At 62.0% G+C, this 57,347-nt stretch carries 52 protein-coding genes (1 of these 52 running past the window's edge); 31 read left to right on the forward strand and 21 right to left on the reverse strand.

Annotated elements, in window-relative coordinates:
• From ACYASU_RS05380 to ACYASU_RS05450, 15 genes are all read left to right on the forward strand, one after another.
• On the forward strand, positions 1-189 hold a 189-nt coding region (locus tag ACYASU_RS05380; RefSeq protein ID WP_463582177.1), incomplete at its 5' end, for a hypothetical protein.
• A gap of 55 nt (positions 190-244) precedes the next feature.
• Positions 245-2,374, forward strand: a complete 2,130-nt coding sequence (gene flhA, locus ACYASU_RS05385) for a flagellar biosynthesis protein FlhA (protein WP_346626661.1) — start codon at positions 245-247, stop codon at positions 2,372-2,374.
• 11 nt (positions 2,375-2,385) lie between these two features.
• Positions 2,386-3,729, forward strand: a complete 1,344-nt coding sequence (gene flhF / locus ACYASU_RS05390; protein ID WP_192174156.1) for a flagellar biosynthesis protein FlhF — start codon at positions 2,386-2,388, stop codon at positions 3,727-3,729.
• Between the two features lie 118 nt (positions 3,730-3,847).
• The gene (gene fleN / locus ACYASU_RS05395) at positions 3,848-4,681 is read left to right on the forward strand and encodes a flagellar synthesis regulator FleN (RefSeq protein ID WP_062385964.1); all 834 of its coding nucleotides are present in this window, start codon (positions 3,848-3,850) and stop codon (positions 4,679-4,681) included.
• On the forward strand, positions 4,678-5,421 hold the full coding sequence (fliA, locus tag ACYASU_RS05400; protein WP_074892894.1) for an RNA polymerase sigma factor FliA: 744 nt from the start codon (positions 4,678-4,680) through the stop codon (positions 5,419-5,421). Before fleN ends, fliA begins: the two co-directional genes overlap by 4 nt.
• Before the next feature lie 241 nt (positions 5,422-5,662).
• Entirely contained in the window at positions 5,663-6,037 is a 375-nt protein-coding gene (locus ACYASU_RS05405; protein WP_172612850.1) for a chemotaxis response regulator CheY, read from the forward strand.
• Between the two features lie 19 nt (positions 6,038-6,056).
• The gene (locus tag ACYASU_RS05410) at positions 6,057-6,845 is read left to right on the forward strand and encodes a protein phosphatase CheZ (protein WP_192174157.1); all 789 of its coding nucleotides are present in this window, start codon (positions 6,057-6,059) and stop codon (positions 6,843-6,845) included.
• A 144-nt stretch (positions 6,846-6,989) separates the two neighbouring features.
• Positions 6,990-9,329 (forward strand): chemotaxis protein CheA, encoded by a 2,340-nt coding sequence (locus ACYASU_RS05415; protein WP_463582178.1) that lies wholly within the window; start codon positions 6,990-6,992, stop codon positions 9,327-9,329.
• Positions 9,330-9,588: 259 nt separating this feature from the next.
• The gene (locus tag ACYASU_RS05420) at positions 9,589-10,761 is read left to right on the forward strand and encodes a protein-glutamate methylesterase/protein-glutamine glutaminase (protein ID WP_463582179.1); all 1,173 of its coding nucleotides are present in this window, start codon (positions 9,589-9,591) and stop codon (positions 10,759-10,761) included.
• Complete coding sequence (locus ACYASU_RS05425; protein WP_133775877.1) at positions 10,761-11,501, forward strand: flagellar motor protein; 741 nt, start codon at positions 10,761-10,763, stop codon at positions 11,499-11,501. Before ACYASU_RS05420 ends, ACYASU_RS05425 begins: the two co-directional genes overlap by 1 nt.
• Before the next feature lie 7 nt (positions 11,502-11,508).
• Complete coding sequence (motD, locus tag ACYASU_RS05430; RefSeq protein WP_369307588.1) at positions 11,509-12,390, forward strand: flagellar motor protein MotD; 882 nt, start codon at positions 11,509-11,511, stop codon at positions 12,388-12,390.
• A gap of 37 nt (positions 12,391-12,427) precedes the next feature.
• A complete protein-coding gene (locus tag ACYASU_RS05435) occupies positions 12,428-13,216 on the forward strand; it encodes a ParA family protein (protein WP_192174161.1) in 789 nt (262 codons plus the stop codon).
• A gap of 112 nt (positions 13,217-13,328) precedes the next feature.
• A complete protein-coding gene (locus ACYASU_RS05440; protein WP_463582180.1) occupies positions 13,329-14,285 on the forward strand; it encodes a CheW domain-containing protein in 957 nt (318 codons plus the stop codon).
• 73 nt (positions 14,286-14,358) lie between these two features.
• Positions 14,359-14,838: a chemotaxis protein CheW gene (locus tag ACYASU_RS05445; RefSeq protein WP_065987319.1), complete on the forward strand. Its 480-nt coding sequence runs from the start codon at positions 14,359-14,361 to the stop codon at positions 14,836-14,838.
• Positions 14,839-15,237, forward strand: coding sequence for a DUF2802 domain-containing protein (locus tag ACYASU_RS05450; protein WP_192174163.1), 399 nt, complete (start codon positions 14,839-14,841; stop codon positions 15,235-15,237).
• 437 nt (positions 15,238-15,674) lie between these two features.
• On the opposite strand, the gene ACYASU_RS05455 is transcribed toward ACYASU_RS05450, so the two are convergent.
• Both ACYASU_RS05455 and fliK read right to left on the reverse strand, forming a co-directional pair.
• Entirely contained in the window at positions 15,675-15,995 is a 321-nt protein-coding gene (locus ACYASU_RS05455; RefSeq protein WP_282372855.1) for an EscU/YscU/HrcU family type III secretion system export apparatus switch protein, read from the reverse strand.
• Positions 15,995-17,626, reverse strand: a complete 1,632-nt coding sequence (gene fliK / locus ACYASU_RS05460; protein WP_463582181.1) for a flagellar hook-length control protein FliK — start codon at positions 17,624-17,626, stop codon at positions 15,995-15,997. Before fliK ends, ACYASU_RS05455 begins: the two co-directional genes overlap by 1 nt.
• Positions 17,627-17,787: 161 nt before the next feature.
• On the opposite strand from fliK, the gene ccmA reads away from it, so the two are divergent.
• The 10 genes from ccmA (at position 17,788) to ACYASU_RS05510 (ending at position 25,662) form a co-directional block, all read left to right on the forward strand.
• Entirely contained in the window at positions 17,788-18,423 is a 636-nt protein-coding gene (ccmA, locus tag ACYASU_RS05465) for a cytochrome c biogenesis heme-transporting ATPase CcmA (RefSeq protein ID WP_192174167.1), read from the forward strand.
• A complete protein-coding gene (gene ccmB / locus ACYASU_RS05470) occupies positions 18,420-19,091 on the forward strand; it encodes a heme exporter protein CcmB (protein ID WP_192174168.1) in 672 nt (223 codons plus the stop codon). Before ccmA ends, ccmB begins: the two co-directional genes overlap by 4 nt.
• A 180-nt stretch (positions 19,092-19,271) precedes the next feature.
• Positions 19,272-20,051 (forward strand): heme ABC transporter permease, encoded by a 780-nt coding sequence (locus tag ACYASU_RS05475; RefSeq protein ID WP_463582271.1) that lies wholly within the window; start codon positions 19,272-19,274, stop codon positions 20,049-20,051.
• Positions 20,048-20,224, forward strand: a complete 177-nt coding sequence (gene ccmD, locus ACYASU_RS05480; protein ID WP_122536811.1) for a heme exporter protein CcmD — start codon at positions 20,048-20,050, stop codon at positions 20,222-20,224. Before ACYASU_RS05475 ends, ccmD begins: the two co-directional genes overlap by 4 nt.
• Positions 20,221-20,694, forward strand: coding sequence for a cytochrome c maturation protein CcmE (ccmE, locus tag ACYASU_RS05485; RefSeq protein ID WP_282372849.1), 474 nt, complete (start codon positions 20,221-20,223; stop codon positions 20,692-20,694). Before ccmD ends, ccmE begins: the two co-directional genes overlap by 4 nt.
• A 3-nt stretch (positions 20,695-20,697) precedes the next feature.
• The gene (locus ACYASU_RS05490) at positions 20,698-22,671 is read left to right on the forward strand and encodes a heme lyase CcmF/NrfE family subunit (RefSeq protein ID WP_463582182.1); all 1,974 of its coding nucleotides are present in this window, start codon (positions 20,698-20,700) and stop codon (positions 22,669-22,671) included.
• Positions 22,668-23,204, forward strand: coding sequence for a DsbE family thiol:disulfide interchange protein (locus ACYASU_RS05495; protein WP_463582183.1), 537 nt, complete (start codon positions 22,668-22,670; stop codon positions 23,202-23,204). The genes ACYASU_RS05490 and ACYASU_RS05495 overlap by 4 nt, the downstream gene beginning before the upstream one ends.
• Positions 23,205-23,542: 338 nt before the next feature.
• Positions 23,543-24,013: a cytochrome c-type biogenesis protein gene (locus ACYASU_RS05500; RefSeq protein WP_463582272.1), complete on the forward strand. Its 471-nt coding sequence runs from the start codon at positions 23,543-23,545 to the stop codon at positions 24,011-24,013.
• Positions 24,010-25,215, forward strand: coding sequence for a c-type cytochrome biogenesis protein CcmI (ccmI, locus tag ACYASU_RS05505; RefSeq protein ID WP_463582184.1), 1,206 nt, complete (start codon positions 24,010-24,012; stop codon positions 25,213-25,215). The genes ACYASU_RS05500 and ccmI overlap by 4 nt, the downstream gene beginning before the upstream one ends.
• Before the next feature lie 30 nt (positions 25,216-25,245).
• On the forward strand, positions 25,246-25,662 hold the full coding sequence (locus tag ACYASU_RS05510; RefSeq protein WP_282372845.1) for a hypothetical protein: 417 nt from the start codon (positions 25,246-25,248) through the stop codon (positions 25,660-25,662).
• Between the two features lie 688 nt (positions 25,663-26,350).
• On the opposite strand, the gene ACYASU_RS05515 is transcribed toward ACYASU_RS05510, so the two are convergent.
• The 4 genes from ACYASU_RS05515 to ACYASU_RS05530 all read right to left on the reverse strand — a co-directional run bounded on the left by ACYASU_RS05515 (position 26,351) and on the right by ACYASU_RS05530 (position 31,545).
• The gene (locus ACYASU_RS05515) at positions 26,351-27,352 is read right to left on the reverse strand and encodes a sulfate ABC transporter substrate-binding protein (RefSeq protein ID WP_463582185.1); all 1,002 of its coding nucleotides are present in this window, start codon (positions 27,350-27,352) and stop codon (positions 26,351-26,353) included.
• Between the two features lie 135 nt (positions 27,353-27,487).
• Positions 27,488-28,354 (reverse strand): ion transporter, encoded by an 867-nt coding sequence (locus tag ACYASU_RS05520; RefSeq protein WP_463582186.1) that lies wholly within the window; start codon positions 28,352-28,354, stop codon positions 27,488-27,490.
• Positions 28,355-28,399: 45 nt separating this feature from the next.
• Positions 28,400-29,281 (reverse strand): urea transporter, encoded by an 882-nt coding sequence (locus ACYASU_RS05525; RefSeq protein ID WP_463582187.1) that lies wholly within the window; start codon positions 29,279-29,281, stop codon positions 28,400-28,402.
• 632 nt (positions 29,282-29,913) lie between these two features.
• Positions 29,914-31,545, reverse strand: a complete 1,632-nt coding sequence (locus ACYASU_RS05530) for a methyl-accepting chemotaxis protein (protein WP_282372132.1) — start codon at positions 31,543-31,545, stop codon at positions 29,914-29,916.
• A gap of 542 nt (positions 31,546-32,087) precedes the next feature.
• On the opposite strand from ACYASU_RS05530, the gene ACYASU_RS05535 reads away from it, so the two are divergent.
• The gene (locus ACYASU_RS05535) at positions 32,088-32,486 is read left to right on the forward strand and encodes a response regulator (protein ID WP_192174178.1); all 399 of its coding nucleotides are present in this window, start codon (positions 32,088-32,090) and stop codon (positions 32,484-32,486) included.
• A gap of 3 nt (positions 32,487-32,489) precedes the next feature.
• On the opposite strand, the gene ACYASU_RS05540 is transcribed toward ACYASU_RS05535, so the two are convergent.
• A complete protein-coding gene (locus ACYASU_RS05540) occupies positions 32,490-33,098 on the reverse strand; it encodes a TetR/AcrR family transcriptional regulator (RefSeq protein WP_192174179.1) in 609 nt (202 codons plus the stop codon).
• A 239-nt stretch (positions 33,099-33,337) separates the two neighbouring features.
• Here ACYASU_RS05540 and ACYASU_RS05545 point away from each other — a divergent pair, with 239 nt between their 5' ends.
• On the forward strand, positions 33,338-33,562 hold the full coding sequence (locus ACYASU_RS05545; RefSeq protein WP_065988731.1) for a hypothetical protein: 225 nt from the start codon (positions 33,338-33,340) through the stop codon (positions 33,560-33,562).
• A gap of 111 nt (positions 33,563-33,673) precedes the next feature.
• Here the strand turns inward: ACYASU_RS05545 and ACYASU_RS05550 are convergent, their stop codons facing one another.
• The 8 genes from ACYASU_RS05550 to puuE all read right to left on the reverse strand — a co-directional run bounded on the left by ACYASU_RS05550 (position 33,674) and on the right by puuE (position 41,811).
• Complete coding sequence (locus ACYASU_RS05550; protein WP_192174180.1) at positions 33,674-34,432, reverse strand: COG4705 family protein; 759 nt, start codon at positions 34,430-34,432, stop codon at positions 33,674-33,676.
• A gap of 210 nt (positions 34,433-34,642) precedes the next feature.
• Entirely contained in the window at positions 34,643-35,431 is a 789-nt protein-coding gene (locus tag ACYASU_RS05555; protein ID WP_192174181.1) for an outer membrane protein OmpK, read from the reverse strand.
• A gap of 358 nt (positions 35,432-35,789) precedes the next feature.
• Positions 35,790-37,145, reverse strand: a complete 1,356-nt coding sequence (locus tag ACYASU_RS05560) for a nucleobase:cation symporter-2 family protein (RefSeq protein WP_463582188.1) — start codon at positions 37,143-37,145, stop codon at positions 35,790-35,792.
• A 146-nt stretch (positions 37,146-37,291) separates the two neighbouring features.
• A complete protein-coding gene (locus tag ACYASU_RS05565) occupies positions 37,292-38,626 on the reverse strand; it encodes a urate hydroxylase PuuD (RefSeq protein ID WP_463582189.1) in 1,335 nt (444 codons plus the stop codon).
• A 48-nt stretch (positions 38,627-38,674) separates the two neighbouring features.
• Positions 38,675-39,178 carry an ureidoglycolate lyase gene (locus ACYASU_RS05570; RefSeq protein ID WP_346626677.1) on the reverse strand — a complete coding sequence of 168 codons (504 nt, stop codon included), beginning with the start codon at positions 39,176-39,178 and terminating at the stop codon, positions 38,675-38,677.
• A gap of 157 nt (positions 39,179-39,335) precedes the next feature.
• The gene (alc, locus tag ACYASU_RS05575; protein WP_463582190.1) at positions 39,336-40,331 is read right to left on the reverse strand and encodes an allantoicase; all 996 of its coding nucleotides are present in this window, start codon (positions 40,329-40,331) and stop codon (positions 39,336-39,338) included.
• A gap of 41 nt (positions 40,332-40,372) precedes the next feature.
• Positions 40,373-40,888, reverse strand: a complete 516-nt coding sequence (gene uraD, locus ACYASU_RS05580) for a 2-oxo-4-hydroxy-4-carboxy-5-ureidoimidazoline decarboxylase (protein WP_463582191.1) — start codon at positions 40,886-40,888, stop codon at positions 40,373-40,375.
• Positions 40,885-41,811 carry an allantoinase PuuE gene (gene puuE / locus ACYASU_RS05585; protein WP_463582192.1) on the reverse strand — a complete coding sequence of 309 codons (927 nt, stop codon included), beginning with the start codon at positions 41,809-41,811 and terminating at the stop codon, positions 40,885-40,887. Before puuE ends, uraD begins: the two co-directional genes overlap by 4 nt.
• Positions 41,812-42,208: 397 nt before the next feature.
• On the opposite strand from puuE, the gene uraH reads away from it, so the two are divergent.
• Positions 42,209-42,562 (forward strand): hydroxyisourate hydrolase, encoded by a 354-nt coding sequence (uraH, locus tag ACYASU_RS05590; RefSeq protein WP_282372146.1) that lies wholly within the window; start codon positions 42,209-42,211, stop codon positions 42,560-42,562.
• Between the two features lie 100 nt (positions 42,563-42,662).
• Here the strand turns inward: uraH and ACYASU_RS05595 are convergent, their stop codons facing one another.
• Positions 42,663-43,289, reverse strand: coding sequence for a LysE family translocator (locus ACYASU_RS05595; RefSeq protein ID WP_122537313.1), 627 nt, complete (start codon positions 43,287-43,289; stop codon positions 42,663-42,665).
• 110 nt (positions 43,290-43,399) lie between these two features.
• Positions 43,400-44,746: an NCS2 family permease gene (locus ACYASU_RS05600; RefSeq protein ID WP_463582193.1), complete on the reverse strand. Its 1,347-nt coding sequence runs from the start codon at positions 44,744-44,746 to the stop codon at positions 43,400-43,402.
• A gap of 358 nt (positions 44,747-45,104) precedes the next feature.
• On the opposite strand from ACYASU_RS05600, the gene ACYASU_RS05605 reads away from it, so the two are divergent.
• The gene (locus ACYASU_RS05605; RefSeq protein ID WP_192174191.1) at positions 45,105-45,869 is read left to right on the forward strand and encodes a GntR family transcriptional regulator; all 765 of its coding nucleotides are present in this window, start codon (positions 45,105-45,107) and stop codon (positions 45,867-45,869) included.
• 1,081 nt (positions 45,870-46,950) lie between these two features.
• On the opposite strand, the gene guaD is transcribed toward ACYASU_RS05605, so the two are convergent.
• The 4 genes from guaD to xdhA form a co-directional block, all read right to left on the reverse strand.
• Positions 46,951-48,267 (reverse strand): guanine deaminase, encoded by a 1,317-nt coding sequence (gene guaD, locus ACYASU_RS05610; protein WP_463582194.1) that lies wholly within the window; start codon positions 48,265-48,267, stop codon positions 46,951-46,953.
• 24 nt (positions 48,268-48,291) lie between these two features.
• Positions 48,292-49,131, reverse strand: a complete 840-nt coding sequence (xdhC, locus tag ACYASU_RS05615; protein ID WP_463582195.1) for a xanthine dehydrogenase accessory protein XdhC — start codon at positions 49,129-49,131, stop codon at positions 48,292-48,294.
• A gap of 129 nt (positions 49,132-49,260) precedes the next feature.
• Positions 49,261-51,669, reverse strand: a complete 2,409-nt coding sequence (xdhB, locus tag ACYASU_RS05620) for a xanthine dehydrogenase molybdopterin binding subunit (protein WP_463582196.1) — start codon at positions 51,667-51,669, stop codon at positions 49,261-49,263.
• Entirely contained in the window at positions 51,662-53,131 is a 1,470-nt protein-coding gene (gene xdhA, locus ACYASU_RS05625; RefSeq protein WP_463582197.1) for a xanthine dehydrogenase small subunit, read from the reverse strand. Before xdhA ends, xdhB begins: the two co-directional genes overlap by 8 nt.
• A gap of 318 nt (positions 53,132-53,449) precedes the next feature.
• Here xdhA and ACYASU_RS05630 point away from each other — a divergent pair, with 318 nt between their 5' ends.
• Together ACYASU_RS05630 and smc are read left to right on the forward strand one after the other, a co-directional pair.
• A complete protein-coding gene (locus ACYASU_RS05630; protein WP_192174194.1) occupies positions 53,450-54,109 on the forward strand; it encodes a GntR family transcriptional regulator in 660 nt (219 codons plus the stop codon).
• 3 nt (positions 54,110-54,112) lie between these two features.
• On the forward strand, positions 54,113-57,347 hold the 5' portion of the coding sequence (gene smc, locus ACYASU_RS05635) for a chromosome segregation protein SMC (RefSeq protein ID WP_463582198.1). 254 nt of this gene lie beyond the right edge of the window; 3,235 of the gene's 3,489 nt are visible here — the first part of the coding sequence; its start codon is at positions 54,113-54,115; its stop codon lies off the right edge, out of view.

Consider the following 57,347-nt stretch of genomic DNA (forward strand, 5'->3'; position numbering starts at 1 on the left):
AGCAGCTCTTTAGGGATTTTGGGTAGCTCGCGTAACGCAGGTTTCTTTTTGGTTGGCATACATGCACCTCTTACTCATGTTATGCCCGAACACAAAATTTCTGACACCCCCTCGGACGAACACAAATCTAAATACTGGCACTCTGATATTTTCACCCAATCCCAAATGTTGGACCCCTTCTTGCAATAACCCCGATACAACGCTTCGGCGTCAAAAGATTGATTTAACGCGCAGGTGCCCATCGGTGGAACGCTCACAACTCATCTCCCATGCCAGAACCGGATTGATCGGCCTGGGCCGTGGACAACTTGGCGTCCCGCTGCTGCTCCTCGTCATGCTCGCCATGATGATGCTGCCCATGCCGCCGTTCCTGCTGGACGTCTTCTTCACCTTCAACATCGCCCTGTCCATCGTCGTCCTGCTCGTCTGTATCTATGCCCTGCGGCCCCTCGACTTCTCCGTATTCCCGACCATCCTCCTCGTCGCCACCCTGTTGCGACTGGCCCTCAACGTCGCCTCCACCCGCGTCGTCATGCTCCACGGCCAGGACGGCCACGCCGCCGCCGGTAAAGTCATCCAGGCGTTCGGTGAAGTCGTCATCGGCGGCAACTACGTCGTCGGTATCGTCGTCTTCGCCATCCTCATGATCATCAACTTCGTCGTCGTCACCAAAGGTGCCGGCCGGATCTCCGAAGTGAGCGCGCGCTTCACCCTCGACGCCATGCCCGGCAAACAGATGGCCATCGACGCCGACCTCAACGCCGGCCTCATCGACCAGCCCGAAGCCAAGCGTCGTCGTCTTGAAGTCGCCCAGGAAGCCGAGTTCTACGGCTCCATGGACGGTGCCAGCAAATTCGTCCGCGGCGACGCCATCGCCGGCCTGCTGATCCTCTTCATCAACCTCATCGGCGGCATGCTGGTGGGCATCCTGCAACACGGCATGAGCTTCGGCGACGCCGGCAAGGTCTACGCGCTGCTGACCATCGGTGACGGTTTGGTGGCGCAATTGCCATCCCTGCTGCTGTCCACCGCCGCCGCGATCATGGTGACCCGTGCTTCCGGTTCGGAAGAAATGGGCAAGCTGGTCGGTCGGCAGATGTTTGCCTCCCACAAGGCGCTCGCCGTATCCGCCGGCATCATGATCGTCATGGGCCTGGTCCCGGGCATGCCGCACTTCTCCTTCATCAGCCTCGGTCTGGTGGCTGCCGGCGGCGCCTACCTGCTGTGGAAGAAAGAGAACCAGGTCAAGCTGGCTGCCGTGCAAGAGGTCAAGCGTCAGCAAGAGCTGCTGCCATCGCCGACCCGCGCGCAGGAATCCAAGGAACTGGGCTGGGACGACGTGACCCCGATCGACATGATTGGCCTGGAAGTCGGCTACCGCCTGATTCCGCTGGTGGACCGCAACCAGGGTGGTCAATTGCTGGCGCGTATCAAGGGCGTGCGCAAGAAGCTCTCCCAGGAGCTGGGCTTTCTCATGCCTACCGTGCACATCCGCGACAACCTCGACCTGGCGCCCAGCGCCTATCGCCTGACCCTGATGGGCGTGACCCTGGCCGAAGCCGAGATCTACCCGGACCGCGAACTGGCGATCAACCCCGGTCAGGTGTTTGGCAGCCTCAACGGCATCACTGCCAAAGACCCGGCGTTTGGCCTGGAGGCCGTGTGGATCGAAATCAGCCAGCGTGCCCAGGCGCAATCCCTCGGTTACACCGTGGTGGACGCCAGCACCGTGGTGGCGACTCACTTGAACCAGATTCTCTACAAGCACTCTCATGAATTGATCGGCCACGAGGAAGTCCAGCAATTGATGACCCTGCTGGCCAAGGGATCGCCAAAACTGGCGGAAGAACTGGTCCCGGGCGTGCTGTCGCTGTCGGCCCTGCTGAAGGTGCTGCAGGCGCTGCTTGCCGAACAGGTGCCGGTTCGCGATATCCGCTCCATCGCCGAAGCCATCGCCAACAACGCTGCGCGTAGTCAAGATACTGCCGCGCTGGTGGCTGCCGTACGGGTCGGATTGTCCCGCGCAATCGTCCAAAGCATTGTCGGCATTGAGCCGGAGCTGCCTGTGATCACCCTTGAGCCAAGGTTGGAACAGATATTGCTAAATAGTCTGCAGAAGGCAGGTCAGGGTCAGGAAGAAGGCGTTCTCCTCGAACCGAGCATGGCTGAGAAACTTCAGCGCTCGTTGATCGAAGCGGCGCAGCGTCAGGAGATGCAGGGGCAGCCGGTTATTTTGTTGGTCGCAGGTCCGGTTCGCGCCATGTTGTCCCGCTTTGGACGGTTGGCTGTACCGAATATGCATGTTTTGGCTTACCAGGAAATTCCTGACAATAAGCAAGTCACCATCGTAGCGACTGTCGGGCCTAACGGCTGAGGTAGTGAGTCATGCAAGTTAAGCGTTTTTTCGCCGCCGATATGCGACAAGCCATGAAACTGGTTCGCGATGAGCTGGGCGCTGAAGCCGCCATCATCGGCAACCGGCGGATCGCTGGCGGCGTGGAACTGACCGCCGCCCTGGACTACAAGCTGTCTGCGCTGGCCCCGCGTGTACCGAACATCGAACTCGAAGACGAGCTGCGCAAGACTCAGTCGCTCATCGTCACTGCTCAGGCTGAGCTGACCCACCGCAGCGAGCTGGACACTGTCGCCAACCGTCAGTTGTTCGCCGGCCTTGCGATGGATGACAGCAAGCAGATCGAACCGACGCTGGAAGAACCGTTTCGCCCGTCCGTCCACGCCGCAGTGGCCGCCGAACGCGCCGAGCGCAACGCCGAGCCGGGCGTTGGCGACCGCGCCTACGAAGCGATGCGTTCCGAATTGAACGGCCTGCGCGAACTGCTGGAAGTCCAGCTAGGCTCGCTGGCCTGGAACCAGCTGCGAGACGGCCGTCCGCAACAGGCCAATCTGTGGCGCCGTCTGCAACGGGTTGGCCTTTCCGGCCCGCTGTCCCGCGACTTGCTGGCGATGGTCCCGGACTCCAACGATCAGGCTCACACCTGGCGCATGCTGCTGGCCCATCTGGCCCGCATGATTGCCACGCCGGACGTCGAGCCACTGGAAGAGGGCGGTGTGATTGCCATGGTCGGTCCTGCCGGCATGGGCAAAACCACCACGCTGGCTAAACTGGCGGCCCGATATGTGTTGAAATACGGCGCGCAAAATATCGCGCTGGTGAGCATGGACAGTTTCCGCATTGGCGCTCAGGAGCAACTGAAAACCCTGGGCCGGATCCTCAATGTACCGGTCACCCACGTCGACCCGGGCCAGTCCCTGGCACAGGCGCTGGAGCCGCTGTTGCGCAAGCGCGTGGTGTTGATCGACACCGCCGGCCTGCAAGCCAGCGATCCGGCCCTGCGTCTGCAACTGGAAACCCTCGCCGGGCGTGGCATCAAGGCGCGCAACTACCTGGTGCTGGCGACAACCAGCCAGAAGCAGGTGCTGTCAGCGGCTTATCACAGTTACAAACGTTGCGGCCTGGCCGGGTGCATCCTGACCAAGCTCGACGAAACGGCCAGCCTGGGCGAAGTGCTCAGCCTGGCCGTGACACACGAACTGCCTGTGGCCTATCTCACCGATGGCCCACGGATACCGGATGATCTGCATTTGCCGCGTCGGCACCAATTGGTGAGCCGGGCTGTCAGCGTGCAGATGCAGGAGGAGCCGAGCGAGGAAGCGATGGCGGATATGTTTGCGGATCTTTATCACAGCACCGGCAAGCGCGCGGGCTAGGTGAAGAAAATGACAGTGGAATTTTCCTGCATCGATGGTCTGCCAGGCATTGTTCAGACACTGAACGTGCAGCCCGACATGTGGCTTAGGTCTAAGCAAGACAAGGTAAACAATTAACATGGGCAGCATGCATCCCGTACAGGTTATCGCGGTGACCGGTGGCAAAGGTGGCGTAGGCAAGACCAACGTTTCAGTGAATCTTTCACTGGCACTGGCCGAGCTGGGACGTCGCGTCATGCTGCTGGACGCCGATCTGGGTCTGGCCAACGTCGACGTATTGTTGGGTCTGACCCCCAAACGCACCCTGGCTGATGTCATCGAAGGGCGGTGCGAGCTGCGCGATGTCTTGCTGCAAGGCCCGGGCGGTGTACGCATCGTGCCGGCGGCATCGGGCACCCAGAGCATGGTCCACCTGACCCCGGCGCAGCATGCCGGGCTGATTCAGGCGTTCAGTGACATTGGCGACAACCTCGATGTGCTGGTCATCGATACCGCCGCCGGCATCGGCGAATCGGTGGTGAGCTTCGTCCGCGCGGCCCAGGAAGTGCTGCTGGTGGTGTGCGACGAACCCACATCGATCACCGACGCCTATGCCCTGATCAAACTGCTCAACCGCGATTACGGCATGAACCGCTTCCGCGTCCTGGCCAACATGGCCCAGAGCCCGCAGGAAGGGCGCAACCTCTTCGCCAAGCTGACCAAAGTCACCGACCGTTTTCTCGACGTGGCCCTGCAGTATGTGGGCGCCGTGCCGTACGACGAATGCGTACGCAAGGCCGTGCAGAAACAGCGCGCCGTGTACGAAGCGTTTCCGCGTTCCAAATGTGCCCTGGCGTTCAAGGCCATCGCGCAGAAAGTCGACACCTGGCCGCTCCCGGCGAACCCGCGCGGCCACCTGGAATTTTTCGTAGAACGCCTCGTGCATCAAACCAGCGCAGGGCCCGTCTCATGACAGCAAGTGGCTATCGCATGTACAGCAAATCGTCCAAAGACTCCCAGTATGAGCTGATCGAGCGTTATGCCCCGCTGGTCAAACGAATCGCCTACCACTTGCTGGCGCGTCTGCCGGCCAGCGTGCAGGTCGAGGATTTGATCCAGGCGGGCATGATTGGCTTGCTCGAAGTCTCGACCAAATACGACTCCACGAAAGGGGCCAGCTTCGAGACGTACGCGGGTATTCGTATCCGTGGTGCGATGCTCGACGAAGTGCGCAAGGGGGACTGGGCGCCGCGTTCGGTCCACCGCAACACGCGCATGGTCAGTGACGCGATTCGTGCAATCGAAGCAAAAACCGGCCGTGACGCTAAAGATCACGAGGTTGCTGCCGAACTTGAAATGAGTCTCGACGATTACTACGGGATTTTGAACGATACCCTGGGCAGCCGCCTGTTCAGCTTCGACGATCTGTTGCAGGACGGCGAACACGAAGGGCTGCACGAGGACGGCGCGAGCCAGTCCCTCGAACCGTCGCGGGATCTGGAAGACGAGCGCTTTCAGGCTGCGCTGGCCGAGGCCATTGCCAACTTGCCCGAACGTGAACGCCTGGTGTTGTCGCTGTACTACGACGAAGAGCTGAACCTCAAGGAAATCGGTGAGGTCCTGGGGGTCAGCGAGTCGCGGGTCAGCCAGCTGCACAGTCAATGCGCGGCGCGGTTGCGCGGTCGTCTTGGCGAGTGGCGCGCACGTTCGTGAATCAGGCGCAGGCCGTGAGGCCTGCGTGTTGCGTGTAAGACCGGCTGTGCAAGACGTGAGCGGGAAGCAAATGAGACACGGCAGGAGTCGGTCGAACCGGGTCGTAGATGATCCGGTTTCGCTGCGCTTGTTCCGGTCGATTCCACCCCCTCTTGATGTTCGGCACAGCCGGTATTGATTGAACGCGCGTTCAGGTGCTGAACGCGTTAAAGACTGCTTGGAGGTCGAATTGGACAAGAACATGAAAATCCTCATCGTTGATGACTTCTCAACGATGCGGCGGATCATAAAAAACCTGTTGCGTGACCTTGGGTTCACCAACACGGCCGAAGCAGATGACGGACTCACCGCATTGCCGATGCTGCAAAGCGGCGCTTTTGACTTCCTCGTCACTGACTGGAACATGCCGGGCATGTCCGGCATCGACCTGTTGCGTCAGGTGCGTGCCGACGAGCGTCTGCGCAGCCTGCCGGTGCTGATGGTCACTGCCGAAGCCAAGCGCGAGCAGATCATCGAAGCCGCTCAGGCCGGTGTGAACGGCTACGTGGTGAAGCCGTTCACCGCGCAAGTGCTCAAAGAAAAAATCGAAAAGATATTCGAGCGCGTCAATAGCTGATGTCCGCTGCGAGGGCGCTATGGATTCCAAAGATTCGACAATGGGTGACTTTGAGTCAACTCTGAAGAAACACGCACAAGAGCTGGTCGCGAGCCTTGAAAAAGGCAAGTTCGGCGATGCCGTGCAACTGATCCATGAGCTTAACCAGACCCGCGACCGCGGCCTGTATCAGGAAGTCGGCAAACTGACGCGCGAGCTGCACAGCGCGATCGTCAACTTCCAGATCGACCCGAACATGCCGCAGGCCGAGGAGGTCTCCCAGATCACCGACGCCACCGAGCGGCTGTCGTACGTCGTCAGGCTGACTGAAAACGCGGCGAACCGGACCATGGATCTGGTAGAGCTGAGCACGCCGTTGATGCACGGGCTCACTGAAGACGCCAAGTCGTTGAGCGCCGATTGGGGACGCTTCATGCGCCGCGAGATCAGCGCCGAAGAGTTTCGTGATCTGGCCCGCCGCGTCGATGTGTTCCTGACCCGCAGCGAGAAGGAGACCACCGAGGTCTCTGCGCACTTGAACGACATTCTGCTGGCTCAGGATTACCAGGACCTCACCGGTCAGGTGATCAAGCGCGTGACCACGCTGGTCACGGAAGTCGAGCGCAATCTGCTCAAGCTGGTGCTCATGGCGAGCCAGGTGGACCGCTTCGCGGGCATCGAGCACGACCAGGAAATGTTCCGTCAGCAAAAAGAACAAGAAAAACTTCACTCCAAGGGTGAAGGTCCGCAGATTCATGCCGATAAACGTGAAGACGTTGTATCCGGACAGGATGATGTTGACGATCTGCTATCCAGCCTCGGATTCTGATTCGGTCATTCTGTCTCGGACTTCAGGTTTTCTGTGAAAGTGGCTGCTGGACCCGCGCGCCAATGCTTCGACGAAAGCAATGCGCGCAGGCCGTCAGTGCAGCCTCCGGATCGGTTTGACGGTTAATTTTAGGAGCACCCCCCAATGAGCTTCGGCGCCGATGAAGAAATCCTTCAGGATTTTCTGGTAGAGGCCGGCGAGATTCTCGAGCTGTTGTCAGAGCAGTTGGTCGAGCTGGAAAGCCGGCCTGACGATGCGGACCTGCTCAATGCAATTTTTCGCGGTTTTCACACTGTAAAAGGGGGCGCCGGCTTCCTCCAGCTCAACGAGCTGGTTGAATGCTGTCACATCGCCGAGAACGTGTTCGACATCCTGCGCAAGGGTGAACGTCGCGTCGACTCGGAGCTCATGGACGTGGTGCTCGAAGCACTCGACACCGTCAACAGCATGTTCGGTCAGGTGCGCGAGCGCTCTGCCGTCACCCCGGCCACGCCTGAATTGCTGGCCGCACTGGCACGCCTGGCCGAGCCTGCCTCGGCAGAAGAAATCGCTGCGGCACCGGTGGTGGTTGAAGAGCCGGTCGCTGAAGCGCCGTCCGAAGACATTACCGATCTGGAATTCGAACAGCTCCTGGATTCGCTGAACGCCGTCAAGGCGCAAGCGGCAGGTGCGCCTGCACCGGCTCCGTCTGCGCCTGTCGCCCCGGCACCCGTTGCAGCAGCGCCGGCGGCAGCGGCTCCCGCTGCGCCGGCTGGCACTGCGGCCAGCGATGAAATCACTGACGCCGAATTCGAATCACTCCTCGATCAGCTGCATGGCAAAGGCCAGTTCGCCGTTGATGCGGTGCAACCGCCAGCGGCTGTGACGCCGTCTGCCGCACCGGCCAGTGACGAAATCACTGACGACGAATTCGAGTCGCTGCTGGATCAGTTGCACGGCAAAGGCTCGTTCTCGCCGGACGCCGTCGGCGCTGCGGCTCCTGGCGCTGCGGCACCTGCTGCCGCTGCACCTGCCGCTCCGGTTGCGCCCTCCGCTGCGTCGAAAGCCGCTGCGTCGGACGAGATCACCGACAACGAATTCGAAGACCTGCTGGATCAGTTGCACGGCAAAGGCAAGTTCGAACCTGCCGTGGCTGCCGGTGCAGCTGCAGCGCCGGCCGCAGCGGCACCGACCAAGAAGCCCGAGCCCGCCAAAGCCGAACCGGCCAAAGCGACGCCTGCTGCTGCAGCGCCGGCCAAAGCTGCACCGGCTGCTGCACCGGCACCAGCTCGCGCTGCTGCTCCGGCGCCTAGCGAAAAACCGCCGTCTGAAGCGGAAACCACCGTGCGCGTCGACACCGCGCGGCTGGATGAAATCATGAACATGGTCGGCGAACTGGTGCTGGTGCGTAACCGCCTGGTCCGCCTGGGTGCCAACAGCGCCGATGAAGCCATGTCCAAGGCCGTGTCCAACCTGGACGTGGTCACCGCTGACCTGCAGACCGCGGTCATGAAGACCCGCATGCAGCCGATCAAGAAAGTGTTCGGTCGCTTCCCGCGACTGGTTCGCGATCTGGCGCGTCAGTTGAAGAAAGAAATCAGCCTTGAACTGGTGGGTGAAGAAACCGACCTGGACAAGAACCTCGTCGAGGCCCTGGCCGACCCGCTCGTCCACTTGGTGCGTAACGCGGTCGATCACGGTATCGAGTCGCCGGAAGAGCGCGAGGCGTCGGGCAAGTCCCGGAACGGTCGTGTGATTCTGGCCGCCGAACAGGAAGGCGATCACATCCTGCTGTCGATTTCCGATGACGGCAAAGGCATGGACCCTGCGGTCCTGCGTGCCATCGCGGTCAAGCGTGGCGTGATGGACAAGGATGCAGCGGATCGCCTCAGCGACACCGACTGCTACAACCTGATCTTCGCGCCGGGCTTCTCGACCAAGACCGAGATTTCCGATGTGTCCGGGCGTGGCGTGGGCATGGACGTGGTGAAAACCAAGATCGCCCAGCTCAACGGCTCTATCAGCATCAATTCCACCAAAGGCCTGGGCTCGAAGATCATCATCAAGGTGCCGCTGACCCTGGCGATCATGCCGACGCTGATGGTCATGCTGGGCAACCAGGCCTTCGCGTTCCCGCTGGTCAACGTCAACGAGATCTTCCACCTGGACCTGTCGACCACCAACGTCGTCGACGGTCAGGAAGTGGTGATCGTGCGCGACAAGGCGCTGCCGTTGTTCTACCTCAAGCGCTGGCTGATCAGCTCGGCGGCTCACGAGGAGCAGCGCGAAGGCCACGTGGTGATTCTGTCGGTAGGCACGCAACGCATCGGATTCGTGGTGGATCAGTTGGTCGGCCAGGAAGAAGTGGTGATCAAGCCGCTGGGCAAAATGCTGCAAGGCACGCCAGGCATGTCGGGCGCGACCATCACCGGTGACGGCCGTATCGCACTGATTCTCGATGTCCCGAGCATGCTCAAGCGCTATGCGGCCCGACGGATTGGTTAAGCAGGATCGGCTTCGGTAGGGCGGCTTTCGATTTTTGGTGGGACCGGCTTCAGCCGGGAATAGGGCGGCGAAAACACTGTGGATTTTCGGTGTGACACTCGACGCCTTCCCGGCTAAAGCCGGTCCTACAAACAGACCCGGTCTCGTTTTAAGCGCGAAAACCGGTCCCACTGGCCTGTCTCGTTTTGCCAATGTGACCCAAGCTACGTGATTCAGGGCGTGCGGCCCCTCAGGGTGACGCGCGCTCTTTGGAGTGTTTATGGCAGTCAAGGTTCTCGTCGTGGACGATTCGGGTTTTTTCCGACGTCGTGTCTCGGAAATTCTCTCTTCGGATCCCACGATCCAGGTGGTCGGTACCGCCACCGATGGCAAGGAAGCCATTGACCAAGCCCTGGCCCTCAAGCCCGACGTGATCACCATGGACTACGAAATGCCGATGATGGATGGCATTACCGCGGTCCGTCACATCATGCAGCGTTGCCCGACCCCGGTGTTGATGTTCTCCTCCCTGACCCACGAAGGCGCCCGAGTCACACTCGATGCGCTGGACGCCGGGGCGGTGGATTTCCTGCCCAAGAATTTCGAAGACATCTCGCGCAACCCCGAGAAGGTCAAACAGATGTTATGCGAGAAAGTGCACAGCATCTCGCGCAGCAATCGTCGTTTCAGCGGTTACGGCAGCACGCCTTCTGCCACCTCGGCGCCCGCGCCGTCTGCTGCGCCCGCTGCACCGCGCAGCACGGCTGCCGAAGCGCGACCATCGCGTCCGGCGCCAGCCCCTGCGCCTGCGCGTTCAGCCGCGCCGGCGTCGCAGCAGCCTGCAGCGGCGTCCCATCACCACGCGCCGACGTCGGCTGCGCCCAAGCGCAAAGCCTACAAACTGGTGGCGATCGGCACGTCTACCGGCGGTCCGGTGGCCTTGCAGCGCGTACTGACCCAACTGCCGGCCAACTTTCCGGCGCCCATCGTGCTGATCCAGCACATGCCGGCCGCGTTCACCAAAGCCTTCGCCGAGCGCCTCGACAAGCTGTGCCGCATCAGCGTCAAGGAAGCCGAGGACGGTGACATCCTGCGCCCCGGTCTGGCACTGCTGGCCCCGGGCGGCAAACAGATGATGGTCGATGGTCGCGGCGCGGTTAAAATCCTGCCGGGCGATGAACGCCTGAACTACAAGCCCTGCGTCGACATCACCTTTGGCTCGGCGGCAAAATCCTACAGCGACAAAGTCCTCGCGGTCGTCCTCACCGGGATGGGCGCCGACGGCCGTGAAGGCGCGCGTCTGCTCAAGCAGAGCGGCAGCCAGATCTGGGCTCAGGACGAAGCCAGCTGCGTGATCTACGGCATGCCCATGGCGATCGTCAAAGCCGAACTGGCCGACGCCATTTACAGCCTCGACGACATCGGGCGCCACCTGGTGGAGGCCTGCAGCTGATGGATGTCTTGACGCTCATAGGGATCATTCTGGCGTTCGTCGCGATCATCGGCGGCAACTTCCTCGAAGGCGGGCACCTGGGCGCCTTGCTCAACGGCCCGGCCGCGCTGATCGTGCTCGGTGGTACGCTGGCGGCCTGCCTGCTGCAGACGCCCATGAGCGCGTTCAAGCGGGCGATGCAGATCTTCATCTGGATTCTGTTTCCACCACGCATTGATCTGGCCGGCGGCATTGATCGCGTCGTGTCCTGGAGCCTCACCGCGCGCAAAGAGGGCTTGCTCGGCCTCGAAGCCGTGGCGGATTCGGAGCCCGATGCCTATTCGCGCAAAGGCCTTCAGCTGCTGGTCGACGGCGCTGAACCGGCGGCCATTCGCGGCATTCTGGAAGTGGATTTCATCACCCAGGAAAGCCGCGACATTCAGGCCGCAAAGGTCTACGAAAGCATGGGCGGTTACGCGCCAACGGTCGGCATCATCGGTGCCGTCATGGGCCTGATCCATGTGATGGGCAACCTGGCCGATCCCAATCAACTGGGCAGCGGCATCGCCGTGGCGTTCGTCGCGACCATTTATGGCGTTGCCTCTGCCAACCTGATTCTTCTGCCGGTGGCCAACAAGCTCAAGGCCGTGGCGATCCGCCAATCGCGCTACCGGGAGATGCTCCTCGAAGGCCTGCTATCGATTGCCGAAGGCGAGAACCCGCGCTCGATCGAACTGAAGCTGCAAGGCTTCATGGAGTGATGGACTGATGGCCCGCCGACGTCGCCAGGAAGAGCATGAAAACCACGAACGCTGGCTGGTGTCCTACGCGGACTTCATCACCTTGCTGTTCGCTTTCTTCGTGGTCATGTATTCCATCTCGTCGCTGAACGAAGGCAAATACAAAGTGCTGTCCGAGGCGCTGGTCGGGGTGTTCAACGAGCCCGAGCGCAGCGTCAAACCGATCCCCATCGGCGAGCAGAAGCCGCAGACCGTGCGACCCGCCGATCCGCTGGTTCAGGACAGCGAGCAGACCGACGCCGCGCTGGGCCAGGCTGCAGACGACCCGCTCAAATCCATTGCCGATGACGTCAACGCGGCGTTCGGCGACCTGATCGCTTCCAAACAGATGACTGTGCGCGGCAATGAGCTGTGGATCGAGATCGAACTCAATTCCAGCCTGCTGTTCGGCAGCGGCGACGCGATGCCGAGCAACCAGGCGTTTGACCTGATCGACAAGGTTGCGAAGATCATCAAGCCGTTCGACAACCCCGTACACGTCGAAGGCTTCACCGACAACCAGCCGATCAACACCGGGCAGTTCCCAACCAACTGGGAGCTGTCGTCGGCGCGCTCGTCGAGCATCGTGCGCATGCTGGCCATGGACGGGATCAACCCGGCGCGGCTGGCCTCGGTCGGCTACGGCGAGTTCCAGCCGCTGACCTCGAATGCCACCGCCGATGGCCGCGCGCGCAACCGCCGCGTGGTGCTGGTGATCTCGCGCAACCTGGACGTGCGCCGCAGCCTCACCGGCTCGGGCACTACGGCCAACGCAAAACCCGATGCGGCGCTGCGTCGTGCTGGCACACAAACTGCACCGGTCCCGGCCAAGCCGCCGCAAGGCGTCAAATCTTCGTCATCTGCCCCTTAAACCCGGTCGTCGCTTTGGTCGGGGGGAAAACGAGTACATGAGAGTCTGGGCAGTAGCCAATCAGAAAGGCGGGGTCGGCAAGACCACCACCTCCATCGCTTTAGCCGGCTTGCTGGCAGAGGCGGGCAAGCGCGTGGTCGTGGTGGACCTCGATCCCCACGGCTCGATGACCAGCTATTTCGGGCAAGATCCCGATACGCTGGAGCACAGCAGCTTCGACCTGTTCCTCAACAAGGGCGTGGTGCCGGACGGTTTGCCGGGCCAACTGCTGCTGCCCACCAGTGACAAACGCATTTCCCTGCTGCCGTCGAGCACCGCGCTGGCCACCCTTGAGCGCCAGTCGCCGGGGCAGAGCGGGCTGGGGCTGGTGATTGCCAGGAGTCTGGCGCAGCTGTGGCAGGACTTTGATTACGCGATCATCGACAGCCCGCCGTTGCTCGGCGTGTTGATGGTCAACGCGCTGGCGGCCAGCCAGCAACTGGCGATCCCGGTGCAGACCGAATTCCTCGCGGTGAAGGGCCTGGAGCGCATGGTCAACACGCTGGCGATGATCAACCGCTCGCGCAAGGTGCCGCTGCCGTACACCATCGTGCCGACGCTGTTCGACCGTCGCACCCAGGCGTCGATGAGCACCCTCAAGCTGCTGCGCGACAGTTACCCGGAGCACGTCTGGAATGCGTTCATTCCGGTGGACACCCGGTTGCGGGACGCCAGCCGCGCCGGTGTGACCCCCTCGCAGTTCGACAACAAGAGCCGTGGCGTGCTGGCTTACCGCGCGTTGCTCAAGCACATGCTCACCGAACAGCTTGTCGGGCAGGTCGCCTAGTGTCCGCTGATCATTATTTGCCGAGCGGCGCGCCTGCACGCTCAAGTCCATCGGCTATGCAGCCGATAGCTGTATCAGGCGGCAATCGCATCACTACTTTTCGGGCTCCCGTATGAACCGCCCCCTGGACATCGCTTCACGACCACAACTGGCGCTGCAGAACTACCTGGACGCGTTGCTGCATGACGCGACCGAGGAGCTGGAGGTCGTCGAGTCCGTCGATGAATTTCAAGCGGCCGTTCTCGAAGAGCAGGCCCACGACGCACGCATGCGTTCTGCCGTTGCCGCAGCGGTGGCTGCTGCGCTGCCCCCTGCGTTGCCGGCGTCGCAGCCTGCTCCCGTGAGCCGGCCTGCGCCGGTCTCGCTCGCCTATACGGCTCAGCCTGAACCGGCCGCCGCGCGGGTTATGGAACGTCCGGTCGATATGCCACCGGTGATTCTGCCGCCCGCCATCGTGCCGGTGATCGAGCCGGTCGTTGAAGCGCCTGTGGTTGAGGCTCTGGTGGTGGAAGAACCGCCAACGGCGCTGGTCGAGCCGGTGGTTGACGTGCATCTGTCTGCCCAGCGCACACCGACGCCGCCGCCCACTGGCGATGAACGCCCGGCCTGGGCGGCCGAGCCGTTCGAATGTCTGTTGTTCGACGTCGCCGGTCTGACCCTCGCGGTGCCGCTGGTGTGCCTGGGTTCGATTTATCCGCTGGCGGGTCATGACTTGACGCCGCTGTTCGGTCAGCCGGACTGGTTTCTCGGGATTCTGCCGAGCCAGGCGGGCAACCTGAAGGTGCTCGACACGGCGCGCTGGATCATGCCGGACCGGTACCGCGACGATTTCCGTCAGGGCCTGCAATACGTTATTTCGGTTCAGGGCTATGAATGGGGGCTGGCGGTGCATCAGGTCAGCCGCTCGTTGCGCCTGGACCCCAATGAAATCAAATGGCGCACCCATCGTGGTCAGCGACCCTGGCTTGCCGGGACGGTGATCGAGCACATGTGTGCGCTGCTGGACGTTTCCGAGCTGGCCGAGCTGATTGCCAGTGGCGCGGTCAAGCAGATGAAGACGCATCAATAAAACATCATCAGATCAACACAGGCCGGCGTACGAAACGTCGACCGCACGGCACAACACGCAAGGGGTTAGGGGTATGAAGAAGTCGTCAGCACAGGGTTCCGAAGATCCGATTCTGCAATGGGTCACCTTCCGCCTGGACAACGAGTCGTATGGCATCAACGTGATGCAGGTTCAGGAAGTGCTGCGCTACACCGAGATCGCTCCGGTCCCGGGCGCGCCAAGCTACGTGCTGGGGATCATCAACCTGCGCGGTAACGTCGTCACTGTCATCGACACCCGTCAGCGCTTTGGTCTGCCGCCGGTTGAAGTCAGCGACAACACGCGTATCGTGATCATCGAGGCCGACAAGCAAGTGGTCGGGATCCTGGTCGATAGCGTGGCTGAAGTGGTTTACCTGCGTCAGTCGGAAGTCGAAACCGCGCCGAACGTGGGCAACGACGAATCCGCCAAGTTCATCCAGGGCGTCTGCAACAAGAACGGCGAACTGCTAATCCTTGTGGAACTGGACAAAATGATGTCCGAGGAAGAGTGGTCCGAGCTGGAGAACATCTGATTGATTCTCGATGTGGCGGTTATTTTTCTGGCGGTGTTGTGGGTCGTGAGCGTCGTGATGTTCATGGCCCACACCAAGCGCCTGCGCACCCTGGCCACGCAGCAGCTGGAGGCGGATTCGCTGCGTGACCAGCGCATCCGCGAGCTGGCCCGGCGCCTGGAAAATTACCAGAGCGGAACGGTGAGAATGGGCGAGGAACTGCACGAGTTGCGTTCCATCATCGCGCTGTTGCCGGACAAGATCACTGCTCTCGAGCAGCGCGATCCCTCGACCCTGTCCTTCGCCCAGGCCGCCCGCCTGGTCGGCATGGGCGCCAGCATCGACGAACTCACCCAGTCCTGCGGCCTGACCCAGGCCGAAGCGCAGTTGATGACCAAGGTGCATGGTCATAATCGGTAGGTGAGGGGGCTGTCGTCGCTGCTCGCGTGCACGCTCAATCTCACCCACCATGACGACACCGCGGAATTATCTGCCGATAAAGGAACGGTAGGAGTGAGCTTGCTCGCGAACAGGGGCTTTCAACCGCTGGATTTTCAGCGGATGTACCGGCTTCTTCGAGAGCAAGGTGGAGCGCCACCCCGGTCACTCCAACAGGTCCTGCAACAACCGGAAATTCCGAGCCGAATCACCCTCCCGTGGGAGTCGAGCTTGCTCGCGAAGGCTTACTTTCAGCCCCCGAGAAAGTGGCTGAATGTCCCGGCCTCTTCGTGAGCAAGCTCACTCCCACAGGTCCTGCAACAACCGCAAATCCCGAGCCGAATCACCCTCCCGTGGGAGCGACCGGGGTGGCGCTCCACCTTGCTCGGGAAGGCGTCCGTTCAGGCGCCATGCCTACCTCAACGCGGCGTGATATCCCGCTCCACCGGCCCGGCATTCGGGTCGAAGCCCACCGGAAACTTGCCTTTCAGGTGCCAGGCAAACGCGATGATTTCGGCGATGGTCAGGTACAGCTCCTGGGGGATGCTGTCGCCCAGTTCGAGACGGGCGAGCATTTTTACCAGTTCGGCGTTTTCGTAGATCGGAACCTTGTACTCCCGGGCGATCGCCAGAATGGCTTCCGCCAGGCTGTCATCGCCCTTGGCCGTCAGCGTCGGGGCCTGGTGGCCGTCGTAGCTCAGGGCAATGGCCTGACGCGGGGTCTGTTCGGGTTTGCTCATCAGGCGTTCTCGTCGATCCAGCGTTGTTCGAGCACGGTCCGTGGGCCCTGGGGCGGCACGCCTCGGTTGCACTCCAGTTCCTTGACGTTCAGGCCGCACGCCACCAACCGCGCACGCAGATTATCCAGCTCGCTGGAAATCAACTCGGCGCTGCCTTCACGTTCCGCCCACAACTGGCTGGCGATGCTGCCGGCAATCAGTTGCGCCTGCACCTGCAACGGGCCGAGGGGTTCCAGATCAAACGCCAGCTCGACTCGCCAGAGCTTTTCTCGCTCCTTGGCTTCCTGCACTGGCGTGTCGGAATGCTCGTCGCGCTCAGGCGTTTCCTCGCGCTGAACCTTGACTTGCAACGGCACGATGTCGTGGGCGTTGCGCATCGGAATCTCCAGCTGCCACGTGGTCACCTGGGTGCCGTCGGCATTGGTGCGGGTCTGCTCCAGGCCGCCCAGTTGATGGCTCTGCAGGCGCGAAATCGCCCCTGCCGCCAGTTTCAACAGCATCTCCAGATCGTCCTTGCTCTCCGGATGGCCGAGGGTGCGCGGTGGTAATGGAAAGTTGATCGTATCGCTCGGCGGCGCCACCAGCCCCAGGGTGCCGAAGGCGCTGCGCAACACGCTGGGCATGGCCCGCGCCAGGGTATTGCCGGCGGCAGCAGCGTCATAACTGACGTTGCCCGGCAGCCCCGGCAGGAGTTGTGTGACCAGCCGCAGCAGGTTGGCTTTCATGTCCGGCACCAGCGTCGGGTTCTGTCCGGCGAGCAAGCGTGACTCCATGAACAGCCCGCTGGCATTCAGCGCCTGGGCGACGCCCTTGGCGGTGCTCATCTGCGGAATATCCGGCAGATCGGCCAGCAGTTGCTCGATGCTGGCCCGCAGCGAAGGCGAAAGATCGTCGCCATCGGCAGCCGGCGGCGGCATGTTTTGCAACGCCGTGATCAGGCCCTGCAGCGAGCCCTGACGGCTTTGCTGGGTCGACAGCTGCTGCGCCAGGGCCAGTTCGTCCAGACGATTGGGCAGGGCGACGAAATTCAGCGCCTGACTGTTCTGCACCTGGGCGCTGAGCAGACTGCCGACCCGCAGCGGCTGCGGGCTGTCGACGGTCAGGCTGGTGCCGGCCAGGGCCGTGTTGAGCAGGATGACGATGGAACGGTAATTGGCTGGCTGCGCGCTGGCTGAGGATTGCCCGAGGGATTGCCCCGCCAGCTGCGCGACATTTTGCGCGGCGACCTGAGTGGTCAGCACTTTGCCTTGCAGCAGCGTGCCAGCGGGCAGTTGCCGCGTGTCGATGCTGGTGAGGCTGTTGGTGACGGCTTTCTGCAGGTCCAGCACGCTGATGGTCAGGGTGTCGGCAGATCCCTGGGCGACGTTGACGCTGGTGCCGGGCGTCAGCGGCAGCGAACTGCTGACGGGCAGGGTGGTTTGCCGGCCGTTGTCCATGGTCAGTTTGAGCAACAGCTGAAAGTCCTGCCCCAGTTGCTTGAGACTCACCACTTCAGCGCTGGCCACCTGACCCGAGGTCAACAGCCCTTCGCGCGGCTCCATCAGCTTGAGCACTTCGCCCGCCGGTAAGCCTGCGCGCAGCAAGGCCGTGGCCGCTGCTACTGGAGAAAGATTGGGTATATCGCCTGTCATCAGATCCCGACTCGGTAAATTTGCGCTCTGAGTGGCGGGGCCGGGTATGTATAATCCGGCACCGACTGCGTCGGCGGTCCACCGTTAAGCTGCATCAGTATAACGGCCGTCATGATCCCGACTTGAACCGCCGTGCCGCTGCCACCGAAAAGAAGGTCCCCATGCCGATCCCCGTTCTTGAAGCCGTGGCGCTGACTTGCGAGCGTGACTGGCGCCTGCTGTTCGAGCATCTCGAATTGCGGTTGAGCGCGGGTGATATGGTGCAGATCAGCGGCCCCAACGGCAGCGGCAAGACCAGCCTGCTGCGCCTGTTGTGCGGGCTGATGCAGCCCACCGCCGGCAGCGTGCTGCTGGACGGCAAACCCCTCGCCAGTCAACGCGCTGAACTGACTCGCCACCTGCTGTGGATCGGCCACGCTGCCGGCATCAAAGATTTACTCACCCCCCTGGAAAACCTCGCCTGGCTCTGCGCGCTTCACACGCCCGTGGACGCCGCCGACATCTGGCGCGCCCTCGAAGCGGTCGGCCTGCGCGGCTTTGAAGACGTGCCGTGTCACACCCTGTCGGCCGGCCAGCGCCGCCGCGTCGCACTGGCCCGCCTGTATTTGCCCGGCCCCGGCCTGTGGATGCTCGACGAACCCTTCACCGCGCTGGACAAACAGGGCGTCGCGCAACTCGAAGCGCACCTAACGGCTCACTGTGAAAACGGCGGCGCCGTGGTGCTGACCACGCACCACACGCTGAGCCGCACACCCGCAGGTTATCGCGATCTAGACCTGGGGCAGTGGGCGGCATGAGTCAGGTGTTTACCCTGCTGATCGCCCGGGAAGCGCGCCTGCTGTTTCGGCGCCCGGCCGAGCTGCTTAACCCGCTGGTGTTCTTCGCAATCGTCATCGCGCTGTTTCCCCTGGCCGTCGGCCCTGACACGCAACTGCTGCAGCGCCTGTCGCCAGGGTTGGTGTGGGTGGCGGCGCTGCTGTCCGTGTTGCTGTCGCTGGACGGCCTGTTCCGCAGCGATTTCGAAGACGGCTCCCTCGAACAGTGGGTGCTGTCGTCGCAGCCGCTGGAGCTGCTGGTGCTGGCCAAAGTGCTGGCGCACTGGGCGTTTTCCGGGCTGGCGCTGGTGTTGCTGTCGCCGCTGCTGGCGCTGATGCTGGGCCTGCCCACTGCGTGTTTGCCGGTGTTGCTGCTGTCGCTGCTGCTGGGCACGCCGGTGCTGAGCCTGCTCGGCGCGGTGGGTGCGGCCTTGACCGTAGGGCTCAAGCGCGGCGGTTTGCTGCTGGCGTTGTTGATTCTGCCGCTGTACATCCCGGTGCTGATTCTCGGTAGCGGCGCCCTGCAGGCTGCACTTGAGGGCATGCCCGCGACCGGTTATCTGCTTTGGCTTGGCAGCCTGACCGCACTGGCGGTAACCCTGACGCCCTTTGCAATTGCCGCTGGTTTGAAGATCAGCGTTGGCGAATAATCGCACCCTGACCGAGCGGACAGTTTTTCCGTCGGCAGGTCCCGGACGCTTCAGCCATAAGAAGCGCCTTGCCCTGACAGCGCCTCTGGCTGAGACGCACTGTGATAACACGCACCGTGATGAAAAGCACCGTGATGAAAAGGCAGCGAGATGAACACAAGCGCCAAGGCTAAAGGCGGCATGAGTTGGGCCTGGTTCCACAAACTCGGTTCGCCCAAATGGTTTTACGGCATCAGCGGTCGTCTGCTGCCGTGGCTGAGCATCGCTGCGGCCCTGTTGATCGGCATCGGCGTGGTCTGGGGCCTGGCGTTCGCGCCGCCCGACTACCAGCAAGGCAACAGCTTTCGCATCATTTATATCCACGTGCCGGCGGCGATGCTGGCCCAGTCCTGCTACGTGATGATGGCCGTGTGCGGGGTGGTCGGGCTGGTCTGGAAGATGAAGATGGCCGATGTCGCCCTGCAATGCGCAGCGCCCATCGGTGCGTGGATGACCGCCCTGGCGCTGGTCACCGGCGCGATCTGGGGCAAGCCGACATGGGGCTCGTGGTGGGTCTGGGATGCGCGGCTGACGTCGATGCTTATTTTGCTGTTTCTGTATTTCGGCCTGATCGCGCTGGGCAACGCCATCACCAACCGCGACAGCGCCGCCAGGGCCTGCGCCGTGCTGGCCATCGTCGGCGTGATCAACATCCCGATCATCAAGTATTCGGTGGAATGGTGGAGCACCTTGCACCAGGGCGCGACCTTCAGCTTGACCGAAAAGCCGGCCATGCCCGCTGAAATGTGGTTGCCGCTGCTGTTCACCGTGCTCGGGTTTTACTGCTTTTTCGGGGCGGTGCTGCTGCTGCGCATGCGTCTGGAAGTGCTCAAGCGCGAGGCCCGGGCCGGTTGGGTCAAGGAGATATTGATGAAGCACCTTGGCCACCCAGCGCCTCCGAGCAACGGAGCCGAACGATGAGCTTCGAGTCTTTCAGCGATTTTCTCGCCATGGGCAAGCACGGGCTTTACGTCTGGTCGGCCTATGGCATCTGTTTCACCGTGCTGGCGATCAACGTCCTGGCACCGGTTGTCGCGCGTCGGCGTTACCTGCAACAAGAGGCGCGTCGTCTGCGCCGGGAGAGCATCACGTGAATCCGCTGCGAAAAAAGCGCCTGTTGATCATCGTGGCGATTCTCGCCGGGGTCGGCATTGCGGTCAGCCTTGCACTCAGCGCGCTGAAGGAAAATATCAACCTGTTCTACACCCCGACCCAGATCGCCAGCGGCGAAGCGCCCCGTGACACACGGATTCGCGCCGGTGGCATGGTCGTTCAGGGCTCTCTGCAGCGCTCGTCGGATTCCCTGGACGTCACCTTTGCCGTCACCGATTTCAACAAGTCGGTGCCCATCACCTATCGCGGCATCCTGCCGGACCTGTTCCGCGAAGGTCAGGGCATCGTCGCCCTCGGCAAGCTCAATGGCGACGGCGTGGTCGTTGCCGATGAAGTGCTGGCCAAACACGACGAAAAATACATGCCGCCGGAAGTCGCGAAAGCGCTGAAAGACAGCGGCCAGCCCGCGCCCGCCGCCACGCCCGCCGCTCTCCCGGACAAACAGGGGTAAACGATGATTCCCGAACTCGGCCATCTGGCCATGATTTTGGCCCTGTGCTTCGCCCTTGTGCAGGCCATCGTGCCGCTGCTGGGCGCCTGGCGCGGCGACCGTCTGTGGATGAGCCTCGCCCAGCCCGCCGCGGGGGGGCAGTTTGCCTTTCTGGTGTTTGCCTTCGGCTGCCTGACCCATTCGTTCATGGTCGACGACTTTTCCGTGGCCTACGTCGCCGAAAACTCCAACAGCGCGCTGCCGTGGTACTACAAATTCAGCGCCGTCTGGGGCGCACACGAAGGCTCGTTGCTGCTCTGGGCGCTGATCCTCGGCGGCTGGACCTTCGCCGTGTCGATCTTTTCCCGGCAGTTGCCCCAGGTCATGCTCGCCCGCGTGTTGGCGGTGATGGGCATGATCAGCATCGGCTTTCTGTTGTTTCTGATCCTCACCTCCAACCCGTTCAGCCGCATCCTGCCGCAGATTCCCCAGGACGGGCGCGACCTCAATCCGTTGCTGCAGGACATCGGCCTGATCGTCCACCCGCCGATGCTGTACATGGGTTACGTCGGTTTTTCCGTGGCATTCGCCTTTGCCATCGCCGCCTTGCTCGGCGGTCGCCTTGATGCGGCGTGGGCGCGCTGGTCGCGGCCCTGGACCATCGTGGCGTGGGCCTTCCTCGGCATCGGCATCACCCTCGGTTCGTGGTGGGCCTATTACGAGCTCGGCTGGGGCGGCTGGTGGTTCTGGGATCCGGTGGAAAACGCCTCATTCATGCCGTGGCTGGTGGGCACGGCGCTGATCCACTCCCTCGCGGTCACCGAAAAGCGCGGCGTGTTCAAGAGCTGGACCGTGCTGCTGGCCATCGCGGCGTTTTCACTGAGCCTGCTCGGCACCTTCCTCGTTCGTTCGGGCGTGCTGACCTCGGTGCATGCCTTCGCTTCCGACCCGGCCCGTGGCGTGTTCATCCTGATCTTCCTGTTGATGGTGGTCGGCGGCTCACTGACCCTGTTCGCCATCCGCGCGCCGGTGGTGAAAAGCCATGTCGGCTTCGGCCTGTGGTCGCGGGAAACCTTGCTGCTGGGCAATAACCTGGTGCTGGTGGTGGCGGCGTCGATGATTCTGCTCGGCACGCTGTACCCGCTGGTGCTGGATGCGTTGAGCGGGGCGAAGATGTCCGTCGGCCCGCCGTATTTCAATGCGCTGTTCGTGCCACTGATGGGCTTGCTCATGGCCGTCATGGCCGTGGGCGTGCTGGTGCGCTGGAAGGACACGCCGGTCAAGTGGCTGCTGAGCATGCTCGCGCCGGTATTGGTCGGCAGCGCGGTTCTGGCAGTGATCGCCGGTTTTGCCATGGCCGACTTCCACTGGGCGGTGCTTGCCACCTGCCTGCTCGCGGCCTGGGTGTTGCTGGCCGGGGTGCGCGACCTGTTCGACAAGACGCGGCACAAAGGCCTGCTCAGAGGGATGCGCTCGCTGACCCGCAGTTACTGGGGCATGCAAGTGGCGCACCTCGGCATCGCGGTGCTGGCCCTGGGCGTGGTGCTGTCCAGCCAGAACAGCGCCGAACGTGACCTGCGCATGGCACCCGGAGAATCGGTGGAGCTGGGCGGCTATATGTTCGTGTTCGAGGGCGCCCAGCATTACCAGGGCCCGAACTTCACCTCTGATCGCGGCACCCTTCGCGTGCTGGAGGACGGCCAGGAAATCACTGTGCTGCACCCGGAAAAGCGCCTGTACACCGTGCAGCGTTCGATGATGACCGAGGCCGGCATCGACGCCGGTTTCACTCGCGATCTGTACGTGGCGCTGGGCGAACCGCTGGAGAACGGCGCGTGGGCGGTGCGCGTGCACGTCAAGCCGTTCGTGCGCTGGATCTGGTTCGGCGGCCTGATCACCGCCTTGGGCGGGTTGCTGGCGGCGCTGGACAAACGTTATCGCGTCAAAGTCCGCGCGAAAGTGCGGGACGCACTGGGCATGACGGGAGCGGCGGTATGAAGCGCTGGATGTTGCTGCTGCCGCTGGTGCTGTTTCTTGGCATGGCGGGGTTGCTGTACCGCGGCTTGTACCTGGATCCGTCGGAATTGCCGTCGGCGCTGATCGGCAAGCCATTCCCTGAATTCAGCTTGCCTGCGGTGCAGGACGGCAAGCCGCTGACCCGCGCCGACTTGCTGGGCAAACCGGCGCTGGTCAATGTCTGGGGCACCTGGTGCGTGGCCTGCCGCGACGAGCACCCGGTGCTGACAAAACTCGCGCAGCAGGGCGTGGTGATTTATGGGGTCAATTACAAGGATGTGAATGCCGATGCGCAGAAGTGGCTCAAGGATTTTCACGATCCGTATCAGCTGAACATCAATGATGAAGCCGGCAGCCTGGGTTTGAACCTGGGTGTGTATGGCGCGCCGGAGACTTTTTTGATCGATGCCAAGGGCGTCATTCGCTACAAGCATGTGGGCGTGATTGACGAGACCGTGTGGCGCGAGAAGCTGGCGGGCCAGTATCAGGGGTTGGTTGATGAGGGTAAGCAATGACCTTGCTTGATGACAAGGCTGTTATGCCAGACTCCATTTCCCCCGACGATGACGTCCATGTGGGAGCCGAGCTTGCTCGCGAATGCGTAGGTTCAGGCGCAGGAGATGTAGCGGCTTTAAGGGCCTCTTCGCGAGCAAGCTCGCTCCCACAGGGTTTGCGCGGTGTGCCTGCTGACGGCGATGGAGCTTTTGTGGGAGCGACCGGGGTGGCGATCCACCTTGCTCGCGAAGGCTTAAGTTCAGCCCATGGAGATGTGTTGAATGTTAGGACCTCTTCGCGAGCAAGCTCGCTCCCACAGGGGATTGGGGGTGTGTCTGCTGGCTTGCTGCTGAAGGGAGTGCGGCGGCTGGCGGCTGCTGCGGTATTGGCATTGGGCTTTGCAGGTGTGGCTCAGGCGGCGATTGATGCCTACACCTTCAAGGACGACGCCGAGCGTGCCCGCTACTCTGAGCTGACCCGCGAGCTGCGCTGCCCGAAATGCCAGAATCAGGACATCGCCGATTCCAACGCGCCCATCGCCGCCGACCTGCGCAAAGAGATCTACCGCATGCTCGGCGAAGGCCAGAGCAATCAGCAGATCATCGATTTCATGGTCGATCGTTACGGCGAGTTCGTGCGCTACAAACCCGAGCTCAATGGCCACACGTGGCTGCTCTGGTTCGGTCCTGCCGGCCTGCTGCTAGGCGGCGCGGTGTTGATTGGTGTGATTGTCGTGCGCCGGCGCCGCTCCGGCCGCGAAGACGCCGACGTGCTTTCCGACGAGGAGCGTCAGCGCCTCGCCCACTTGCTGGATAAGAACCGCGAATGATCGATTTCTGGATGGCCGCCGGCCTGTTGTTGCTGGTGGCCCTGAGTTTCCTGCTGATCCCCGTGGTGCGCGGCCGTCGCGCACAGACTGAGGAAGATCGCACCGCACTCAACGTCGCCTTGTATCAGGAGCGCATTGCCGAGCTGCAAGCGCAGCAGGAGGAGGGCGTGCTTTCAGCCGCGCAGATGGACGGCGGTCGTGCCGAGGCTGCGCGCGAATTGCTCGCCGACACCGAAGGCGTGGGTGCCGAGCGGGTGTCGCGCCTGGGCAAGCCGCTGCCGTTGCTGGCGGCGATTCTGGTACCGGTGTTGGCCTTGGGTCTGTATCTGCATTTCGGCGCGTCGGACAAGGTCGAGCTGACCCGGGAGTTCTCACAGCCACCGGTTTCGCTGGCGCAGATGACCGAGCGCCTGGAGCGTGCGGTCAAGGCGCAACCGGATTCCGCCGAGAGCGCGTACTTCCTGGCGCGCACCTACATGGCCCAGGATCGCCCGGCCGACGCCGCCCGGATGTTCGAGCGCGCGGCCAAGCTGGCCGGGCGTCAGCCGCAGCTGCTGGGTCAGTGGGCCCAGGCGCTGTATTTCGCTGGCAACAAAACCTGGACGCCGCAGATTCAAGGGATCGCCGAAGAAGCGTTGAAGCTCGACCCCAGGGAAGTCACCAGCCTGGGCCTGATGGGCATCAACGCCTTCGAGAGCCAGCAGTTTGATCAAGCGGTGAATTACTGGACGCGCTTGCTGGCGGTTTTGCCGCCGGACGATCCGTCCCGCGGGGCGCTGGAAGGCGGGATCAAACGGGCCAGCGACAAGGTCGTGCAAAGCGGGGGCAAGCTGGAAAACACCCAGCCGGTGGCGGTTCAGGGCGCCCGTCTGAAGGTGCGCGTCACGCTGTCGGAAGCGTTGAAAGCCAAGGTTCAGCCGGGCGACACGGTGTTTGTGTTTGCCCGTGCGGTGTCAGGCCCGCCGGCGCCGCTGGCGGTCAAGCGCGTGACCGTGGCCGACTTGCCGGTGGAGGTCGAGCTGACCGACGACGACGCGATGATGCCGCAGCTGAAACTGTCGAACTTCGCCGAAGTCCAACTGGTGGCCCGGGTGTCCCGCGCCGGTCAGCCCACGGCGGGGGAATGGGTCGGTCGCAGCCAGCCGTTGCCGAGCAACGTGACGGCGCTGCAGGCCCTGACCATCGACAGCCCCGATCAGTAACCCCGTTAACGCAGCGAGTAGAGAGCCCTTATGTATCGCGTCGCCCGTTTTGCCTTGTTGAGTCTGGTGGTGGGATTGACCGCAGCCTGTGCGGTGCAGCATCCGGGGCCACAGAGTTCCGAGCCGATCCCGACCATCCCCGGCCCGTCGCCGACGCCGCAGCCCGGCACCCCGCGGACGGCGCCAGAGACGCCGCCGTCCACGCCGATCCCGGCGCCGGGCCCGAAAACTTCTTCGCACTTCGCCCCGCCGCCGGGTGGCAACAGTCACTGGGATGCGCGCCTGGGTGTGCATGTGCTGGATAATGTGCCGAATACGTTTTATCGCCAGCGCACGTATTACCGCTGGAACAACGGCTGGACCTGGTCGACTTCGCCGAGCGGCCCTTGGCAGGAGACCGATGCCAGTGGCGTGCCGCCGGGGTTGAGCAAGCAGTTCGGGAATTAAGGCCTGGTTCGGCGAGATCAAGATCAAGAGCTTCTGCCTAAGGGCAGACATTTCGCCTTCGGCGAGTTACTTGGAAAAGCACCCCAAGTAACCAAGGGTGCTTGCTCCTGGTTTGGCCCCTCGTACCTCGGGGTTCCCTCACTTCGACGACGCTCCGTGGGCCCGCGCCGAACGGACATCCATGTCCTGACGGCGCTCTCGCGGCATCCATGCCGCTCGGCCCACTGCGCGTCGTCTACGTTCGGCCTGCACCCAAGTCGCGATGGGTGTCGTCTGGTCTGTCGCGTTCGAAGATCAAAAGCAGGTCAAAGGCTTCCCGGCTGAAGCCGGTCGTACGGGCGCGCGCGGTCTGTTAGTGGGACTGGCTTTAGCCGGGAAGCTGTTCTGATCGTTCCCACGCTCCGCGTGGTAACGCCGCCCTGGACGCTCCGCGTCCCGCAGACGACGGACATCAAGGCAGATGAAAACGGCGGCTCTTCAGGTCGCCGAGATGTCGCGTGGCAAACCTGGCTCATGTGGGAGTGAGCTTGCTCGCGAATACGATCTGTCTGTGACTTATGTGTTGTCTGGCACACTGCATTCGCGAGCAAGCTCGCTCCCACACGTTCTGCATTCCCCTGTGAATCACCGGTCAAGCCAAACAAAAACGGCGACCTCTTCAGGTCGCCGTTTTCGCATCGTCCGTTGCTTACTTGCCCGGGTAGATCTGATCAAACACGCCGCCGTCATTGAAGTGAGTTTTCTGCACGGTGCGCCAGTCGCCGAAGGTTTTTTCCACTGACAGGAAGTCCACTTTCGGGAAGCGGTCGGTGTATTTGGCCAGCACTGCGGGGTCCCGTGGACGCAGGTAGTTGGCGGCCGCGATTTCCTGGCCTTCTGGCGACCACAGGTACTTCACGTATTCCTCGGCCACGGCGCGGGTGCCTTTCTTGTCGACCACTTTGTCCACGACGCTGACGGGCGGTTCGGCTTCGGCGGAGACGCTCGGGTAGACCACTTCGAACTGATCACGACCAAACTCGCGGGCGATCATTTCCGCTTCGTTTTCGAAAGTCACCAGCACGTCGCCGATGTGGTTGGTCATGAACGTGGTGGTCGCGCCACGGCCGCCGGTGTCGAGCACGGGCACGTGGCTGAACAGCTCGCCGACGAACTTCTTCGCCGCTGCTTCATCGCCGCCGTTTTTCAGCGTGTAGCCCCAGGCCGAGAGGTAGGTGTAGCGGCCGTTGCCCGAGGTTTTCGGGTTCGGCACCACGACTTCAACGCCATCCTTGACCAGGTCCGGCCAGTCCTTCAGCGCCTTCGGGTTGCCCTTGCGCACGATGAACACCGTGGCCGAGGTGAACGGCGCGCTGTTGTTCGGCAGGCGGGTGACCCAGTCCTTCGGCACCAGCTCGCCGTTGTCGGCCAGCGCGTTGATGTCAGTGGCCATGTTCATGGTGATGACATCGGCAGGCAGGCCGTCGATCACAGAGCGCGCCTGCTTGCTCGACCCGCCGAAGGACATCTGAATCGTCGCGTTTTCTTTGTGCTCAGCTTCCCAGTGCTTCTGGAACGCGGCGTTGTAGTCCTTGTAGAAGTCGCGCATCACGTCATACGACACGTTCAGCAGCGACGGCGCGGCGGCTTGTGCAGCGCTGCCCAGAGCCAGTCCTGCGGCGAGCAGGGAAGCGGCGAAGATCTTTTTCACTGTGGATTCCTTGTGGCGTTGAGCAGGGGTGCGTTTAGTGATTCGCTCTTGGAAGAGCCGTTGTTATAACCAGGCAAGATGGCCAATGGCTGGCGACTATAACCAAAGTCCCCAGCGGCTCAATAGATCAAAAACTCATGTGCTTATGTCCCGTTGCGCGTCCGCCGGTGCGGCCATCGCGCCGAGCTTGGGAAACAGCGCATTGCCGCAGCGCGAACAGAACGCCGCGTTGGGTTCATGGGCGTTCTTGGCGCACACCGGGCAGTTGTGCTGCAGCTGATCGCCGCGCATGGCGTTGGCCAGTTCGGCGGTGAAAATCCCGGTGGGCACGGCGATGATCGAGTAACCGGTGATCATCACCAGCGACGACAGGATTTGCCCGATCGGCGTCTTCGGCACAATGTCGCCAAAGCCCACCGTGGTGAGGGTGACGATCGCCCAATAGATGCCCTTGGGAATGCTGGTGAAGCCGTGCTCCGGCCCTTCGACGACGTACATCAACGTGCCGAACACCGTCACCAGCGTCGACACGGTCGCCAGGAACACAATGATCTTCTGCTTGCTGCCACGCAGGGCGGCGAGCAGGTAGTTGGCCTGTTTCAGATAAGGGCTGAGCTTGAGCACGCGGAAGATCCGCAGCATCCGAACCACGCGCACGATCAGCAGGTATTGCGCGTCGCTGTAATAGATCGCCAGGATGCCCGGCACGATCGCCAGCAAATCGATCAGGCCGTAGAAGCTGAAGGCGTACTTGAGGGGTTTGGGCGAGCAGTACAGGCGCAGCAGGTACTCGACCGCGAAGATGAAGGTGAAGGTCCACTCGATCCAGGCCAGGGGCGCAGCGTAGTTGCGGTGAACGGCCTCGATGCTGTCGATGATCGCCACGAGCAGGCTGCAGAGAATGAGCACCAGCAGGATCTTGTCGAAGCGTCGGCCGGGTTTGGTGTCACTTTGAAAAATGATGATGCGTAGCTGTTCGCGCCAGCTGATGTTGCTGTCCATGGGGTCGTTCCGCGTGCAAGGTCGGCAGAGCGTGGGACAAAGCGCTCAGGAGCGCAACCTGTCATCACCGATAGCCTGACGCAGCAGCCGGGCGCTGGCCTGCACCAGCCAGCAGGCCAGAATGAACGGGGCGGTGAGCGCCGCCAGCCCCATGGCTGCAAACCCCGGCTGCAACAGAATCGACAGCCCAATGGCGCTCGCCGGTAACCAGGGTTTGTGCCGCGCCTGACTGAAAGCCAGCCCGGCCAGCGCCGGGTTGTAGCCGCACAGAGCGGGCAGTGGCAAGTCAGGCTGCGACTGCCACAGCACGAAGGTGACGCCGCTGAGGCAACCGACAAAGGCCCAGAGCGCGGCGCGCCGATTGGCGATCAGCAGCCCGACACCGATCATCACCCCGGCCAGCGGATGATCGAGCAGAAAGACCTGACCAAAACCCAGCGGCAGCGCGTGGATCGGACTCACGTCTGCGACAGCGACTGAAGTCGGCCCGACAAACATCAATAACAACCATCCAAACAGCACGAAGGGCGCGGTGTAGGCGTTCAGGCAGGACGCCCGCGGCGTTCGCTCCAGCCAGGCGTGCATGAGCATCGCGCTCAACCCGCCGCAGGCAATGGTCAGCAGCGGCACCAGTGGCGACCATTCGACCTGAGGGCCGATCAACAGACCGAGCAAAATGCCGTTGTAGCTATAAAGCCCGTCTTGGCGCCTGCTTTTCGGGTAGCCGCGCCGTTGCGCCGTGAGCAAACCGGCGACAGCGCCCAATAGCGCTGCGCCCAGGGAGGAGGGCGCGCTGATCAGAATCGCCAACAGGCAGAAAACACCGCATAAGGGGCTGCGTTGCAGGAGCACCTGACTGAAACCGTTGAGCAGGGCTTCGGCCCAGTCGGGGCAATGGTGGGGAGGTGGGGCGAGGAGGGCCGGCATTTATGTATTCAATAATTGTATTTATTGTATACATAATGGCTTGAGGTACGTAGTTCAGCAAGGCTGTAAGCGAGCTACATTCTCTCATCGCCACTCCAGCTGACACACCGTATATTTCTGTAGGACCGGCTTTAGCCGGGAAGGGGTCAGTCGCCACACCGCAAAATTGATGGCGTCAAAACGGGCCTCTTCCCGGCTGAAGCCGGTCCCACTAACACCGCGTACCCCTGTGGGACCGGCTTTAGCCGGGAAAGCGCCAGGCGTCACAGCGCAAAATTGATGGCGTCAAAACGGGCCTCTTCCCGGCTGAAGCCGGTCCCACTAACACCGCGTACCCCTGCGGGACCGGCTTTAGCCGGGAAAGCGCCAGGCGCCACAGCGCAAAATTGAGGGTGCCCAAGCTGGCCTCTTCCCGGCTGAAGCCAGTCCTACGGAAACACCGCGTACCCCTGTGGGACTGGCTTTAGCCGGGAAAGCGCCAGGCGTCACACCGCAAAATTGAGGGTGCCCAGGCTGGCCTCTTCCCGGCTAAAGCCAGTCCTACGGAAACACCGCGTACCCCTGTGGGACCGGCTTTAGCCGGGAAAGCGTCAGTCGTTACACCGCAAATCTTATGGAGCTCAATCTGGTTGTTACACCCGAAACTGCCGCAACAACCCATTCAGCTGTTCACTCAACCCCTTGAGCTGATTGCTCGCCGCGCTGGACTGTTCTGCCGCCACCGCCGTGCTCTGGGACAACTGCGCCGCCTGGGTGACGTTCTGGTTGATGTCTTCCACCACGTGGGATTGCTCAAGGGTCGCACTGGCGATGGAGGCGTTCAGGCCGTTGAGGTTGCGCAGCGCCTGGCTGATCGACGTCAGGCTCTGGCCGGCCAGGTTGGCCTGCTCGATGGTCAGCTGCGAAGAACGACTGCTGTCGGCGATGACTTTCACCGCCGCATCCGAATGGGCTTGCAGGCGCTCGATCATCGCCTGGATTTCCGCCGTGGATTTCTGCGTGCGCTGGGCCAGCAGGCGGACTTCGTCTGCGACGACGGCGAAGCCACGGCCTTGATCACCGGCGCGGGCGGCTTCGATGGCGGCGTTGAGCGCAAGCAAGTTGGTCTGCTCGGCAATCGAACTGATCACCTCCAGCACGCCGCCGATCTGCGTGCTTTCGCTGGCCAGCGTGCGAATCACTTCCACGGCCTGATCGATGGTGCCGGACAGGTGCCCGATCTGCTTCAGGCTGCTGTCGATGTTGGCCTGACCCTGCTGCGCCTGGGATTCGGCGTTGCGCATCTCGCTGGCGGCGTGCTCGGCGTTCTTCGCCACGTCCTGCACGCCATAAGTGACCTCATTGACCGCCGTGGCCACCTGCTCCATCTGCAGCGACTGCTGCTGGCTGCGTTCCTGGGCCTGAATGGCGTTGCTGCCCAGCTCACTCGACGCCTGACCCAGGCCGACCGCAGACGACTGCAGCTCACTGACCACCCGCCGCAGCTTGGCGGTGAACGCATTGAAGTGCCGGGCCAGTTGCGTGACTTCGTCGTTGCCCTGGGTTTCCAGGGTGCGGGTCAGGTCGCTTTCGCCGCTGGCGATATTGGCCATCGCCTCGACGGTGGCCTTGAGCGGGCCGGCGATGCTGCGTGCGATCAGAATCAACAGCAGCGCCATGACCAGAATGATGCCGGCACTGATCGACAGCGCCTTGACCACCTGCTTGTAGAACTCGGCCTGCACGTCATCGATGTAAACGCCGGAGCCGATGATCCAGCCCCACGGCGCGAACAGCGAGATGTACGAGGTTTTGCCGACCGCATCAGTGGCGCCGGGCTTGGGCCAGCGGTAATTGACCATGCCCCCGCCTTTGGCCTTGGCCAGGGTGACCATCTCGTTGAAGACCTGGAAGCCGTCCGGGTCTTTGATGCCGGACAGGTCCTGGCCTACCAGCTTGGGATTGGCCGGGTGCATGATCATCACCGGGCGCAGGTCGTTGATCCAGAAATAGTCGGTCTGGTTGTAGCGCAGCCCGCGAATGGCATCCATCGCCTGCTGTTGGGCCTGCTCGCGGGTCAGGGTGCCGGCGGTTTCCAGGCCATGGTAGTAATCGAGCAGGCCGCTGGCGGTCTGCACCACGTGCATGGTCTTGACGGTTTTGGCTTCGTACAGATCGTCGTGGATCTGTTTGAGCATCGCCGCCGCCAGCGTGAACAGCATCACCACGGCGACGATGAGAATCAGCCACAAGCGCCGGCTGATCGAAAGATTGCGCATATTCATGATCGTCACTCCGCTTCTTTATTCTTCTTGTTCGGCCAGGCCGCTCTATAACCGCTTGCACGACAGCCCATTGACCCGCATCCCTCAGCGGAGGGAAGCCATGGTGTCATTAAGCATCTCGGCCTGACCGGTATAAACCTGAGTGTGGGCGCAGGTCACTGACACAGGTATAGCCAAAGGCTTACACGACCTGAGGAACTTGGCTCTAGGTTGAAACACCTCGTCGCGGTACATTGGATCCATCAACTGCAGCAACGGACCGCTGCAGGATCAAGGACGATCGACCGTTGCCAGGCATTGGCGGCCAACAGGAAGTTGGACGGTGTTGCACAAACCCGCTTCGGCGGGTTTTTTATTGCCTGCGATTCCGCAAAGTCCCGTTTGTACGGTTTCATTTCCAGAATCTGCACATCGTTTCGACCAAATGTTGCTTCCCAATGGAATTTCCGGCGCTCGCGCCGCTCACAGTACGGACTACACCCGAGTCCAGGACAGGGCCGGCCGGGCAGGCATGGGAAATAATTATTGTGGATGTGGCGCAAATGGCAGCAGACGTACCAAACATGGGACTCATTCTGGTGGTTGAGGACGAGGAAATCATTCGCGAGTTCGTTTGCGAAATCCTCGAGGATGAAGGCTTTACCACCCATGCGCTGGAGACTGCAGACGAGGCGGCGAAGTACCTCGAAAGCAACTCGGGCGACGTGGCGCTTCTCCTGACCGATATCCTCATGCCGGGCACCTTGAACGGTGCGGACCTTGCGAACCTGTCGAGCAACAAGTATCCGCAGATCCCAATCCTGATCATGTCAGGTCACGAGACACCCGAGAGCTCGGGTGTCGTACATCCAGTCGTGTTCATCCGCAAGCCCTGGAGCTTCGGCCAGCTCTTGCAAGGTGTGAACAGGGCCTTGGGCTACGACAAGGAAGAAAGCCAGTGACCTTCAGCGGTCCGGCTCACACCCTTTGAGCACCAGGCGGATGATGGTCTGGGCGGCCGCTTCGTAATCAGCGTCGTCCAGGGTCGCTTTACCCGTCACCGTGGAAATCTGCCAGTCGAAGTCGGCATAGGTCTGGGTCGCGGCCCAGATGCTGAACATCAGATGATGGGGGTCGATCGGCGCGATCAGACCGTCATCGATCCAGCCCTGAATACATTCGATGTTATGCCGGGCCTGTCCATTCAGTTGCTCAACCTGCTCGGGCGTCAAATGCGGCGCGCCGTGCATGATCTCGCTGGCGAACACCTTTGAAGCGAAGGGCAGCTCGCGGGAGATGCGGATCTTCGAGCGGATGTAGCTCGTCAGCACTTCAGCCGGCACACCCTCGCGATTGAACGGCGTCGACGCCTGCATGATCGGCTCGATGATGCTTTCGAGCACCTCGCGATACAGGTTGTCTTTGGACTTGAAGTAGTAATAGACGTTGGGCTTGGGCACACCCGCCTTGGCGGCGATGTCACTGGTCTTGCTGGCGGCGAATCCCTTATCGGCAAATTCTTCGCTGGCTGCGCGCAGGATCAGTTCTTTGTTGCGCTCGCGGATGCTGCTCATAAACCGGTATGTCCTTGCCTGCTCGGCGGTGGCGAATGTTAGCACCGGCCTCGCAGCAGGCTCAACATTGCCTCGGCTGCGCAACAACATCCCCTTTGTCCACCGGCTTTGTCACTGGCGCGACGGCGCGCCAATGCTATTGTGTGGCGGGTTGTACCGGGAGCAGTAGCGGAATGGAAGCAACAAAACTGGCGCCTTATCAAGGCTGAACGCGTATTCGGTGGCGAGGTGTCGGCAGCATGAACAGCCCATTGTTTTCCAGCGTCGTTGCGTATGCCCAGCATTGCGAGCGTCAGCTGGTGGAAATCCTGCACCGCCGGCCGACGCTCGACCGGCAGCAGGTCATGACCTGGGTCGACGAGCAGAGTCATGCGATGAAAGACCGTGATCCCCTCGACCTGCTGCGCTCGCTGAACGCGAGGGTGCGAGCGGGCAAGCCGCTGCCGTGGGAAGGGCATTCCTGAGGGGGTGACCCTGGCCGCGTTTGCCTGAGCCCGTTGAACCTCAGCCTGTGTAGCGAGGGTTGAAGTGCTTCGGTCCCAGGCAAGCGCGCCTTACTTCGATGGAGCGTGCCCTTACTTGTCGCTGATCACCGCATAGGCCGGCGCGGGCTTGCGGTTGTAATACATGGCGGCGCCCACCAGCAGCACCAGAATGCCCAGCAGTACCATCGACGAACCCACCGTCCCGAAGTCCAGGCCGCCTTTTTCATGGGGTTTGGTCAGCACGTCGCCCAGCGTCGCCCCGAACGGACGAGTCAGCACGAAGGCGATCCAGAACAACGCCACCGAAGACAACCGGGTGGTGTAGTGAAGCACCACGACCACGGCAATCGCCGAGCCGATCAGCAACGCCCCGCCCATGAAACCCAATCCCGAGTCATCCGCCAGGAAGTCGCCCAGCGCCGTGCCCAGGGTGTTCGAGAACAGGATCGCGAACCAGTAGAACAGCTCGGCTTTCAGCGTGGTGACGCGGCTGACTGACAACGACCGTTCGCTCCAGTACCAGGCCGAGAAGATCGCCAGCAGGATCGCCACCAGAATGGCCGAACCCGCTGCATAACCGAGGCCCAGCGTACGGTCCATGAAGTCGGACATGGTGGTGCCCGCGGTGCTGGTGGAAAGAATCACCAACCAGTACAGCGCCGGGTTATAGCGTTTGGAGGCCAGTTGCGTGATGAGCGTGACGACAAACACGCTGATCAAGATAAGGGAACTGATCAGATAGCCAACGTCGAGGGTCATCGACAGCAAGTCGCCTGCTGTTTCGCCTAACGTGGTGGCACAGATCTTCATGACCCAGAACGCGAGCGTAATCTGCGGAAGTTTGTTCATTGTGGTTACCGGGTGGTTCAGACAGGGAGGTTCGAGTGTCTGCCCGACAGTGGCCGACGGTGCCTATCTTCCCGGAGCGGAAGTTAAAAATCGGTCACATGAAAATGAAAAGCGCATTAATTGCCCGGAGCCCAAGGCCCCGGGCATTCTGCTGTGGACGCCTGATGGCAACGGCCTGCGAAGGCGCTTGCCAGCACCATCCCGAAGCGATCAGAAGAACACTTTCACCAGCAAACTCGCGGTGTTCTGGTCGGTGTCGAAAGAGCGCGTGTCATTGATCCCGTACTTGTTGCTCCAGTAGTCGTACTCGACGCCTACGTACAACTGCCGGTCCGGAAGATTAAGCGCCTTGCCCAGGTCGTATTTGATCTGCGGGTTGAAGTGCAGGTTGGAGTGGTAATCGCCTTTGCTGTTGGACTGTTTGTTGTCCACGACCCAGTCCATGAAACCGTCGATAAGAATGTCGGACTTGCCCACTGGAATGGTGTAGGACCAGACCGGGGTGATCTGCCAGGCGCCGTAACCGGCGCGGTGGCCGTCGTTGTAACGCTTGTAGAAGTTCAGCTGGAAGTAATCGAAGCCGGGGATCTTCAAATCAAAACCCGGGCCGATGAGATACGACTCGACATCGCCTTCGCCAAACTCGTAAGTGGTTGCCAGCAACACGTCGGTGACAGGGCCGAACTCAAATTTCTGATCGAAGATCTTGCCCATCGACAGGCGCGGGGAAATCTCCCCGTACGTCGATGCGTTACCCAGGCTGCCGTCTTTCTTGCCGTTGTAGTTGATGTAATCGAGGAAGACGAAGTTATCGCCGTATTTCCAGCCATCGGCATGTTCGTAGGTGAACGTCTGCTGGTTTTCAGGGTTCACGGCGAAGTTCTTGCCGTAGAGGTAAGTCAGGCTGTTGCTCTGCCACTGCAGCAGATCACCCGACATGGCCGGCGCGGCGGCAAGCAGGCTACTTGCGGCCATCAGGCTGGAAAGCGTGCGGTTCATGTAAATACTCCCTTGGATTGACGTCGTGGTTTTTTGCGAACTGACGCTCTGTTATGGCGCCTTGGTTTTAATCGATTAAGTTGTCTGTTTGGTCAGCTTCGAGTTGATAGCAAGAGCTGAGCCAACACCTTGAAAAAAGACGAAAAAGCCCCGCCGGCTGTTTAAATAACAGTCGATTGGTCGATTTATCGATGCCGTTTGGAAGATGCACGGGCTGATCGGAGAGTTGTCCGGTCAGTCAGGTTAGTTGCAGTGTTGTTATTGGACTGAATTCGAGCGGCGGCGGAGGATACTGACTCGCGCAGCCGTGCTCAAGTGCTCTGTCACAGAGCACTCCCGTCGAAAACAGGGCAACCCCTCAGTGTGAATGCAGCGGTCCGGCCATCGCCGCGCGCTCGGCACCGCCGAGGACATTGAACAGCAGGTTCAGCAACACCGCGCTCAGTGTCGCCATGGCGATGCCGCTGTGGGTGATCGGCCCCATCCATTGCGGTAACTGGCTGAAGAACTCCGGTCGCACCACGGGTATCAGGCCCATGCCGATGCTCACCGCGACCAGCAGCTGGTTGCGCCGGTCGGAGATGTCCGCTTCCTGGAGGATCTTGATCCCGGTGGCGGCGACCATGCCGAACATCGCGATGGCCGCGCCGCCCAGTACGGCAGGCGGGATCGAGGCCACCAGATACGCCGCTTTGGGCAACAGGCTGAGGACGATGAGGAACCCGCCCGCGACGATGGTCACCGAGCGGCAGCGCACGCCGGTCATCTGCACCAGGCCGATGTTCTGCGCAAACGAGGAATGGGTGAAGGTGTTGAGAAAGCCCGCGAGAAACGAGGCGGCCGCGTCGCACAGCAACCCCCGGCGCAACATGCCCGGCGTGACTTCGCGGTCGGTGATCTTGCCCAGCGCGAGGAACATCCCTGTCGATTCGACAAAAATGATCACCACCACCAGGCACATCGACAGGATCGGCGCGAGGCTGAATTGCGGCAGGCCGAAGTGCAGGGGCGTGACCACCTTCAGCCATTCGGCCTGACCCAGACCACTGAGGTCGACCATGCCGATGAAGCCGGAGAGGATGTAACCCAGGCCCATGCCGATCAGCACCGAGATGTTGACCCAGAACCCGCGCATGAAGCGGTTGATCAGCAGGATGGTCAGCAACACCAGCGCGGCGACACCGAGGTAGACCGGGTCGCCGAAGCTCACCGCCTTGCTGCCGCCGCCGGCCCAGTTGACCGCCACCGGGAACAGCGACAGGCCGATGGAAGTGATCACGGTGCCGGTCACCAGCGGCGGGAAGAAGCGCACGATTTTCGACATGAACGGCGCGATCAGAATGCCGAAGAAGCCCGCTGCGATGGTCGCGCCGAAGATGCCCGGCAGGCCGACGCCACTCATCCCGGCCATCGCCACCATGCTGCCGACGGCGGCGAAGCTGGCGCCCATCATGATCGGCATGCGAATCCCCAGCGGACCGATGCCCAGGGATTGCACCACCGTGGCGATACCGGCGACCAGCAGGTCGGCGTTGATCAGAAAGGCGATTTCTTCCCGGGAAAGCCCGGCGGCCTGGCCGATGATCAGCGGCACCGCAACGGCACCGCCGTACATCAACAGGACGTGTTGCAGGCCCACCAGAATCAGTTGCAGCAATGGCAGGGGCTGTCGTGGCGGCGCGGCAGGAATGCGCGCGTGAGTTGACTCGGACATGCAACACCTCATTGTTTTTATTTTTTGGTTGGAGCGGATGGAGCGGTTAGCGGCAAGCTTCCAGCGGCAAGCCTCAAGCCTCAAGCCAAGGACGATCGCGTACTGCTTCTGACTTGTGGCTTGCCGCTTGAAGCTTGCAGCTGACTTCAGTTCGTCTGCGCCCCCTTATCAATCCATTGCCCCAGCAGGTCACGTTCCTGTTGGGTCATCTGGGTGATGTTGCCCAGCGGCATGATCTGCGCGGTCACCGCCTGGGCCTGAATGCGCGGGGCCAGTTGCTGGATCTGTTGCGGCGTATCGAACATGATCCCGGCCGGCGCGCTGCTGAACAGCGGGCTGGTGGGTTTGGCAGAGTGGCAGACGGTGCAGCGTTCCTGAATCACGCTGTGGACCTTCTCGAAATCCACGCCGCCGCTGCTGGCTTGCGCCGGTTGGGCTGCTGCCTCTGCGCCAGGTGCCGGGGCGGCTGCAGGGGCTGGCGCTGGTGCGACGTCAGGCTTCGCCTCGTCGGCGCGATGGCCACCGATGGCCGTGCCCGGCAGTGGCTGATACTGGATTTTCTCCGCCACGTCCGGGCCGCGAGACATTTGCGCGGGGCCGGTGACGTAGGCCAGGCACATCATTCCCAGTGCCCCGACCGGCAAGGCCCAGGCGTATTTGTGGCTGTTGTGACGGGTGTTGAAGAAGTGACGGACCAGCACCGCACACACCGCGATCCCCGCCAGAATCAGCCAGTTGTACTGACTGCCATAGGTGCTCGGGAAGTGGTTGCTGATCATGATGAACAGCACCGGCAGGGTGAAGTAGTTGTTGTGCCGTGAACGCAGCAGGCCCTTGGCGGGCAGCGACGGGTCCGGTGTGCGGTTCTCGGCGATGGCGGCGACCAGCGCGCGCTGGGCCGGCATGATGATGCGCAACACGTTGCCGACCATGATCGTGCCGATGATTGCACCCGTGTGCAGGTAAGCCGCTCGCCCACTGAATACCTGGCTGAAGCCGAAGCAGGCCGCGATGATCAGCACGAACAGCACCAGGCCCAGCAGGGCAGGGCGCTTGCCCAGCGGCGAATCGCAGAGGATGTCGTAGATCGTCCAGCTGGCGATCAATGAGCCCACGCCGATGGCGATGCCTGCGCCGCCGCTCAGCGTGCTGCCGGGTGCCAGCAGGTAAAGGGTGGGGTTGGAATAGAACACGATGCACAGCAGCGCGATGCCCGACATCCAGGTCCAGTAGGCTTCCCATTTGAACCAGTGCAGGTCGTCCGGCATGGTCGGCGGGGCCAGTTTGTACTTTTCCAGGTGGTAGATACCGCCGCCGTGAATCGCCCAGAGGTCGCCCGACAGACCGTCACGGGGGTTGGCGCGGTTGAGGTTGTTCTCCAGCCAGACAAAATAAAAGGACGCGCCGATCCAGGCGATCCCGACGATCATGTGAATCCAGCGCACGCCCAGATTCAGCCATTCCATCAGATGTGCAGCCACAGTCTTTACCCTTTGCCTTCCACCGCTTAACGGGTGGTCAGACCCTTCTTATAGTTGGGGATCGAGAACCATCTTCTGACTCTCTTCGAAGAAATGCTCATCGCAGTTATTGCCACTGCCACTGCGATCAACCACCAGGAAGTCATCCCGCTTTTCGATCGTCAGCACCGGGTGGTGCCAGACGCCGCGATGGTAATTAACACCCTGCCTGCCATTGGTGATGAAGGCGCGGGTCAACTCGGGTTCAGGTGCATCGCCAAGTGGCGCGACCACGACCAGAAAAGGATGGCCGAGCAGCGGAATGAAGGCCTGGCTGCCCAGCGGATGGCGCTCCAGCATGCTGATGGTCAACGGCATCTCCAGCGCCTCGGCGCGGAAGATGCTGATGATCGCCTTGTCGTCCGGCGTGGCCGTTTCAACCTCGGCCAGACGGTGAAAGCGCATGGTCGAGCCGTTATTGATCATGAAATGATCGCTGCCGTCGGTTTCGATGACATCGCCGAAAGGGGCGAAGGCTGCCTTGGTCAACGGCTCGATGATCAGTGTGCGCATGCGGAGTCTTCTTTCTCGAAATTCGTAAATGGTGATCGTTCCCACGCTCCGCGTGGGAATGCATCCCCTGACGCTCTGCGTCACCCTGGACGCGGAGCGTCCGCAAAGGGGTTACCACGCGGAGCGTGGGAACCATCAGTCATCAGAGGCCAAGCGTTTATTTCGCGACTTTGCCCAACACCCGCAGCCGGCTCACGCCGCCATCCGGGAACACGTTCAGGCGGATATGGGTGATCGGCCCGAGTGCCTTGATCTGCTCGACGAAGGTGTGTTCGGCGTGCATTTCCAGCTTCTGGCTCGGCAGCAGCTCGCGCCAGAACAGGCTCTGGGTTTCGATCTGGCTGTCGGTGCCGCCTTTGACGAAGGCTGCCTGAATCGAGCAGCTGTCCGGGTAGTTGCCCTTGAAGTGCAGGGTGTCGACGACGATCTGCTCGACCTCGCCCGCATGCCCCAGGGCCACGATCACCCAATCATTGCCGGGCGTACGGCGACGTGCAGTTTCCCAGCCGTCGCCCATGTTCACGCCACGGCCCGGGTTGAGGATGTTGCTCATGCGCCCGAAATGCTCGTCGGAGCAGGCCAGTGCACGACCGCCATTCAGCGCGGCGGCGAGATCGATCTGCTCGTTGTCGCCCACCGCCGACCAGTCCCGATGGGGCACGCCGTACACCCGCAGACGCGCCACGCCGCCGTCCGGGTAGATGTTGAAACGCAAATGGCTGTAAGCCTTGGCGTCACCGATCTCGTGGTAATGGTGGCTGTCGCCCCTGAGCTCCACGGCCGGCAACACTTCCGTCCACACGGTGTTTTCGTCCGGCTCGCCCGACGCCAGGAAGCACGCTTCCAGCGAGGCCGATGGCGGGTAGTTGCCGGTGAAGAACGAGGTGTCGATGTCCACGCCCTTGATCGAACCGGCAACGCCCAGACGGATCACTGCACTGTCGTAACCTTCAAAGCGCTTGCGGCGCGACTCCCAGCCGTCCATCCACTTGCCGTTGTCGTCGAACACGCCTTCTTTCCACACCGCAGGGGTCGGCTGGAACAGGCGGTTGGCATCGGCGAACCAGTCATCGGTGACGGAAAGGATCTTCGTCCCCAGACGCGCATCGGCCAGGTTGACGAACTTCTCGAAGGGTGCGGCGTAAGCTTTCATTCTTTTTGTCTGCCTTTGATAGTGGGCGTGGGAAAGGTCGGTCAGAGGGCTTGCAGGCGAAACATCGCGATCTTGTTGATCTCGGCGAGGGCGCAGGCGAACTCGGCGTCGGCCGGGTTGTGAATGCGCGTCTCGAAGGCCGCGAGGATCTGATGCCGGTTGCTGCCTTTCACCGCCATGATGAAGGGGAACGCGAACTTCGCTTTATAGTCGTCGTTCAGCTCGGTGAAGCGCTGGAACTCTTCGGCCGTGCATTGGTGGATACCGGCGCCAGCCTGTTCAGAGGTACTGGCTTCGGTCAGTTGGCCTTGCACGGCGGCTTTGCCGGCAAGGTCCGGGTGAGCGTTGATCAGCGCCAGTTGCGCGGCGTGATCGGCACTCAACAGGATGTCGCTCATGCGTGCATGCAGCGTCTCGATATCATCGAGCGCATGCAGCTGGCCCAGGTCATAGGCCTGTTCGGCGACCCAGGGCGAGTGCTCGTAGATGTCGGCGAAGGCCTGGACGAATTCGTCGCGGCTGAGGGAAGAGGGCGTCAGGGTCTGAAAGCGGCTCATTCGGCGGCTCCATTGAAGGGGTGTACCTGATGCCAGTGCCGCGCGATTTCCACACGGCGAGCGAACCAGACCTGCTCGTGGCCTTTGACGTACTGAAGAAAACGCTGCAGCGCGGCCAGCCGGGCAGGGCGACCGATCAGGCGGCAGTGCAAACCGATCGAAAGCATCTTCGGCGCCTCGGCCCCTTCGGCGTAGAGCACGTCGAAGGCGTCTTTCAGGTAATCGAAAAAGTCGTCGCCCTTGTTGAAACCCTGCACCTGGGTGAAGCGCATGTCGTTGGTGTCCAGGGTGTAGGGGATCACCAGATGCGGCTTGCCGGTGGGGTTGTTCGGCTCCCAGTACGGCAGGTCGTCGTCGTAGGTGTCGCAGTCGTAGAGAAAACCGCCTTCTTCCATCACCAGCCGGCGGGTGTTGGGGCCGGTGCGCCCGGTGTACCAGCCCAGCGGACGTTCGCCGGTGAGTTCGGTGAGGATGCGGATCGCTTCGAGCATGTGCTCGCGTTCCTGGGCCTCGTCCATGTTCTGGTAGTCGATCCAGCGATAGCCGTGGCTGCAGATCTCATGGCCGGCGTCGACCATGGCGCGGATCACGTCCGGGTGACGCTGGGCGGCCATGGCCACCGCGAAGACCGTCAGCGGAATGTCGAATTGCTTGAACAGCTTGAGCACGCGCCACACGCCGGCCCGGCTGCCGTATTCGTAGAGCGATTCCATGCTCATGTTGCGCTGGCCCTGCAGCGGTTGCGCGGCGACCATTTCGGAAAGGAACGCTTCGGACTCCTTGTCGCCATGCAGAATATTGCGCTCGCCGCCTTCCTCGTAATTGAGCACAAATGACAGCGCGATACGGGCATTGCCTGGCCAGCGGGGGTGGGGCGGGTTACTGCCGTAACCGATCAGGTCGCGTGGGTAGTCGGCGCTCACTGCAATCTTCCTTATCTAGCCTGTGTTCTGTGGCGTGGTCGTCAGGGCGATGCATCAAGGTGCCGTGACGGTCGCTGCGATGGTGAGATTGTATACAACTTTATTTACAACGTGTAACCCTGTTTTTTCACTTCCCGCCACTCTCGGCCTCATGGGATCACTGTGCAAGAAACCTGCCTGAGTGGTCAGATATGGCGCTTGTCATCGCGTATTCATCTGCCTTGCGCCGCTATCCGGGGCATGGGGCCGCGGCGGGTGATCAGTGAAAATTTAGGTGATTTTAATTGTGTACAATCTTCGCCTAAACTGTCTTAATCCTGCTCATGTCTTACCGCTGATGCCCTTTTCGGGTGCAGGCCATCTCTTAATCTCTCACTGAATGAGGCAACGACACGCCATGGGACGACTCACCACTCACGTGCTGGACGCTGCACATGGCTGCCCCGGCAGCTCCATCCGCGTTGCGCTTTATCGGGTCGATGGCGACCGGCTGGAGAAAGTCGCCGAAGCAGTGACCAACAGCGACGGTCGCTGCGACGCCCCGCTGTTGCAGGGCGATGACTACCAGTCTGGCGTCTATCAATTGCAGTTTCAGGCCGGCGAATACTTTCGCGGCAAAGGCGTGCAATCCGGCGAGCACGGGTTTCTCGATGAGGTGGTGCTGCGCTTTGGCATCGACGCCGGGCAAGACCACTACCACGTGCCACTGCTGATTTCGCCCTACAGCTACTCGACGTATCGCGGCAGCTAGGTCGCTGCCGCTTGTTGCTCCCCGCGTTCCTCTTGCCCGCCCACACTGCGGGCTTTTTTTTGCCCTTGGTGTTTGCTCCGATTTTTTGGCTGTTAAGACGTCAGCGGCTGATCAGCGCCACGGTGCCCGCAGTGCCGAACAGACCGGCGCTGATGCGGTTGAACCAGGTCTGGCCCTTGCCGGTGCGCAGATAGCGGGCCGCGCCCTGGGCGCTGAGGCCGTAGAACAATTTGCAGCTCAGGTCGAGGACGGTCCAGGTGATGATCATGGTGATCAATTGGCCGAAAAACGGCTCATCGGCCTTGAGAAACTGCGGCAGAAAGGCGGCAAAAAACAGGATGTCTTTCGGGTTGCTGCCGCCCAGCACAAAGGCGCGCCAGAACAGTGAACCGAAAGCCGGTTTGCTGGCGGCCTCGGGCACTTCGGCGGCAACGGCGGGCCGGCGCGACTGTTTCCAGCTTTGCCAGGCCAGGTAAAACAGGTACAGACCGCCGACGATTTTCAAGGCGCTGAACAACTGCTCGGACGCCAGCAGCAAGGCGCCCAGTCCCAGGGCCGAGGCGCTGAGCAGGCAGATCGATGCGCAGACGCCGCCGAGGAAGGCGGGGTAGGAGCGCAGCAGGCCGTAATTCAGGCTGTTGCCGATCATCAGCAGCGACAACGGCCCCGGAATCAGAATGACCACCAATGCCGCCCCGCTGAACAGCAGCCAGGTTTCCAGTGTCATGGGGTGTTCTCCTTGTTTATCTGAAAGCAGAAACGCCGCGGGCTGCGCGGCGCTTCAGGTCATGTACGGTGACGACTGCCATCCATCAGCAGTGCGGCGGCCGGAAAGCGTTACAAAAACACGAACTTGGCGATGAAGATTGCGCACAGCACGCACAGGCTAATGGAGATTTCCCGATGGCGGCCGGTGCCGGCTTTCAGCACCACGTAGGTGATGAACCCCAGCGCGATCCCGTCTGCGACCGAAAAGGTCAGCGGCATCATGATTGCCGTGACGATCGCCGGAATGCTGTCGGTGGCTTCGTCCCAGTCGATGTGCGCCATGCCGCCCATCATCAGCATCGCCACGTAAATCAATGCACCTGCGGTCGCGTAAGCGGGAATCATGCCAGCCAGCGGGGCGAAGAACATCGCCGCCACGAACAGCACACCCACGGTCACGGCGGTCAGACCAGTCCGACCCCCGGCGGCCACGCCCGAGGCGCTTTCCACGTAGCTGGTGACCGGCGGCACACCGACCATCGCACCGAACACACTGGATGCGCTGTCTGCCTTCAAGGCCCGCGAGAGGTTCTCGATGCGGCCGTCTTCGCGCACCAAACCGGCGCGCTGTGCCACACCCATGAGCGTGCCGGCCGTGTCGAACATGTGCACGAACAGAAACGCCAGCACCACGCTGATCATGCTGACGTTGAACACGCCAGCGAGGTCCATCGCCATCCAGGTCGGCGCCAGGCTCGGCGGCGTGGAGAAAATGCCGTTGTAGTGCACCAGCCCCAGGCCCCAGCCGGCCAGCGTTACCGTGATGATGCTGATGAGGATCGCGCCGAAGACCCGGTGATAGCTGAGCACGGCAATCATCAGAAAGCAGATGGCGGCGAGCAGCGGACCGGGCTCGCGCAACGAGCCGAGCTTGATCAGCGTCGCCGGGCTGTCGACCACGATACCGGCGGTCTTCAGGCCGATCAGGCCGAGAAACAGCCCGACCCCCGCGCCCATGGCGTAGCGCAGGCTGACCGGGATGCTGTTGAGCAGCCATTCGCGGATGCGTGAGAGGGTCAGGAACATGAAGATCACGCCCGAGACGAACACCGCGCCCAGCGCCGTCTCCCAGCTGTAGCCCATGGTGCCGACCACGGTGTAGGTGAAGAACGCGTTCAGGCCCATCCCCGGCGCCAGGCCCACCGGCCAGTTGGCGTACAGCCCCATCAGCAGGCAACCCAGCGCAGCGGCGATGCAGGTCGCGACAAACGCCGCGCCGTGATCGATGCCGGCGTCGGCCATGATGTTGGGGTTGACGAAGATGATGTAGGCCATGGTGATGAAGGTCGTGAGCCCTGCCAGCAGCTCGGTTCGGACGGTCGTGCCGTGCAGGCTCAGCTTGAACAGGCGTTCGAGCAGGCCCTTGCGCGGCAGCGTGAGATCCAGCGGCGTGGCTTCGGTTTTGCGACTTTCCACAGTGAAATCCTCGGGACGTTTTTGTTGTTATGACAAAGCCGGTTGCGGGCTCCGGGAGGCGTATGGACCTGTCAGGCTGATTTGTTGACTGAAAGGTCAGAAACGTGCACGAAGGGATTATGCTTTTGTATACAAATAATGCAAATAATGTTTTCGATCCTGTGCAGAATATTTAGCGGATTGTGTGCATAACGCCCCATCATTTCGGGGCCTGTGCAGACTTTGCCGGCTGTGTACAATGCGCCATTACTTTTACTGTGACTTTGCCGGGATATCTGCTATTGGTTGCTCCAACAGTGGTCGTACCCGCCCTGATCACGGCAAGGCCCCGCGCCGGATTCTGTTACCACGAGTGCCCATGAACGATCAGTTGCAACCCCTCAAGAAACATTCACGCACGGCCAAGTCCGGCCGCAGCGGCACCCAGGACGACATCGTCTACGCCCACATTTTTGAGGCGATCCTCGAACAGCGTCTGGCGCCCGGCACCAAGCTGAGCGAAGAAGCCCTCGGTGAAATCTTCGGCGTCAGCCGCACCATCATTCGTCGCGCACTCTCGCGACTGGCCCACGAAGGCGTGGTGTTGCTGCGCCCGAACCGCGGCGCGGTGGTGGCCAGCCCGAGCGTCGAAGAGGCACGACAGGTGTTCTTCGCCCGGCGTCTGGTGGAGAAGGCGATCACGGAGCTGGCGGTCGAGCACGCCACGGCGGAACAGCTCAGTGAGCTGCGCCAGATGGTCAGCGACGAGCGCGACAGCTTTTCGAAAGGGGATCGAGGGGCGGGGATTCGTCTGTCGGGGGAATTCCATCTGAAGCTGGCGGAAGCGGCGAAGAACGCCCCGCTGATCAGCTTTCAGCGCAGCCTGGTCTCGCAGACCTCGCTGATCATCGCGCAGTACGAAAGCGGCAACCGCTCGCACTGCTCGTACGATGAACACACCCAGCTGATCGACGCCATCGAAGCCCGGGACGCGACCCTGGCGGTGAACCTGATGATGCATCACATGGATCACATCGACAGCAAGCTCAACCTCGACGAAGACAGCGCCTCCGACGACCTCCACGCCGTGTTCTCGCACCTGATGCTGCCGAAGAAAAAAGCAGGGCGCAGCACAGCGGTCTAAACGGAGGGGTGACCGGGGTGGCGCTCCACCTTGCTCACGAATGCGTTAGGTCACGAACATTCAGGTTGACTGACAGAACGCCTTCGCGAGCAAGCTCGCTCCCACAAATTTTGTGCTGACTGCGGCAACTCTGGTCGGACCGGGGACCTGTGGGACTGAGCTTGCTCACGAATGCGGTGCGTCGGCCTCATCCAGGCTGACTGACAGAACGCCTTCGCGAGCAAGCTCACTCCCACAAATTCTGCGCTGACTCCGGTAACTCTGGCCGGACCGAGGACCTGTGGGAGTGAGCTTGCTCACGAATGGGGTGGGTCAGCCACATCCAGGCTGACTGACAGAACGCCTTCGCGAGCAAGGTGGAGCGCCACCCCGGTCGCTCCCACAAATTCTGTGCTGACTCCGGCAGCTCTGGTAGGACCGGGGACCTGTGGGAGTGAGCTTGCTCACGAATGGGGTGTGTCGGCCACATCTATGCTGACTGATAGAACGCCTTCGCGAGCAAGCTCGCTCCCACAAATTCTGCGCTGACTCCGGTAACTCTGGCCGGACCGAGGACCTGTGGGAGTGAGCTTGCTCACGAATGCGGTGCGTCGGCCACACCCAGGCTGACTGACAGAACGCCTTCGCGAGCAAGCTCGCTCCCACAAATTCTGTGCTGACGCCGGCAACTCTGGTCGGACCGGGAGACCTGTGGGAGTGAGCTTGCTCACGAAGGCGGTGGGTCAGCCACACCCAGGCTGACTGACAGAATGCTTTCGCGAGCAAGCTCGCTCCCACAAATTCTGTGCTGACGCCGATAACTCTGGTCGGACCGGGGATCTGTGGGACTGAGCTTGCTCACGAATGCTGCGGCACAGCTGACAGATTTGGGTTGGATGTACCTCAGTCTTCGCTAGCAAGGTGGAGCGCCACCCCGGTCGCTCCTACAGTTTCCAGCTGTCATCGAAAATCCGCGTCGAGCGCAGATCTCCTGCAGGAGCAATCGGAGGTTACGACGGTCGCGAAGCGGCGGGCCTGTGACATCAACGTCGGCTGACCCACTGCATTGCGGGCAAGCGCTCCTACCGTTTGCGGCATAGCCTCAACGCTTATGCACCAACACCCCCGCCGAATACGTTTCGCTGACGGTGCGGTCATCCCCCAGGGTCATCAACACAAACAGCTGCTCTTCAATGCTCGTCCCCTGACTCATGCGGTAGGACAGCAGCGGGGTGGCGTTGAAATCCAGCACCACAAAGTCCGCTTCGCTGCCCGGCTGCAGGTTGCCGATCTTGTCTTCCAGCCGCAGCGCCCGTGCGCCGCCCAGCGTCGCGAGATACAGCGATTTGAACGGGCTCAACTTGGCGCCTTGCAACTGCATGACCTTGTACGCCTCGTTCAACGTGTGCAGCAGCGAGAAACTGGTGCCAGCGCCGACATCTGTTCCGAGTCCTACGTTGACCTTGTGTTTTTCGGCCATCGGCAAGTTGAACAGCCCACTGCCGAGAAAGAAGTTGGACGTCGGGCAGAAGGCGATGGCTGACCCGGTTTCCGCCAGGCGCTCACACTCCTGGTCGCACAGGTGCACGCCGTGGGCAAACACGGAGCGCTCGCCGAGCAGGTTGAAATGGTCGTACACGTCCAGGTAATTCTTGCGCTCCGGGAACAGCGCCTTCACCCATTCGACTTCCTTCAGGTTTTCACTGATGTGGGTCTGCATGTACAGGTCGGGGTATTCAGTCAGCAGCTGGCCGGCGAGGGTCAATTGTTCGGGCGTGCTGGTCGGCGCGAAACGTGGGGTGACGGCGTAATGCAGGCGGCCCTTGCCGTGCCAGCGCTCGATCAGCGCCTTGCTGTCGACGTAGCTGGATTCGGCGGTGTCCACCAGATAATCCGGGGCGTTGCGGTCCATCATCACCTTGCCGGCGATCAGGCGCAGATTGAGCTTTTCGGCGGCACTGAACAGCGCCTCCACCGACTCCTTGTGACGACTGCCGAACACCAGCGCGGTGGTGGTGCCGTTGCGCAGCAATTCCTTGAGAAAGATGTCAGCCACCTGCGCCGAATGCTCGGGGTCTTCGAACTGCTTCTCGCAGGGAAACACGTAGGTATTCAGCCAGTCGAGCAACTGCTCGCCGTAGGACCCGACCATGCCGGTCTGTGGCAAATGAATGTGGGTGTCGATGAAACCGGCGGTAATCAGCGCGTCCTGATAGCTGACGATTTCGACGTCGTCAGTGAGCGTGCCGAGCAGGTCTTCGGCAGTGCCGAGGGCGAGGATCTTGCCGTTTTCCACCAGCATCAGGCCGTCTTCGAAATACTCATACGACGCCTCCACTGCCACGTCGGCAGGGTCGGCGATGCTGTGAATGATGGCGGCGCGGTAGGCTTTTTTGGCAGTGCTGATATCTGTGGTCATGTCAGTTGATCGTTCTTCCGGGATTCATTGGGCCTGGCTGCGGCGGGACACCGGCAGCAGCTTGGCGACAGGTTCGGCGGTGGTGCTCTGCTCGCCGAAATGAGCGTTGTAGGTGGCGATCACTTCGCCGGCGATGGACACGGCGATTTCCATGGGCAGTTTGCCTTTGACCTCGGTCAGGCCCATGGGGCAACGCATGCGCTGCACCACAGCGGCGTCGAAGCCACGATCACGCAGGCGATGCTCGAATTTCACGCGCTTGGTTTTCGAGCCGATCAGGCCGAAATACCTGAAGTCGCCGCGCTTGAGAATGGCGGCGGCGAGTTCCAGGTCCAGCTGATGATTGTGGGTCATGACGATGCAATAGCTGCCAGCGGGGAGGTTGTCGACTTCTTCGATGACGTCCTCGCTGAGGATCTGCGTCACGCCTTCCGGCAACTGCGCGGGAAATTCGGCCTCGCGGGAATCGATCCAGCGCACGCGGCAGGGCAGGCTGGCGAGCAGCGGCACCAGCGCCCGACCGACGTGGCCGGCGCCGAACACGGCAATGTGCGCCTGGGGCTGGCCCATGGGTTCGAACAGCAAAACGTTCACGCCGCCGCAGCACTGACCCAGGCTGGCGCCGAGGCTGAACCGCTCCAGACGGGTTTGCTGGCTGCCGCTGGCGAGCATCTCCCGGGCGATTTCCATGGCCTTGTATTCCAGATGCCCGCCGCCGATGGTGTCGAAGATTCGCCCGGCGCCGACGACCATTTTCGAGCCGGCATTGCGCGGCGTCGAGCCACGCTCCTCGATGATGGTCACCAGAACGCAGGCCTCGCCCTGCTGCTGCAAGTCGGCGAGGGCGCTGATCCAGTTATTCATGTGATTTCTCCTGACCAAAACGTCGATCGTTCCCACGCTCTGCGTGGCCACGGACCCTCTGACGCTCCGCGTCGCTTAATCGACGCGGAGCGTCTCGGGCTGCATTCCCACGCGGAGCGTGGGGACGATCTACACCGGCGAACCCACCAGCTCATGGGCAACACCTTCTGATGCCTGCGTCGCGACCCGCAACGCCCGCATCTGCTCACACCCCCACAACACCCGTTCCGGGGTCGCCGGCGCGTCGATCTTCGGCTGGTGCTGGTAATCGCCCAGACTCGCCACCGCGTCCTTGATTGCGCACCACGCGGCAATGCCCAGCATGAACGGCGGTTCACCCACGGCTTTGGAATGGAACACCGTGTCTTCGGGGTTCTTGCGGTTCTCCACCAGCTTCACCCGCAGGTCCGCCGGCATGTCGGCCACGGCCGGGATCTTGTAGCCGGCCGGGCCGTTGGTCATCAGCTTGCCTTTGTCGTTCCAGACCAGTTCCTCGGTGGTCAGCCAGCCCATCCCTTGAATGTAGCCGCCCTCGACCTGACCGATGTCGATGGCTGGATTCAGGGAGGCGCCGACGTCATGGAGGATGTCCGTACGCAGCATTTTGTACTCGCCGGTCAGGGTGTCGACCAGCACCTCGGTACAGGCCGCGCCGAAGGCAAAGTAATAGAACGGCCGACCCCGCGCCTGGCTGCGGTCGTAGAAAATCTTCGGCGTCTTGTAATAGCCGGTGCTCGACAGCGACACCTGGCCCATCCATGCCTGCTGCGCCAAGGTGTCGAAGCTGATGACCTGCTCGCCGACGCGGACGTGGCCGTTGCGGAACTCGACCCGCGATTCATCGCACTGGTAATGCTTGGCTGCGAATTCCACCAGCCGCTGCTTGAGGATTTCTGCAGCGTTCTGCGCAGCCTTACCGTTCAGGTCCGCCCCGCTGGAGGCTGCGGTCGGCGACGTGTTCGGCACCTTGTCGGTGTTGGTCGCGGTGATCTGCACGCGGTCGATGTCGACCTGAAACACCTCGGCCACCACCTGCGCCACTTTGACGTTCAGGCCCTGGCCCATCTCGGTGCCGCCGTGATTGAGATGGATGCTGCCGTCGGTGTAGATGTGAATCAGCGCGCCGGCCTGATTGAGGAAGCTGGCGGTGAAGGAAATGCCGAATTTCACCGGGGTCAGCGCCAGGCCTTTCTTCAGAATCGGGCTGTTGGCGTTGTAGGCCTTGATCGCTTTGCGCCGCTCGGCGTAGTCACTGCTTTCCTCCAGATCGGCGGTCATTTCTTCGAGCATGTTGTGCTCGACCGTCTGGTAGTAGTGGGTGACGTTGCGCTCGGTCTTGCCGTAATAGTTGGCCTTGCGCACCGCCAGCGGGTCCTTGCCCAAGTGCCGGGCGATGGCGTCCATCACCTCTTCGATGGCGACCATCCCCTGGGGGCCGCCGAAACCCCGGTAGGCCGTGTTCGACGCGGTGTTGGTCTTGCAGCGATGGCCGTTGATCGTGGCGTCGCCCAGGTAATACGAATTGTCGGCGTGAAACATCGCCCGGTCGACGATGGACGCCGACAGGTCCGGCGAATAACCACAGTTGCCCGCCAGCTCCAGCTGAATGCCGTGCAGGCGCCCGTCGTTGTCAAAGCCCACGTCGTACTCGACGTAAAACGGGTGCCGCTTGCCGGTCATGATCATGTCTTCCATGCGCGGCAGGCGCATCTTGGTCGGCTGGCCGGTCAGGCGCGCAACCACCGCGCACAGGCACGCGGGGCTCGCGGCCTGGGTTTCCTTGCCGCCAAAGCCGCCGCCCATGCGACGCATGTCGACGACGATCTTGTTCATTGACACGTCCAGCACTTCGGCGACGAGCTTCTGCACTTCGGTCGGGTTCTGCGTCGAGCAGTAAACGATCATGCCGCCGTCTTCGGTGGGCATCACCGACGAAATCTGCGTTTCCAGGTAGAAGTGTTCCTGACCGCCGATGTGCAGCGTGCCCTGAATCCGGTGGGGAGCGGAGGCCAGCGGCGCCGCCGAATCACCGCGCTGGTGGGTGTGGCTGTCGAGCACGAAGTGCTTGTTGCGGTAGGCCTGAACCACATCGAGCACGGGTTCCAGGTCTTCGTATTCGATGATCGCGGCCATCGCCGCCTTGCGTGCGGTTTCCAGATCCCGGGCGGCTACGGCAATCACCGGCTGACCGACGAACTCGACCTTGTCGATGGCCAGCAACGGATCGCCGGGCAGCAGCGGGCCGATGTCCTTGAGGCCCGGAATGTCTTCGTGGGTGATGGCGATGCGCACGCCTTCGAAGGCGTAGCAGGGCGACACGTCGACGCGGACGATGCGCGCGTGGGCACGGTCGGACAGCCGCGCATACACGTGCAGTTGGTTGGGGAATTCGAGGCGGTCGTCGATGTAGATGGCTTCGCCGGAGACGTGCTTGTCGGCGCTGTCGTGTTTCACGCTGCGGCCCACGCCGGTGGTCAGGTCCTGCTGAAACAGGGCGACCATTTCTTCCTGGGACCTGGCTGAATGATGATTAGACATAAGCTGTCACCCGCGTCTGGATGTGAGGCGTTTGCACTTCAATGAAGTATTTGCGCAGCAGGTTCTGCGCGCTGAGCAGGCGGTATTCCTTGCTCGCGCGGAAGTCCGTCAGCGGCGTGAAATCCTCGGCCAGTGCGGCGCAGGCGCGCTCGATGGTGGCCGATGTCCACGGCTGGCCGATCAACGCCTGCTCGCAATGGGCCGCGCGTTTGGGGATCGCCGCCATGCCGCCGAACGCCGCGCGGGCGTCAACGATGGCGCCGTTTTCGATGTGCACGCGGAACGCGGCGCAGACCGCCGAGATGTCGTCGTCCAGCCGTTTGGACACCTTGTAAGCGCGAAACGTCTGCCGGGGATTGGCGCGGGGCACGATGATGCGCTCGATGAACTCGCTTTCCTGACGCACCGTCACGCGGTAATCGATGAAGTAATCCTCCAGCGCCAGGGTGCGAGTCTGATCGCCCTTGCGCAGCACGATCTTCGCGCCCAGCGCTATGAGGAGGGGCGGTGAATCACCAATCGGGGAAGCGTTGCCGATGTTGCCGCCGAGGGTGCCCTGATTGCGGATCTGCAGCGATGCAAAACGGTGCAGCAATTCGCCGAAATCCGGGTACTCGCGGCTCAAGGCTTCGTAGCAATCGGTGAGGGCCGTTGCCGCGCCGATCTCGATGCGGTCTTCGAAGTGCTCGATCTTCTTCATCGCCGCGACGTTGCCGACGTAGATCATCACCGGCAGCGGGCGATGGAATTGCGTCACTTCAAGGGCCAGATCGGTGCCGCCGGCCAGCAGCCGGGCTTGGGGATAGGCGTCGAAGAGATCCGCCAGATCGGCGACGGTCAGCGGCACCAGGCAGCGCTTGTCGCCGCTGTTCAGCTCGCCGGTTTGCGTCGGCGCGATGGCCTTCAGGCGGGCGATGGTCTGAGCCTTAAGGGCATCGAACTGGTCCGCTGGCGGTTGACTGCAGCTTTGCTCGGCCGCCGCGAGAATCGGTCGATAACCGGTACAGCGGCACAGGTTGCCGGCCAGGGCTTCGTGGGCCTGGGCGTGTTTTGTTTCAGAGGAGGCGGACTCGGCGCTGTTCTTTTGCAGCGCGAACAGCGACATCACAAAACCCGGCGTGCAGAAACCGCACTGGGAACCGTGGCAGTCCACCATCGCCTGCTGAACGCTGTGCAAGCGGCCCTGATGCTTGAGGTCTTCGACGCTGATCAGTTGCTTGCCGTGCAGCGAGGCCACGAAGGTCAGGCACGAATTGAGGCTGCGATAGCTCAGCTGCTCCCGGCCCGCCGCGTCGGTGGTCAGCTCGCCCACGACCACGGTACACGCGCCGCAATCGCCGCTGGCGCAGCCTTCTTTGGTGCCGGACTTATGCAGGTGCTCGCGCAGGTAGTTGAGCACCGTCACATTGGGGTCCAGAGCCTGTTCGGTTTTCAGCTCTTGGTTCAGGAGAAACTGGATCACGGGTCGCGCCTCGTTCTTGTCGTTAATAAGCACTGGTCACAGCTGCCGGCGGATGGGTCATCGAACATGTCGATGAATCTATCAGCTCTGACTATTGGGTCAATTAATTTCTGACTCAAAGGTCAAGAAATTCATTATTTCGAGAAATGGCCGATAACCCACCTGACGATAACGTTTAACGACTGAGTGCTTTTGATCAGGACATGTCCGTGTTTCTGCTTAATTCGTGCCAGTTTCCACAGTATGGCCCTGCGCCACAGACCTGCAGTGCGATACACTCCGCCGCTTGTTTGCGACCAAAGAAGTTGAAGGTAAGAAATGACGTTCAAGGCACCTGACAGCCTCGCCGAGCAGATCGCTCATCACCTTGCCGAGCGCATCATCCGCGGCGAGCTCAAGCCAGGGGAGCGGATTCAGGAGCAGAAGGTCACGGCCGCGCTGAACGTGAGCCGTGGCTCGGTGCGCGAGGCGCTGCTGATTCTCGAGCGCCGCCATCTGATCGTGATCCTGCCCCGTCGCGGCGCGCAGGTCTCGGTCCTGACCCCGCACAACATCACCAGCCTTTGCGCCCTGATGAGCGAGATGTACATCCTCCTCGGTCTGGCCGTGGCGCGAAGCTGGAAAGAGCCGGTTGACCTCGCGGCGTTCCAGCAGATCCAGCAGCGGCTCATCGCCAGTTGCGAGCGCCAGGACGTGAAGGGCTTCGTTGAAGAGAGCTTCAATGTCATGCGCGCGGCCTATCCGTTCGCCAACAACCCGTACCTGGAAGAGACCGTCGAGAACCTGCAGCCGTCCATGAGCCGCTTCTATTTCCTCGCCCTGGATCAACGCCAGGCGGAAATGAGCGAGTACCTGACCCTCTTCGGCCAGTTGCTCGAAGCGGTGGTGGCGCGGGATCTGGCGCGGATCCGCGACGTGCTGACCTGCTACGCCGAGCGCAGCTGCCAATCGGTGTTGTCTGCCCTGGCGGCCAGCTGATTCATGCGCCTCAAATGCATCAGGCTGGCCGGGTTCAAATCGTTCGTCGACCCGACGACGGTGAACTTCCCCAGCAACATGGCGGCCGTGGTCGGCCCCAATGGATGCGGCAAATCCAACATCATCGACGCGGTGCGCTGGGTCATGGGCGAAAGCTCGGCCAAGAACCTGCGCGGCGAGTCGATGACCGACGTCATCTTCAACGGCTCCACCAGCCGCAAACCGGTGAGCCAGGCGAGCATCGAGCTGGTCTTCGATAACTCCGACGGCACCCTGGTGGGCGAATACGCCAGCTACGCGGAAATTTCCATTCGCCGCAAAGTCACCCGCGACAGCCAGAACAGCTATTACCTCAACGGCACCAAATGCCGTCGCCGCGACATCACCGACATCTTCCTCGGCACCGGCCTGGGCCCGCGCAGCTACTCGATCATCGAGCAGGGCATGATCTCCAAGCTGATCGAAGCCAAGCCCGAGGACCTGCGCAATTTCATCGAAGAAGCCGCCGGCATCTCCAAGTACAAGGAGCGCCGCCGCGACACCGAAAACCGCATCCGCCGCACCCACGAGAACCTGGCGCGCCTCACCGATTTGCGCGAAGAACTGGGTCGGCAGCTGGAGCGTCTGCAGCGTCAGGCCCAGGCCGCCGAGAAGTATCAGGAATATAAAGCCGAAGAGCGTCAGCTCAAGGCGCAGCTGTCGGCGTTGCGCTGGCAGGCGCTGAACGAGCAGGTCGCGCAGCGCGAATCGGTGATCGGCAATCAGGAGGTCGGCTTCGAGTCGTTGGTCGCCGACCAGCGCAGCGCCGACGCCGCCATCGAGCGCCTGCGCGACGGTCATCACGACCTGTCCGACCGATTCAACCTGGTGCAGGGGCGTTTCTACTCCGTGGGCGGCGACATCGCCCGGGTCGAGCAGAGTATTCAGCACGGTCAGCAACGCTTGCGGCAGTTGCAGGACGACCTGCGCGAAGCCGAGCGTGCGCGCCTGGAAACCGAATCCCATCTGGGTCACGACCGCACGCTGCTGGCGACCCTCGGCGAAGAGCTGGAAATGCTCGAGCCGGAGCAGGAGATCACCCTCGCGGCCGCCGAAGAATCAGCTGCCGCGCTGGAGGATGCCGAAACCGCCATGCACGGCTGGCAGGAACAGTGGGACGCCTTCAACCTCACGTCCGCCGAACCCCGGCGGCAGGCGGAAGTGCAGCAATCGCGCATTCAGCAGCTGGAAACCAGCCTGGAACGCCTTGCCGAGCGTCAACGACGTCTGGGTGAAGAGCGCCAATTGCTCGCGGCCGACCCGGAAGACGCGGCGATTCTCGAACTCAGCGAAGGCCTCGCCGCGCGGGAAATGGCCTTTGAAGAGCTGACCGCCGAAGAAGAACACCTGATCGAGCGCCTGGAGCAACTGCGCGTCGATCTGCAACAGGCCACCCAATCGCAACAACAGGCCCAAGGCGATCTGCAGCGGTTGAACGGCCGGCTTGCGTCGCTGGAAGCCCTGCAACAGGCGGCACTCGATCCCGGCACCGGCACCGCCGAGTGGCTGCGCGACCATCAACTGAGCGAGCGTCCGCGTCTGGCTGAAGGGCTGCAGGTCGAGGCCGGCTGGGAAATGGCCGTGGAAACTGTGCTTGGCGCCGACTTGAATGCGGTGCTGGTGGATGATTTCGCCGGTCTCGATCTGGCCGGATTCAGTCAGGGCGACCTGCGCCTGGTAAACGCTGGCGCGGACGTCACGCGCATCCCCGGCAGCCTGCTGGACAAGGTCGACACGCAGATCGATCTGACCCACTGGCTGGGTCAGGTCAAACCCGTTGAAACCCTCGACGACGCACTGTCGCTGCGCGGCCAACTGGGCGCCGGTGAGAGCCTGATCAGCCGCGACGGCTACTGGGTCGGTCGGGATTTTCTCCGTGTGCGCCGCGCCAGCGAGGCCGAAAGCGGGGTGCTGGCGCGGGGTCAGGAATTGCAGCGCCTGGAAGCCGAGCGTGAAGAACGCGAAGCGACGTTGGCCGCGCTGGACGAGCAACTGTCGACCCAGCGCGAACAGCAGCGCCTTCAGGAAGACAACCGCGAACAATTGCGCCGCCGCTTGCAGGACGAAGCCCGTCAGCAGAGCGAACTCAAGGCGCAGTTGTCCGCCGCCAAAGCCAAGGTCGAGCAGTTGACCCTGCGCCGCACGCGGCTCGACGAAGAATTGACCGAGCTCGCCGAACAGCGGGCCATGGAGCAGGAAACCCTCGGCGAATCCCGCCTGCAATTGCAGGACGCCCTCGACAGCATGGCGCTGGACACTGAACAGCGCGAGTTGCTGCTGGCCCAGCGCGACAGCCTGCGCGAGCGCCTGGACCGGGTGCGTCAGGAAGCACGCCAGCACAAGGATCACGCCAACCAGTTGGCCGTGCGCCTGGGTTCGCTGCGCGCGCAGCATGATTCCACGCGCCAAGCCCTGGAGCGGCTGGAGATGCAGTCCGAGCGCCTGACCGAGAAGCGCGAGCAGCTGAGCCTGAACCTGGAGGAGGGCGCCGCGCCACTGGAAGAACTGCGCATGAAGCTCGAAGAGCTGCTGGAAAAGCGCATGGTGGTCGACGAAGAGATGCGTACCGCCAAGAACGCCTTGGAAGACGCTGACCGCGAACTGCGCGAGGCCGAGAAGCGTCGCAACCAGGCCGAGCAGCAATCGGCGCTGTTGCGTGGGCAACTGGAGCAGCAGCGCCTGGAATGGCAGACCCTGACCGTAAGACGCAAAGCGCTTCAGGAGCAATTGCACGAAGACGGCTACGACCTCGATGGCGTGCTGGCGACCCTGACCGCCGAAGCCAACGAGAAAGACGCCGAAGACGAGCTGGAGCGCATCGCCGCGCGGATTCAGCGTCTGGGCGCCATCAACCTAGCGGCGATCGACGAGTATCAGCAGCAGTCCGAACGCAAACGCTATCTGGACGCCCAGGACGCCGATCTGGTCGAAGCGCTGGACACGCTGGAGAGCGTGATCCGCAAAATCGACAAGGAAACCCGTAACCGCTTCAAAGAGACCTTTGATCAGATAAACAGCGGAATTCAGGCACTTTTTCCAAAAGTTTTCGGTGGCGGCAGCGCTTATTTGGAACTGACGGGCGAAGATTTACTCGATACTGGGGTGACGATCATGGCGCGTCCTCCCGGCAAGAAAAACAGCACGATCCATTTGCTGTCCGGGGGTGAGAAAGCCCTGACCGCGCTGGCGCTGGTTTTTG

It is taken from the genome of Pseudomonas sp. HP_12 (assembly GCF_055283955.1).

Coding starts and splice junctions, on each gene's coding strand:
- flhF (WP_192174156.1), top strand. CDS start 2,386: ATGCAAGTTAAGCGTTTTTTCGCCGCCGATATGCGACAAGCCATGAAA.
- fleN (WP_062385964.1), top strand. CDS start 3,848: ATGGGCAGCATGCATCCCGTACAGGTTATCGCGGTGACCGGTGGCAAA.
- fliA (WP_074892894.1), top strand. CDS start 4,678: ATGACAGCAAGTGGCTATCGCATGTACAGCAAATCGTCCAAAGACTCC.
- ACYASU_RS05405 (WP_172612850.1), top strand. CDS start 5,663: ATGAAAATCCTCATCGTTGATGACTTCTCAACGATGCGGCGGATCATA.
- ACYASU_RS05410 (WP_192174157.1), top strand. CDS start 6,057: ATGGATTCCAAAGATTCGACAATGGGTGACTTTGAGTCAACTCTGAAG.
- ACYASU_RS05415 (WP_463582178.1), top strand. CDS start 6,990: ATGAGCTTCGGCGCCGATGAAGAAATCCTTCAGGATTTTCTGGTAGAG.
- ACYASU_RS05420 (WP_463582179.1), top strand. CDS start 9,589: ATGGCAGTCAAGGTTCTCGTCGTGGACGATTCGGGTTTTTTCCGACGT.
- ACYASU_RS05425 (WP_133775877.1), top strand. CDS start 10,761: ATGGATGTCTTGACGCTCATAGGGATCATTCTGGCGTTCGTCGCGATC.
- motD (WP_369307588.1), top strand. CDS start 11,509: ATGGCCCGCCGACGTCGCCAGGAAGAGCATGAAAACCACGAACGCTGG.
- ACYASU_RS05435 (WP_192174161.1), top strand. CDS start 12,428: ATGAGAGTCTGGGCAGTAGCCAATCAGAAAGGCGGGGTCGGCAAGACC.
- ACYASU_RS05440 (WP_463582180.1), top strand. CDS start 13,329: ATGAACCGCCCCCTGGACATCGCTTCACGACCACAACTGGCGCTGCAG.
- ACYASU_RS05445 (WP_065987319.1), top strand. CDS start 14,359: ATGAAGAAGTCGTCAGCACAGGGTTCCGAAGATCCGATTCTGCAATGG.
- ACYASU_RS05455 (WP_282372855.1), bottom strand. CDS start 15,995: ATGAGCAAACCCGAACAGACCCCGCGTCAGGCCATTGCCCTGAGCTAC.
- fliK (WP_463582181.1), bottom strand. CDS start 17,626: ATGACAGGCGATATACCCAATCTTTCTCCAGTAGCAGCGGCCACGGCC.
- ccmA (WP_192174167.1), top strand. CDS start 17,788: ATGCCGATCCCCGTTCTTGAAGCCGTGGCGCTGACTTGCGAGCGTGAC.
- ccmB (WP_192174168.1), top strand. CDS start 18,420: ATGAGTCAGGTGTTTACCCTGCTGATCGCCCGGGAAGCGCGCCTGCTG.
- ACYASU_RS05475 (WP_463582271.1), top strand. CDS start 19,272: ATGAGTTGGGCCTGGTTCCACAAACTCGGTTCGCCCAAATGGTTTTAC.
- ccmD (WP_122536811.1), top strand. CDS start 20,048: ATGAGCTTCGAGTCTTTCAGCGATTTTCTCGCCATGGGCAAGCACGGG.
- ACYASU_RS05490 (WP_463582182.1), top strand. CDS start 20,698: ATGATTCCCGAACTCGGCCATCTGGCCATGATTTTGGCCCTGTGCTTC.
- ACYASU_RS05495 (WP_463582183.1), top strand. CDS start 22,668: ATGAAGCGCTGGATGTTGCTGCTGCCGCTGGTGCTGTTTCTTGGCATG.
- ccmI (WP_463582184.1), top strand. CDS start 24,010: ATGATCGATTTCTGGATGGCCGCCGGCCTGTTGTTGCTGGTGGCCCTG.
- ACYASU_RS05510 (WP_282372845.1), top strand. CDS start 25,246: ATGTATCGCGTCGCCCGTTTTGCCTTGTTGAGTCTGGTGGTGGGATTG.
- ACYASU_RS05520 (WP_463582186.1), bottom strand. CDS start 28,354: ATGGACAGCAACATCAGCTGGCGCGAACAGCTACGCATCATCATTTTT.
- ACYASU_RS05525 (WP_463582187.1), bottom strand. CDS start 29,281: ATGCCGGCCCTCCTCGCCCCACCTCCCCACCATTGCCCCGACTGGGCC.
- ACYASU_RS05530 (WP_282372132.1), bottom strand. CDS start 31,545: ATGAATATGCGCAATCTTTCGATCAGCCGGCGCTTGTGGCTGATTCTC.
- ACYASU_RS05535 (WP_192174178.1), top strand. CDS start 32,088: ATGGCAGCAGACGTACCAAACATGGGACTCATTCTGGTGGTTGAGGAC.
- ACYASU_RS05540 (WP_192174179.1), bottom strand. CDS start 33,098: ATGAGCAGCATCCGCGAGCGCAACAAAGAACTGATCCTGCGCGCAGCC.
- ACYASU_RS05545 (WP_065988731.1), top strand. CDS start 33,338: ATGAACAGCCCATTGTTTTCCAGCGTCGTTGCGTATGCCCAGCATTGC.
- ACYASU_RS05550 (WP_192174180.1), bottom strand. CDS start 34,432: ATGAACAAACTTCCGCAGATTACGCTCGCGTTCTGGGTCATGAAGATC.
- ACYASU_RS05555 (WP_192174181.1), bottom strand. CDS start 35,431: ATGAACCGCACGCTTTCCAGCCTGATGGCCGCAAGTAGCCTGCTTGCC.
- ACYASU_RS05560 (WP_463582188.1), bottom strand. CDS start 37,145: ATGTCCGAGTCAACTCACGCGCGCATTCCTGCCGCGCCGCCACGACAG.
- ACYASU_RS05570 (WP_346626677.1), bottom strand. CDS start 39,178: ATGCGCACACTGATCATCGAGCCGTTGACCAAGGCAGCCTTCGCCCCT.
- alc (WP_463582190.1), bottom strand. CDS start 40,331: ATGAAAGCTTACGCCGCACCCTTCGAGAAGTTCGTCAACCTGGCCGAT.
- uraD (WP_463582191.1), bottom strand. CDS start 40,888: ATGAGCCGCTTTCAGACCCTGACGCCCTCTTCCCTCAGCCGCGACGAA.
- uraH (WP_282372146.1), top strand. CDS start 42,209: ATGGGACGACTCACCACTCACGTGCTGGACGCTGCACATGGCTGCCCC.
- ACYASU_RS05595 (WP_122537313.1), bottom strand. CDS start 43,289: ATGACACTGGAAACCTGGCTGCTGTTCAGCGGGGCGGCATTGGTGGTC.
- ACYASU_RS05605 (WP_192174191.1), top strand. CDS start 45,105: ATGAACGATCAGTTGCAACCCCTCAAGAAACATTCACGCACGGCCAAG.
- guaD (WP_463582194.1), bottom strand. CDS start 48,267: ATGACCACAGATATCAGCACTGCCAAAAAAGCCTACCGCGCCGCCATC.
- xdhC (WP_463582195.1), bottom strand. CDS start 49,131: ATGAATAACTGGATCAGCGCCCTCGCCGACTTGCAGCAGCAGGGCGAG.
- xdhB (WP_463582196.1), bottom strand. CDS start 51,669: ATGTCTAATCATCATTCAGCCAGGTCCCAGGAAGAAATGGTCGCCCTG.
- ACYASU_RS05630 (WP_192174194.1), top strand. CDS start 53,450: ATGACGTTCAAGGCACCTGACAGCCTCGCCGAGCAGATCGCTCATCAC.